General features: G+C 39.8%; 39 protein-coding genes and 4 tRNA genes. 14 read left to right on the top strand and 29 right to left on the bottom strand.

Annotated features, from left to right (window positions below):
* The 9 genes from Q0954_RS12640 to Q0954_RS12600 form a co-directional block, all read right to left on the bottom strand.
* On the bottom strand, positions 1–1,061 hold a 1,061-nt coding region (locus tag Q0954_RS12640; RefSeq protein WP_299457334.1), incomplete at its 3' end, for a site-specific integrase.
* A 284-nt stretch (positions 1,062–1,345) separates the two neighbouring features.
* Positions 1,346–1,404 (bottom strand) — tRNA-Gly (locus tag Q0954_RS12635).
* A 912-nt stretch (positions 1,405–2,316) separates the two neighbouring features.
* Positions 2,317–2,392 (bottom strand) — tRNA-Ala (locus tag Q0954_RS12630).
* Positions 2,393–2,599: 207 nt separating this feature from the next.
* A complete protein-coding gene (locus tag Q0954_RS12625) occupies positions 2,600–3,163 on the bottom strand; it encodes a DUF5565 family protein (RefSeq protein ID WP_299457331.1) in 564 nt (187 codons plus the stop codon).
* A gap of 86 nt (positions 3,164–3,249) precedes the next feature.
* Positions 3,250–3,322, bottom strand: a tRNA-Val gene (locus tag Q0954_RS12620).
* 1,337 nt (positions 3,323–4,659) lie between these two features.
* A tRNA-Met gene (locus tag Q0954_RS12615) sits at positions 4,660–4,732 on the bottom strand.
* A gap of 379 nt (positions 4,733–5,111) precedes the next feature.
* Positions 5,112–6,632 carry a TROVE domain-containing protein gene (locus tag Q0954_RS12610; protein WP_299457328.1) on the bottom strand — a complete coding sequence of 507 codons (1,521 nt, stop codon included), beginning with the start codon at positions 6,630–6,632 and terminating at the stop codon, positions 5,112–5,114.
* A 706-nt stretch (positions 6,633–7,338) separates the two neighbouring features.
* Positions 7,339–8,250 (bottom strand): hypothetical protein, encoded by a 912-nt coding sequence (locus Q0954_RS12605; RefSeq protein WP_299457326.1) that lies wholly within the window; start codon positions 8,248–8,250, stop codon positions 7,339–7,341.
* A 428-nt stretch (positions 8,251–8,678) separates the two neighbouring features.
* Positions 8,679–9,620: a hypothetical protein gene (locus tag Q0954_RS12600; protein WP_299457311.1), complete on the bottom strand. Its 942-nt coding sequence runs from the start codon at positions 9,618–9,620 to the stop codon at positions 8,679–8,681.
* Between the two features lie 274 nt (positions 9,621–9,894).
* On the opposite strand from Q0954_RS12600, the gene Q0954_RS12595 reads away from it, so the two are divergent.
* From Q0954_RS12595 to purL, 4 genes are all read left to right on the top strand, one after another.
* The gene (locus Q0954_RS12595; RefSeq protein ID WP_299457310.1) at positions 9,895–11,301 is read left to right on the top strand and encodes an ATP-binding protein; all 1,407 of its coding nucleotides are present in this window, start codon (positions 9,895–9,897) and stop codon (positions 11,299–11,301) included.
* 109 nt (positions 11,302–11,410) lie between these two features.
* Positions 11,411–12,130, top strand: a complete 720-nt coding sequence (locus Q0954_RS12590; protein ID WP_299457309.1) for a M48 family metallopeptidase — start codon at positions 11,411–11,413, stop codon at positions 12,128–12,130.
* 53 nt (positions 12,131–12,183) lie between these two features.
* On the top strand, positions 12,184–13,398 hold the full coding sequence (locus tag Q0954_RS12585; protein ID WP_299457308.1) for a cysteine desulfurase: 1,215 nt from the start codon (positions 12,184–12,186) through the stop codon (positions 13,396–13,398).
* A gap of 412 nt (positions 13,399–13,810) precedes the next feature.
* A complete protein-coding gene (gene purL / locus Q0954_RS12580) occupies positions 13,811–16,078 on the top strand; it encodes a phosphoribosylformylglycinamidine synthase subunit PurL (RefSeq protein ID WP_299457307.1) in 2,268 nt (755 codons plus the stop codon).
* Positions 16,079–16,135: 57 nt separating this feature from the next.
* On the opposite strand, the gene Q0954_RS12575 is transcribed toward purL, so the two are convergent.
* The 3 genes from Q0954_RS12575 to Q0954_RS12565 form a co-directional block, all read right to left on the bottom strand.
* Complete coding sequence (locus tag Q0954_RS12575; protein ID WP_299457305.1) at positions 16,136–16,504, bottom strand: hypothetical protein; 369 nt, start codon at positions 16,502–16,504, stop codon at positions 16,136–16,138.
* Between the two features lie 9 nt (positions 16,505–16,513).
* Positions 16,514–17,371, bottom strand: a complete 858-nt coding sequence (locus Q0954_RS12570) for a hypothetical protein (protein ID WP_299457304.1) — start codon at positions 17,369–17,371, stop codon at positions 16,514–16,516.
* Between the two features lie 508 nt (positions 17,372–17,879).
* Complete coding sequence (locus Q0954_RS12565; RefSeq protein ID WP_299457303.1) at positions 17,880–18,674, bottom strand: DNA-formamidopyrimidine glycosylase family protein; 795 nt, start codon at positions 18,672–18,674, stop codon at positions 17,880–17,882.
* Positions 18,675–18,803: 129 nt separating this feature from the next.
* Here Q0954_RS12565 and Q0954_RS12560 point away from each other — a divergent pair, with 129 nt between their 5' ends.
* A complete protein-coding gene (locus tag Q0954_RS12560; RefSeq protein WP_299457302.1) occupies positions 18,804–19,286 on the top strand; it encodes a GNAT family N-acetyltransferase in 483 nt (160 codons plus the stop codon).
* A 145-nt stretch (positions 19,287–19,431) separates the two neighbouring features.
* Here Q0954_RS12560 and Q0954_RS12555 read toward each other — a convergent pair whose 3' ends face one another.
* Both Q0954_RS12555 and Q0954_RS12550 read right to left on the bottom strand, forming a co-directional pair.
* The gene (locus tag Q0954_RS12555; RefSeq protein ID WP_299457301.1) at positions 19,432–21,327 is read right to left on the bottom strand and encodes a tetratricopeptide repeat protein; all 1,896 of its coding nucleotides are present in this window, start codon (positions 21,325–21,327) and stop codon (positions 19,432–19,434) included.
* Between the two features lie 599 nt (positions 21,328–21,926).
* Positions 21,927–23,264: an alpha-amylase C-terminal beta-sheet domain-containing protein gene (locus tag Q0954_RS12550; RefSeq protein ID WP_299457300.1), complete on the bottom strand. Its 1,338-nt coding sequence runs from the start codon at positions 23,262–23,264 to the stop codon at positions 21,927–21,929.
* 707 nt (positions 23,265–23,971) lie between these two features.
* Here Q0954_RS12550 and Q0954_RS12545 point away from each other — a divergent pair.
* Positions 23,972–24,397 (top strand): response regulator, encoded by a 426-nt coding sequence (locus Q0954_RS12545; protein ID WP_299457299.1) that lies wholly within the window; start codon positions 23,972–23,974, stop codon positions 24,395–24,397.
* Positions 24,398–24,473: 76 nt separating this feature from the next.
* Here Q0954_RS12545 and Q0954_RS12540 read toward each other — a convergent pair whose 3' ends face one another.
* Together Q0954_RS12540 and Q0954_RS12535 are read right to left on the bottom strand one after the other, a co-directional pair.
* Positions 24,474–25,139, bottom strand: coding sequence for a DUF6483 family protein (locus tag Q0954_RS12540; protein ID WP_299457298.1), 666 nt, complete (start codon positions 25,137–25,139; stop codon positions 24,474–24,476).
* 71 nt (positions 25,140–25,210) lie between these two features.
* Complete coding sequence (locus Q0954_RS12535; RefSeq protein WP_299457297.1) at positions 25,211–25,792, bottom strand: TIGR00730 family Rossman fold protein; 582 nt, start codon at positions 25,790–25,792, stop codon at positions 25,211–25,213.
* A 362-nt stretch (positions 25,793–26,154) separates the two neighbouring features.
* On the opposite strand from Q0954_RS12535, the gene Q0954_RS12530 reads away from it, so the two are divergent.
* Complete coding sequence (locus tag Q0954_RS12530; RefSeq protein ID WP_299457296.1) at positions 26,155–27,273, top strand: BamA/TamA family outer membrane protein; 1,119 nt, start codon at positions 26,155–26,157, stop codon at positions 27,271–27,273.
* 500 nt (positions 27,274–27,773) lie between these two features.
* Here the strand turns inward: Q0954_RS12530 and Q0954_RS12525 are convergent, their stop codons facing one another.
* Both Q0954_RS12525 and Q0954_RS12520 read right to left on the bottom strand, forming a co-directional pair.
* Positions 27,774–28,439, bottom strand: coding sequence for a hypothetical protein (locus Q0954_RS12525; RefSeq protein WP_299457294.1), 666 nt, complete (start codon positions 28,437–28,439; stop codon positions 27,774–27,776).
* 2 nt (positions 28,440–28,441) lie between these two features.
* Entirely contained in the window at positions 28,442–29,272 is an 831-nt protein-coding gene (locus Q0954_RS12520; RefSeq protein ID WP_299457292.1) for a Sir2 family NAD-dependent protein deacetylase, read from the bottom strand.
* 778 nt (positions 29,273–30,050) lie between these two features.
* On the opposite strand from Q0954_RS12520, the gene Q0954_RS12515 reads away from it, so the two are divergent.
* Complete coding sequence (locus tag Q0954_RS12515; protein WP_299457290.1) at positions 30,051–32,495, top strand: ABC transporter permease; 2,445 nt, start codon at positions 30,051–30,053, stop codon at positions 32,493–32,495.
* A 90-nt stretch (positions 32,496–32,585) separates the two neighbouring features.
* Here Q0954_RS12515 and Q0954_RS12510 read toward each other — a convergent pair whose 3' ends face one another.
* A complete protein-coding gene (locus Q0954_RS12510) occupies positions 32,586–33,170 on the bottom strand; it encodes a hypothetical protein (RefSeq protein WP_299457287.1) in 585 nt (194 codons plus the stop codon).
* Positions 33,171–33,273: 103 nt separating this feature from the next.
* Here Q0954_RS12510 and Q0954_RS12505 point away from each other — a divergent pair, with 103 nt between their 5' ends.
* Positions 33,274–35,262: an ATP-binding protein gene (locus Q0954_RS12505; protein WP_299457284.1), complete on the top strand. Its 1,989-nt coding sequence runs from the start codon at positions 33,274–33,276 to the stop codon at positions 35,260–35,262.
* A gap of 68 nt (positions 35,263–35,330) precedes the next feature.
* Here Q0954_RS12505 and Q0954_RS12500 read toward each other — a convergent pair whose 3' ends face one another.
* The 9 genes from Q0954_RS12500 to Q0954_RS12460 form a co-directional block, all read right to left on the bottom strand.
* Positions 35,331–35,756 (bottom strand): hypothetical protein, encoded by a 426-nt coding sequence (locus Q0954_RS12500; protein WP_299457282.1) that lies wholly within the window; start codon positions 35,754–35,756, stop codon positions 35,331–35,333.
* Positions 35,753–36,244, bottom strand: coding sequence for a Rab family GTPase (locus tag Q0954_RS12495; protein ID WP_299457280.1), 492 nt, complete (start codon positions 36,242–36,244; stop codon positions 35,753–35,755). Before Q0954_RS12495 ends, Q0954_RS12500 begins: the two co-directional genes overlap by 4 nt.
* Complete coding sequence (locus Q0954_RS12490; protein WP_299457278.1) at positions 36,228–36,989, bottom strand: hypothetical protein; 762 nt, start codon at positions 36,987–36,989, stop codon at positions 36,228–36,230. The genes Q0954_RS12495 and Q0954_RS12490 overlap by 17 nt, the downstream gene beginning before the upstream one ends.
* Before the next feature lie 24 nt (positions 36,990–37,013).
* Positions 37,014–37,688, bottom strand: coding sequence for a hypothetical protein (locus tag Q0954_RS12485; RefSeq protein ID WP_299457277.1), 675 nt, complete (start codon positions 37,686–37,688; stop codon positions 37,014–37,016).
* Between the two features lie 250 nt (positions 37,689–37,938).
* Positions 37,939–38,271, bottom strand: coding sequence for a hypothetical protein (locus Q0954_RS12480; RefSeq protein ID WP_002698203.1), 333 nt, complete (start codon positions 38,269–38,271; stop codon positions 37,939–37,941).
* A 244-nt stretch (positions 38,272–38,515) separates the two neighbouring features.
* Entirely contained in the window at positions 38,516–39,148 is a 633-nt protein-coding gene (locus Q0954_RS12475; protein WP_299457272.1) for a peptidoglycan-binding domain-containing protein, read from the bottom strand.
* Between the two features lie 347 nt (positions 39,149–39,495).
* On the bottom strand, positions 39,496–41,019 hold the full coding sequence (gene gpmI / locus Q0954_RS12470) for a 2,3-bisphosphoglycerate-independent phosphoglycerate mutase (protein WP_299457271.1): 1,524 nt from the start codon (positions 41,017–41,019) through the stop codon (positions 39,496–39,498).
* Between the two features lie 314 nt (positions 41,020–41,333).
* A complete protein-coding gene (locus Q0954_RS12465) occupies positions 41,334–42,098 on the bottom strand; it encodes an acyl-ACP thioesterase domain-containing protein (protein ID WP_299457270.1) in 765 nt (254 codons plus the stop codon).
* A 60-nt stretch (positions 42,099–42,158) separates the two neighbouring features.
* The gene (locus Q0954_RS12460; protein WP_299457269.1) at positions 42,159–43,340 is read right to left on the bottom strand and encodes a leucine-rich repeat domain-containing protein; all 1,182 of its coding nucleotides are present in this window, start codon (positions 43,338–43,340) and stop codon (positions 42,159–42,161) included.
* A gap of 441 nt (positions 43,341–43,781) precedes the next feature.
* Here Q0954_RS12460 and Q0954_RS12455 point away from each other — a divergent pair, with 441 nt between their 5' ends.
* The 4 genes from Q0954_RS12455 to bshA all read left to right on the top strand — a co-directional run bounded on the left by Q0954_RS12455 (position 43,782) and on the right by bshA (position 50,163).
* Complete coding sequence (locus tag Q0954_RS12455; protein WP_299457267.1) at positions 43,782–45,650, top strand: SpoIIE family protein phosphatase; 1,869 nt, start codon at positions 43,782–43,784, stop codon at positions 45,648–45,650.
* Positions 45,651–45,945: 295 nt separating this feature from the next.
* Positions 45,946–47,934: a SpoIIE family protein phosphatase gene (locus Q0954_RS12450; RefSeq protein ID WP_299457266.1), complete on the top strand. Its 1,989-nt coding sequence runs from the start codon at positions 45,946–45,948 to the stop codon at positions 47,932–47,934.
* 192 nt (positions 47,935–48,126) lie between these two features.
* Positions 48,127–48,549: a MaoC family dehydratase gene (locus tag Q0954_RS12445; protein WP_299457264.1), complete on the top strand. Its 423-nt coding sequence runs from the start codon at positions 48,127–48,129 to the stop codon at positions 48,547–48,549.
* Positions 48,550–49,023: 474 nt separating this feature from the next.
* A complete protein-coding gene (bshA, locus tag Q0954_RS12440; RefSeq protein WP_299457262.1) occupies positions 49,024–50,163 on the top strand; it encodes an N-acetyl-alpha-D-glucosaminyl L-malate synthase BshA in 1,140 nt (379 codons plus the stop codon).
* Positions 50,164–50,310: 147 nt separating this feature from the next.
* Here bshA and Q0954_RS12435 read toward each other — a convergent pair whose 3' ends face one another.
* Entirely contained in the window at positions 50,311–50,901 is a 591-nt protein-coding gene (locus Q0954_RS12435; protein WP_299457259.1) for a CAP domain-containing protein, read from the bottom strand.
* 156 nt (positions 50,902–51,057) lie between these two features.
* On the opposite strand from Q0954_RS12435, the gene Q0954_RS12430 reads away from it, so the two are divergent.
* The gene (locus tag Q0954_RS12430; RefSeq protein WP_299457256.1) at positions 51,058–51,825 is read left to right on the top strand and encodes a CheR family methyltransferase; all 768 of its coding nucleotides are present in this window, start codon (positions 51,058–51,060) and stop codon (positions 51,823–51,825) included.
* Positions 51,826–52,205: the final 380 nt, after the last annotated feature.

Here is a 52,205-nt window from a genome sequence, read left to right as displayed (position 1 = left end):
TATTCCGCAATCATTTTGAGGTAAGTATTATAGTTTCCACTGGTAACTACAGGTATCAACTGACCTTTGCTTAAACAAACAGGATCACTTTTGTACTTATCCAAAACAAACCTGGCTTGGGGTAATAAAGGCATTTTGGCAATTGTAGAGGATTTTACCCGTCCTTTAATAACCCAGGTTCGCCCACTTTGTTCAATCAGGTGTTCTGGTTTCAAGTCCACAATATCAGAGAAAGCCAGCCCGGTAAAACACTGAAAAACAAAACAGTCACGAATTCTCTCCATCCCTCGCTTATCTGATAAGTCTACTGCCATGATTTGCTTTAATTCATCTAGGGTAAGAACAACCCGTTTGGGACGTTCATCTTTAGGGATTTTGAACTTCGCAATTAATGGGTTAGTTCTAATTTCTCCCAACTGTACAGCGGTGTTGACTGCCTGACGGAAATGCCTCATCTCTTTAATAGCAGTCTGATGTTTCTTAGGCAACCGGGTAGAACCATCAAACCTGATCGTAGTTTTAGTAGTGCACCAATCTACATACCGGATATCAAAGCCCTTATAAGCTTCTTTTAACAGGTCTGTCAGGTAAATATCCTCCTTGTCATACTCATCCCGTAAAAACAACTTTAAGTTCTGAATGGAGATTTTGATTTTTCTTTGTGTAGTACTTCTCAAGCTGCCTCGGTTGGCTGATCTATTGAGTACTTCTAAAAGAGTGATGCCTTTTTCTTCTTCCCCTTTGGCAACTGCTTTTAATTTTTGAAGTCGTATTTCTTCTCCTTCATTTACCAAATCAGTATAAGCATTCAAAATCCTGCCTCTCATCTTATTTAGCAAACGATTCATACTTTTGATCACTTCACTGGTACCTTTGATGAAAACCTGATCTCCGTTCTTTTCCAGCTTGATCACTGGAGGCAACCACCTGTCCATAGGTATTTTAACCTCAGTTTGAAAATCCACTCTTTTCCCTTGATAAGATATACGGCAAAACACAGGGGTTTCACCTTTCTTATTCGTCTTGTCTTTTCTTAATAAAAAGCTTATCGAAAGTCCCATAATTATTGTATATTTGGTTACCATTTTTACTTATGAGGCAAATGGTAACCTGACCCGTTTACAGGTATTTATGATATTGATTAACAGATATTTATGATATATGTTGCTACAGTTTTAAATATTGTTTAGGTTACCTAAATGCTAAAATAGTGAAGGGTAACCCAAAGGGTAGCTCGAATGATGCGTAAAGATGCGCATTATTGCTTATAAATAAAAACATAAATACCTGAAAATCAAAGATAAATAAAGGTTTGCGTATAAATAAAGGAAAGGGGTGTTCGTCTGATGGGACTCGAACCCACAAACTCTGCCTTGGCACGGCAGTGGTGCAACCAATTCACCTTCAGCGTCTTAAGTTATTAATAAAAGAAAGGCTACGAGCGAGAAAACAAATGGGTTCTTCTTATTGCTAAGAGAACACCGCCGCTTTTACCCGTTTACTTTATGAAAGTAACTTAGGGCATTGAGCCGGCAATTCGACATCTTCTAGAGACTTACGCCTTTACTTGTTAGGGTAAAAGCATTTTGCCTGGTTGGTTTTTAACCCAACTTCACACGTACTCTGAGGGGTTAAGTAATTTATAATAAATTCGAAATTATTTTGTTTTCTGAAATTTGTCAGAGAGCAAAAGAAAACGAAGTTATATAAAGATATTTAGCGTTCAGAGTACTCATTCGGTCGCCCGAATTACGCTACCTTAGGACCGTTATAGTTACGAAGTAAGTTTTTTCTACGGCACTTTCTTTTTCTTTAGTTTTTATAAAAAGAGGTAACAGTCGACAAACGCGTTGCCCACCTAAATAGGGCACAGGACCGGTTTATTAAACTTTTGCGGTCCCGATAAGAATCGAACTTACGAAGTAACGCTTGTCTACGACACTCTTATTTTTTGAGGTAATTAGCAAGAAATGACTTTTTTTCAGCGAGCTACCAATTGCTCCATCCCGTTTTGTGTATTTAACTAATCATAGTAACGGGAGCAGGACTCGAACCTGCAACCTCTGGGTTATGAGCCGAAGTAACACTTCTTTACGACACTCAATTTCTTTTTTTCATTATCAATATGTCAAAGAACATTTTTTTAGTTCATTATTAAAAGTCGAGATGACTTCATTATAAAAACAAAGGAGTAACAAGCGACAAGTCACTGTTGATGATAGATTTACGAAGTCTACGAAGTAAGACTCACCTACGACATCCTTGTATTTATATAAATAATCACCCAAAAAACCGCCTACCCTTATGGTAAGCGAATGGTGTAGGGTAACGGATTTGAACCGTTATTTTCTGTATGCAAAACAGAGGTTCTCGCCAATTGAACTAACCCCACAATTCGACCAATACTTTTAATTGCATTTTTGTGTATTGGTCTTTTTTATAGTATTCATAGTTGCAATAGCCCAACCCTTTTTATGTTGGTAAAATCGCATATAAGACTTTGGCTATCAGTGTTTTGTAAGGTGTTTATGCTCGCAAAACGGCTGTCGACCATCGACTAAATGCTGTGGACTATTGTAGTTGTTGTTGCTCTTCAAAATCAATCAAAGTCTTTTACCTTGATTTTTACCATCTCTCCATTAGGATGGTGCCACACAATTCCTTCTATGCCAGTGTTGTTACCCAGCTTACTTTTTTGCTGAGGCAGCCAAGCCTTCAGTTCTTCGTAGGTAGTAGGCACATTTTTTAGCGTAATTTTCTTGCGCCATTCGGGCAGCGAAAAAATAAACACTTGGTGATTGTTCAGGTTCAACGGATTACCCTGAATATTCTTGCCTAGTGCCTCTGCCGACCATTCGCCATCGGGCACTGTTGTAAAATCTGTATGACGCACCGCGTCAAAGATCCATTTGTCAGCAGTACCAAATTCGTCAGCATCTACATACCAAGGTTCGCTAATGCCTTGTTGTTTTTGTACCTTATTAGGGTTTCGCCGTTTTTCTACCCTTACCACAGTATGGTTTCTTATAGTGAGCCTGATGTTCATCCCATCCAGCTTTTCGGTAGCTATGGCATTTTCAAAGTCAAAATCCACCACAACTTTTGAGTTTACCTTTCGGTTATTTTCCCAATTTCGGTCAAAAATAGTTTTGATTTTTCTCATTGCTATCTGATAATCAATCTTTTATAGTTATATAAAACTTAGTTGTTCGCTTGTAGCTTATCGCTAACACCTGGCAACTAATATAGTAGTGGAGGCAGGACTCGAACCTGCGATTATTTGGATGTAAACCAACTGCCTTTGCCGCTTGGCTACTCCACCATTTTGCTTGTTTCTAATTACTTGTAGCTTATTGCTAAAACCTCAAAGCTTTTTTAAAATCCCCTTTCGGGGCTAAGGAGGATGTTGGTATTTTAGTGTATCTTTCAGCATATTTGTATGTATTTAGGGTGAATAAATTCTTTGTAAAAAAAGAGTTTTTGTGTAAATATTTGATAATCAATGTGTTAAAAAATATTAATTTCCTTCTATCAGCTCTAAAAAAGCTTGAAAAACAGCGTCTTTCTTCCCGCCTTAGTTTACTGGCGTTAAGAAATTTGAGCAATGAAGCCGTAAAAACAGATCACTGTTTGAGCCGTAGGCGAGTTTGAGCTGTTTCGGCGGAATGAAACAAATTTTAGCAACAGTAAACTACAGCGGTGGCTTTTTTTGGTTCGTTTTTTTAGCTATAGAAAAAAATGAACGGATGTTTGAGATACGTGAAACTAGATTTTATACCACAACTTAGCTGATTATGTGTTTAAAGTGACTTTTACCAAGTTTTCAAAAATAGGCAAAAAGTCTCCGGCGTGACGGGCGAAGTAACGCTGCTCTACGGCACTTTTTTCTTTGGGCTTTCGCCAACACTTGAATATTTTAAAAAAATAAGGCTACGAGCGAAAAGTGACTATAATTGTATTCGTGTCTTCAACCACTCGACCAACGCTTGCACGTACAGGATTCGAACCTGTGATTTCTTCTCAGAAATGCGAACGAAGTAACACTTTTCTACGGCACTCTATTTAGTTGATAGAGGCAAGCCATAAGTTTCAAGTAAGTACTTGAGTACTTATTTGTTGCTTTATCACTACCTTATCAATCATATTTAAAAAATGAGGTAACAGGCAAAAAGTCACTTATATATCGCGTCTACCAATTCCGCCACACTGACTGTTACCAGACAATGACAGGACTCGAACCTGCACGTCGTTAGACAATAGATTTGCAATCGAAGTAAGACTCTTTTACGACACTCAATTTTTTACTTTTGTTAATTAAGTGGTCATGAGGACGCGCTTGCGCCCCCCAACGACCAACTTATGCCTTGAAAGTCAGCTATTTGAAAAAATAGTACTGCCTCCAAACACATTACAAAACCAGTAGCGAAGGCAGGATTCGAACCTGCGATTTCTTGATTATGAGTCAAGCGCTCTAGACCACCTAGTAACATTTTTAAAATAAGTTTCTGAATTTTGGATATATACCCAAGACTAACTGAGGCATTTTTTGAAGGCGTAGCAGCGCTACGGCTGATAAAAATAACAAAAGTTAGTAAAGGGGATTTATTCTCAATCAGTCAGTTATTGCGAATATGTTACTAAGCCACCTCGCCAAATGAGTAGCGAGCATGGGATTCGAACCCACACTTACTTGATTATGAGTCAAGCGCTCTGCCATTTAAGCTAACTCGCGATATTGAGAAAAAGAGGCAACAAACGACAAGTCCCACATACTCCCCGTGAAGGGAGAATAGATGACAAATCTACCGAAGGATGACTCGCCTACGACACTCTTTTTGCTTTTGGTTTTAGTATTTTGTAATACTGCTTTAGTATGCTTGATTTTCTAAATCAAACAATAAATGTTTAGCAATCAACAACTTATCAAAGAACGTTTGTGTCACATTAGACACGTTTTTAGTAATTATGAGATTTTCAGTAATTTCAAATAATTCAATATTAAGCCATTCCAACAAACCCTCGTTTGCGTTTGAAGGGGATAAACTCTATTTGAATTTAAGTTTTGAAAATCCCCCCACTCTTTCTCAAAAATGAGGGGAGAGAGGGGGATTTTATATCACAGTAGCTTTAATCTCAGTGATGGCCGATTGACCGTTTTCCAGGGCTTCTAATACTTCAAAAACCTTGTCTGACCAACCCGCAATCAACGCTACATCATCTTTTTTGACCTCTAGCGGAGATTGTCCGTAACCTGCCAAATCAAACAAATACAATTTGGCATTTGGCGCTATTTTTTTGTACTGTGTCCAGTACTTGGCAATAGACTCGCCCGAGTAGTTACTGTTCCACAATTGACAGTCGGTAAAAATCATTACCTTGTCTACTTTTTGCTTACGCTTGATCAAATCCTTGATTACCAAGTAGCCATTCGTAGAGTAACCTACCTCACCCATTCGGTTGCGCAGGGCATCGGCATTGGCCAATACTTGCTTACGTGGTAGGTTGATGATTTTCCAACGATCGCCAAAAATACCCGACATCACCGATTGACAGTTTGACTGTAGCAACATTCCCAGCACCAGCCCTATGTCATACATTTGCACCGAGCTTCGTGGCGAAATTGGTCCACACATCGAACCCGAAGTATCGCAGGCAATCAACACATCAGTGTTTTCGTCAAACCCTTTGAGGTTTTGAGTACTTGCCAAAATAGCCGCTTCCAGTGCTTCTAGCACTTGGCTCACTCTAGGCGATTTCACGCTTTTGAGTTCGCGGTATGCCGACAAAAACCTGAACGGCAATTGTTTAGCACGAGCCACTTGCGCTGGATCGCTCAATCGGACGGTTACCTTGTGAAGGTGCTCAGTACTGATGCCTGCCTCTAGCATATTGCGTAGGTTGCGCATCAATGCCATATAACCCAATCGTTGGCTATCAATCAGTTCTTGCCACTTGGCACGAAAAGCCGCAGCTTTTTCGCTGTCGTTGGCAAACTTTTGTTGCCCCAGTTCCGACAGTTGCGTTTCCCAGGTGTAAGGCACTTCCAACCCATCGTTTACAATCTTGTCAAACAAGTTTTGCTGCGTTTCATCTTTGGCTTTTGGGTGCACCAAAAACAAAGCATCTCGTAGTTTTACCTCGTTTGGTCGGTTGTATTTGGCGAATTGGTATTCGTCAAACTTGTTGAAAGCCAGTGCCAAACCTCGTTGCAATTGTTTAGACAATCGGTTCAATTTTTTAGTGCCTTGGCGTTGATTGGCCATTTGGTAATAAGCCAGCAACTCGGCAATTTCATCGGCGCGTTGTACTACTCTGCTTACCAATCGGCTCACCAAGTCATCACCATTATGTACCTTGGCAAGCTCTACGGCAAGCACTAGCGGTACCGACCGCAAGTACATTTTTTCTCTGGCGTACACAGCAAGTTGAGCGACAAACAACGGATCATTTTTCTTGATCAACTCACGTAAACGCGCTATTCTCTTCAAACCATCCCCCTCGTAAAATGTCTTACTCAACGAAGTGGTCACCACGGCAGTGTAGAGTTCGAGCGCAGCCGAAATTTTGTAGGCTGGTGCTCCTTCATAATTGGTGATTTGGTTTGAGCCTTTTGATTTTGTGTTAAACTTCATCGTTTTGTTGCGGTTTCGTTTTGGGTGATGACTTGAACTTTTTTTATCCAATCTTAGATTTTAGCAAGTGTAAGTGCTTGTTTATCGGTGTAAGATTGGCGCCAAACCCGTCAAGCCTTGGGGTATAGGCACAAAAAAACCCGAACTTTTTTGAGTTCGGGTTCAGTTTATATCTTAGTAGAGTCCTATTTCAGTACCTGTACTTTGACTTAAACACACCCGAACGAGCGCAATCCCAATCCTGACTGCCCATCCCAAGAGATGCTCTAAATTCGACGATATGTGTGTTTAAATATTTCATTTTTGAAAGTTGTTATACTTTTTTGGTTTGTGCTACAAAGGTAGTGTAAAGCGTTTTATATTTCCAAAATTATCTACAAATATTTTTAAAATAATTTGTAAATCATTGATTGTTAGTATTTTGTGAATAAGTGTGTTAAATACTAACAATCGTTTTGTTTGTTGTTACGCAATTGATTTGAAAAGGTTTTAAAATTTAAAAACTTTTCTTTTTTGCACAAAAGCAAGAAGTCAATTGTGGGGGTATATACTGCTTCTTGCTGAGAGGTAACCTGAGTTTGCCAAAAAAAATAGCACGCTATATATTTTGTTAGCGTGCTAGGTGTCTTGGTTTTGTTTTATGGGGTAGGGGAGATGTAAGGTTTTGTATTACTTGGTTATACTATGGAAACACTCAACAATTATTTTATTTGTTGAGCTGAAATGCCATATAAGCTTTTCCGTCATTTCCAAGCTGCAAAGTAGAATATGGAGTCATGGCTCCTCCTCCATCCAAGGCGAAAATCAACAAGTCGGAAAAATTATCTAAAGTTAATTCCTGCTCGGTTGCCAATGGTTTATTTATTACTGTTGTGTTTGGAGAGTCTTCATACTTGAGTTGGATATTGACATTACCTACATTTTTTACGCTGATGGCATCTGTTTTATTTGCTACATAAAGTCTTAAGCTGCTTAGTCCACTTTCATGAGCAAAAGGACCTGATACCCGAGTAAAGGTACTTAAATCTATTTTTTCACCATTTTTATAAAACTCCACATCCATCACTTGAGCAAAAAGTTTCACCTGAGCCTTTAACTCTACAGCTTCTTCACCATTTTCGCCTTGGGTTTTTCCTTTGATGGTGACCTCTACCGTATTGTCGCCCATAGGCAATAAGCTTTGAAAACCCACTCCGTTTAAGCGGTTGCCATGAATGACCCCTAGCTCTAGCAGAGGAACAATGCCGTTTTCGGAGGCACCGGCCAGTTTGTCAATGGTTTTGGGGAAAATCTCAAACTGAGGATTATTAGACTCTATTGTTACATCAGTGATGGCTCGGTCACCAGTATTGCTTAAGATAAAATAAAACGATTTGCTTGCCTTGAGGTTACCCAAATCAAAGTTGGTCACCTCGCTAGTACGTTGATTTTTAGCACTTTGATAAGGAACATAAGTTACCCCATCAACTACTTGTTTGTGTACTCTTTGATTGGTGTGCATTTGGGTAAGTCCAAACTTGCCTGGTGTGGTAGGTGTTACTTCATCTTTCTTTTTGCAAGCTACTATAGTAAACAGGCAGGCAATGAATACCGCGAAATAAATTTTCACTTTTTGCATTGTTGATTTTTTTATCCGAAAAATTATCATTTATGAGAAAATAGGTCGGCTGATAGACCTCTTGGTTATATATACCAAATATTGCCAGAGGCTTGGACAAATTCTGTTATTTTTTTGAATTACAATGATATGATGTAAAAGTTTGGGTTATCGGTGGTTTAAGTGTTTATGCTCCATTCATTTGGGTATTGGTGGTTAAAAATGTGAATGCTTAAAAAATAGGAGGGGGCACAAATTGGGCATCACTTCTGGGTGTTTAATATTACACCAGCCGAGTACTTACTTAAATTGGTTCTTGACAGTAGACTGATTTTTTTATCCGAAAGTGAACCACTCATTGCCCAAAAAAATAGCACGCTATACATTTTGTTAGCGTGCTAGGTGTCTTGGTTTTGTTTTATGGGGTAGGGGAGGTGTAAGGTTTTGTGTTATTTATTCATGACCACATAAAAATAAGCTTTTCCATCAGGTTGTACACTTATATGGAAGGGATTAGTAGTGGCTCCTGCGGCATCTAGTTTCACCTTTAGAGTGATTTGGTTACCATTTTGTTGAGAGAATATAAAAGCAAATTCTTTTTCTTCTCCAACAGCTAATTTGCTTTGGGTATTTAAAAGGGGCTCTTGTACGGTTTCGTACTCCATCATAAAATCAACATTACCTATATTTTTTACTTTAAAAGTATTGCCAGGTTTAATAGGATAGAAAACCCCACTTTTACCTATTAAATAGTCTAATATATTATAATCAATCTTTTGCCCATCCACATAAAACTCCACATCCATCAATTGAGCAAAAAGTTTCACTTGAGCCTTTAACTCTACAGCTTCCTCCCCATTTTCACCTTGGGTTTTTCCTTTGATGGTTACTTCTACAGTATTGTCGCCCATAGGCAATAAGCTTTGAAAACCAACCCCATTCAACCGGTTGCCGTGGATGACCCCTAGCTCTAGCAGAGGAACAATGCCGTTTTCGGAGGCACCGGCCAGTTTGTCAATGGTTTTGGGGAAAATCTCAAACTGAGGATTGTTAGACTCTATAGTTACATCGGTGATGGCTTGGTCACCAGTATTGCTTAAGATGAAATAAAACGATTTGCTTGCCTTGAGGTTGCCCAAATCAAAGTTGGCTACCTCGCTAGTACGCTGATTTTGAGGAGTTTGATAAGGTACATAAGTTACCCCATCGATCACTTGTTTACGCACCCTTTTATTGGCGTGCATTTGGGTAAGCCCAAACTTGCCTGGTGTTTTTACCTCTGGCTCTGTCACAAGGTCAGTAGTAGGGGTTATGTCGTCCTTCTTTTTGCAAGCTACTATAGTAAACAGGCAGGCAATGAATACTGCGAAATAAATTTTCACTTTTTGCATTGTTGATTTTTTTATCCGAAAAATTATCATTTATGAGAAAACAGGTTGGTTGATCAACCTCCTGGTTATATATACCAAATTCGATGGCTTCAAATGGATAGTTTTTTTTATATTTTGAGTGTTTTTATAGGAAGTTGTTGTTGATCAGGCGGTTATTTTATTGAGTTTCTATTTGTAGTAAGATGTAAAGCAGAGTTTAGCTAAAGGCTAAAAGCCAATAGCTAAACCCTGTTGTTGCTGTGGACTATTGCCAGAAAATCTTATATTTGTTTTCATGAAGATTAGCCACATCAATATTCCTAACTTTCAACAATTCAAAGATTTTAGGCTTGACCTCACCTACCCTCAAGGGCACGCCAAGGCGGGACAACCGCTCGATAAGGTATGTTTGATTGGACAAAGTGGCACGGGTAAGACCACCGTCTTGAACCAACTCTACCAGGTATTGCTACACTTTTTTTATGGTACTCAAGCCGAGTTGTATACCGCCAAGCCTCCTAATAGTTTTAACTTTTCGATCAAGGCAAGTTTTGACCAAATGCGTTCGGTAGAGGTGTTTATTGCCAACAAAGAGGTGCTGATTTATGACCCACAAGACGATTTTGAGATCGATTTACCCACTTTTTTTGCGGGTTTGGTAGAGCAAGGCTATTATGATAAATACCATAACAAATTGGTGAATTTTCCGGCAGAAACCATTGACAGTATCAACAATATTTTGCAAAACCAAGTGGTAGAAAACCCTTTGCGAAACATTCGCACGAGCGACAATATGAAAGAGAAAATTATTGCTGAAAGGGAAAAACTTGCCACCAAAACGGTGTATAACTTTGCCAGCGATAATCCGCTGGAGCTGTGGAAATCTATCTTGTTAGATTTGCAGGAATACGAAGATGCCCGCAATTACTATAGTCGGCAAATTTCAGAAGCTTTGCTCGAAAACGACGACATGCCTATAGAAAATCTGCGCGATCAGTTTAGGCAGTGGAAAAACGACAACCCCAACCCGCTGGAAGCTTTGGGCAATTTGTTGAATCCTATTTTGAACCAGTTTCAGCTAGAAGTAAATACCAAGGCAGAGTATAAATTTAGTGAAGAAGTCAAGTTTATTCAGGTCAATACCCTGGCAGGCGACAATGTTCCTTATAGTAAATGGAGTACGGGTACCAAGCAAATTATACTGACAGCCACGCCTTTGTTTAAGCTCAATATGCGTAATACGGTAGTATTAATGGATGAACCAGAGCGGTCGTTGTACCCCAATATGCAAAGCATGGCCATTGATTATTATACCCGTTTGGCACCTCAAGCCCAGTTTTTATTTGCCACGCATTCGCCCCTGATTGCGGCAAGCTTTGACCCTTGGGAGGTAGTAGAGTTGCAGTTTAACGAAGCGGGTTTTGTTGAGCGGAAACTCTATTATGAGGGAGCCCACCATGTAGATAATTATATGCCTCATCCAAAGGCATTGCGTTGGGACAAGGTTTTGCAGCAATTGTTTGGGCTAACTGCCGAAAGTTACCAAACCAGTGAAAAATCGTTGCAGCGGGCATCGGCACTGAAGGCCAAACTCAAAAAATGGATGGAGAACAAGCAAATGGAAACTCCTGAGGCAATGGCAGCCTTGAAAGAGTTTGAGCAACTATCGCAACAATTGGCTTGGCAGGTGATGAATATTTGATTTTAATGGGTATTAGGTGCTTGGTACTGGGTACTAGGCAATGTTTCTTGCGTCTTCTGATGTTAGGCTCAGACTCCCAGCACCTAATTCCTAGAACCCAGTACCCAAAATGACAGAAAAAACAATACATATCAAAGATATTGGTGAAGTGTTGCTGGTAAAGAGTAAACGTGCCAAACGAGTAAATATAAAAATAGCTCCTTTGAAGGGTGTAAGGGTAACGGTGCCTCAAAAGGTGACGTTTGCCAGCGCCGAAAAACTAGTGCTTGAGAAAAAAAGCTGGTTGATGAAGCACCTGCCCAATATGCAAAAGCTGAAGGGCAAGCTCACGGTGTTTACCCCTGATACTCAATTCAGTACTTTTGCGCACGAGCTGGTATTTGTAATAGATGCCTCGTCGGAGTTGCGCGCCAAAGCCGACCAAACCAAGCTGACCATTATATACCCACCTGACATTGATTTTACAGCTACCGAAACCCAGGATTTTATTCGCCATTGTATTGTAGAAACTTACCGCCGCGAAGCGAAAGTGTTTTTGCCAGGCAGGGTACGTGAGTTGGCTACTTTGCACCAGTTTAAATTTAGAACGGTGCATGTCAAAAATGCGAAAACCCGTTGGGGAAGTTGCAGTTATGACAATAAAATTAATTTGAATTTGCACTTGATGCGTTTGCCACCCCACCTGCGCGACTATGTTATTTTGCACGAGCTATGCCACACTAAAGTAAAGAACCATAGCCAGGATTTTTGGAACTTGATGGACAAGGTTTCGGGCGACGGGCGCGGACTGGACAAGGAGTTGGATCAGTGGCAAATAGAAGTGTTTTAGGGAATGATATTAAACATTGAAAAAAATTACTAACCAAACAATTGACAGAATATATGGATATACAAAAACTACGTGCTGATACTCCAGGATGCCTTCACGTAACTCATCTAAATAATGCAGGAGCAGCACTCATACCTCAAACTGTAATCGATGTTCAGCGCGATTATATGAGCCAGGAAGCAAACTATGGTGGCTACGAAACAGCGGCTAAGTTTGCCAATGAGCTACAGACCACTTATACAAGGGTTGCCCGCCTGATAAATGCCCAACCCAACGAAATAGCCCTTGTAGAAAGTGCTACAGTGGCCTGGGGGAAAGCTTTTTTTGCGCTCGATTTGCAGCCAGGCGATCGGATAGTAACGGCTATGGCAGAGTATGCGTCTAACTATATCAATTATTTGCAGGCACAAAAAACGCGTGGGATAAAAATAGAAGTGGTGCCTAATGATGAACACGGGCAACTATCGCTGGAGGCACTAGAGCAATTGCTTGCTGAAGACCAAGCAAACGAAGGTAAAATAAAGCTTATCAGTATTACCCATGTGCCTACCAATGGAGGGCTGGTAAACCCCGCCGAAGCAGTGGGCAAACTTGCCAAAAAGTATGGTGTTTTGTATTTGCTGGATGCTTGTCAGTCGGTAGGGCAGTTGCCGGTAGATGTGCAGCAAATTGGTTGTGATATGCTTTCGGCTACTGGGCGAAAATATTTACGTGCTCCTCGTGGCACAGGTTTTTTGTATGTAAGCGACCGTATTTTGCAAAAACTTGAACCCAAAGTATTGGACTTGACTTCGGCAGAGTGGACGGCAAAAGGTGACTATGAGATGCGTAACGATGGGGTACGTTTTGAAAACTATGAATATAATCGGGCAAATCGAATGGGACTCTCAGCAGCAGTACAATATGCCCTTGATTTGGGTATAGAGAACATTTGGGAACGGATTCAATATTTAGGCAATTTGCTGCGTCAGCGTTTAGTTGAGCTGCCCAATGTACAAGTGTATGACTTGGGACAGGTAAAAGGCGGCATTGTTTCGTGGGGCATTGAGGGCATTCCGGCAGAGTTTGTCGTTGAAAAACTAAGAGAGGTACAAATCAATGCTTCACTCATTCTTGAAAGTGGTACTTTGTTGGATATGCAAGCCCGTGAGTTGCCCCCTTTGGTACGGGCATCGGTGCATTATTATAATACAGAAGAAGAAATAGAGAGACTTTGTGGGGAGCTAAAGAAAATTATATTGCTATACAGTAGGATTGAACACGTGTAAACGATGAAAGGAGGCTGAAAAGAACCAGCCTCTTTCTTTTTTGAAGACTAATGTATGAGATAACCTCTATACGATGATCATATCTAATTGGAGCGAAGCCGCATTCCCTGCTCTGTAAAAAGCAAAGCCTCTACCTGTCTATTGCCTAGAGTTAAAAGCTTGCTGCCAAAAAAAAACCGACTGACTTTATAATATTAAGCCAATTACCGTATTTTTGCTGCGTTATTGATAATTTGATAAACGGCTCACCTTCTTTTATACTTAAACAAAAATGGTTTTGAGGATGGATTTTGACTAATTGTCTGAATACCAACATTAATCAATTCGGTAAATCCTAAAATCACTTTAATCCTAGTATATTTTTACCGCTTATCAACTGATTGTAAAGATATTAAACTATAAAACTGTTACTTTGGAAGAGCAACTCACTACCGTAGAAACTGCCATGCAACTTGGCTTGTTGATTGAAGAATTTGAGAAAATAAAGGGGCTATTGGGGCGAACTCCTAATTTTACCGAACTCAGTGCTTTTTCGGTGATGTGGTCGGAGCACTGCTGCTACAAAAGCTCTATTTTGTGGCTTAAGAAGCTTCCTAAAAGCTCACCTCGTATGCTTGCTGAAGCGGGCGAAGAAAACGCTGGATTGGTAGACATTGGCAACGGACTGGCGTGTGCTTTTAAAATTGAGTCGCACAACCACCCTTCAGCCATTGAGCCTTACCAAGGGGCAGCTACTGGAGTAGGAGGGATCAACCGCGATATTTTTACCATGGGCGCACGCCCTATCGCCCTACTCAATACTTTGCGTTTTGGCGATATTAATCTCGAAAAAACCAAGCACTTGTTGCGTGGGGTAGTCAAAGGTATTGGCGACTATGGCAATGCTTTTGGGGTACCTACTGTGGGGGGCGAAGTATACTTTGACTCTTCTTATAATACCAACCCATTGGTCAATGCATTCTCGGCGGGTATTGTAGAAACCGATAAAGTTGCCAGTGCCATTGCTTTGGGGGTGGGCAATCCAGTATTTATTGTGGGTTCGGCTACAGGTAAAGATGGTATTCACGGAGCAGCGTTTGCCTCTAAAGACATTACCGAAGACTCCGCCAAAGACTTGCCCTCGGTACAAGTAGGCGACCCTTTTCAGGAAAAACTATTGTTGGAAGCTACTCTTGAGGTAATTGCTACCAAAAATGTTGTAGGTATTCAAGATATGGGCGCGGCTGGTATCATCTGTTCATCGTCTGAAATGAGCGCCAAAGGTGAGCATGGGATGGACATTGACCTTGACAAGGTGCCTTTGCGTCAGGAAAATATGTTGCCTTTTGAAATTTTGTTGTCAGAGTCGCAAGAGCGAATGCTGGTAGTGGTTGAAAAAGGCAAAGAGCAGGAAATTCTTGATATTTTTGATAAGTGGGACTTGAATTGTGCTGAAATTGGCACCGTGACTGAGTCTAGCAATGTACGTTTCTTCCAAAAAGGTGAACTAGTAGCTGATATACCTGCCAATGCCTTGGTATTGGGGGGCGATGCTCCTATCTACGAGCACAGTTATACTGAACCTGATTATTTTCAGCAATACAAGCAGTTCAAGACCGAAGATGTTCCTGAGCCTACCGATTACGCGGAGGTTGCGCAGTTTTTGATGAAACACCCCAACATTGTGTCTCGCCAATGGATTTATGAGCAGTACGATTCTATGGTAGGCACTGCCAATGCCTCTACCAACTCGCCTGCTGATGCTGCTGTAGTACACGTAAAAGGAGCTGATCAGGCGATTGTGATTACTGTAGATTGTAATGGACGTTATGTACAGGCTGACCCCAAAATAGGGGCAATGATTGCTGTATGTGAGTCGGCAAGAAACGTAGTATGTGCAGGTGGCGACCCAGTGGCAATTACTAATAATCTAAATTTTGGCAACCCTTACAACCAAGAGGTATACTGGCAGTTTGTGCAAAGCGTAAAGGGCATTATTGAGGCTTGCGAAAAGCTGGAGACTCCAGTAACAGGTGGTAATGTGAGTTTCTACAACCAGGCATCTACAGTAAGCAAAGAGGGTGGCAATGTAACCAATGCCGTATTGCCTACTCCTACCATTGGTATGTTGGGTTTGATGGACAACCTTGAACACCGCATGACGCTTGATTTTAAAAATGTGGGTGACATTATTTATGTAATTGGCGAACCTAAAAATGACATTGCCGGGTCTGAGTATTTGACTTCTTATCACAATTTCAAAGAATCTTCGGCTCCTCACTTTGACCTTGAGGCAGAGTATGACTTGCAGCAAACCGTGAAAGCTTTGATTCGCGACAAGCAAATACAGTCGGCACACGACATCTCAGATGGAGGCTTATTTATAACCTTGGCAGAGTCGGCAATGCCACGCGATTTGGGTTTTTCTATATTGACTACTTTTGACGAAATTGATGTGCGTAAAGACGCATTCTTGTTTGGAGAGTCGCAAAGCCGGGTAGTAGTTACTATCAAAGCTGAAGACCAAGATCGTTTTGAAGATTTTATGAAAGAGCAATCAGTGCCTTTCTTTGAAGTAGGCGTGGTTACAGTAAGTGATTTTAAGGTAGATACGCACGTGTTGATGACTACCGAAGAGGCCAAAGATGTGTACAATAATACGTTGGGTCGCCATATGGATGGAGGGTTGGCTCACGCGTAGATGATGTGCCAAGCAAATTATTATATATGACACCCATAAACTATCAATTTTGATAGTTTATGGGTGTTTTTTTTGAGTGTTTTCTTCGATTTGATCCGCGATTTTTTGTACTTCTGCTATGGTAATTTTTGTGAGGTAGGCTATTTCTTGCAAAGTTATTTTGCCTGACTTCAACAACCCAAGTATCAAGGCTGTTTTCTCTTCTTTTTTACCCTCTTCTCTTCCTTCTTTTACACCTTCCTCTCTTCCTTTTTTTATCCCTTCTTCTCTTCCTTTTTTTATCCCTTCTTCTCTTCCTTCTTTTACACCTTCCTCTCTTCCTTTTTTTATCCCTTCTTCTCTTCCCTCTTTTACACCTTCCTCTCTTCCTTTTTTTACGCCTTTTTGATAAAAAGCATCTTTTTCAATGTCATAGGTCAATGCCATAAGAAAAACTTATTTGATTTGATCCGCGATTTTTTGTACTTCTGCTACGGTAATTTTTGTGAGGTAGGCTATTTCTTGTAAGGTCATTTTACCTGACTTCAACAATCCAATAATTAGTGCTACCTTTTCCTCTTGCTTGCCTTTTTTTAAACCTTCTTGTCTACCTTCTTTTATGCCTTTTTTTAAACCTTCTTGTCTACCTTCTTTTATGCCTTTTTGATAAAAAGCATCTTTTTCAATGTCATAAGTGAGTCCCATATATTCTAATGTTTGTTCAGTTTCAACAGTTAAATTTCTCAATCGGGCAAGTATAGCGAGTTGCCTGATATATTTTTGTAACGTCTCAGGGCTATCAATTAGTTTAATAAGTTTTGAAATTATTTGTTTCAAAACTTGCAAAGCATCTGTTTGCTGAAAATTACTTAGTATCGCAAGTAGTATTTCTTCTGGTATATTAGAGTCAAGCCATTGTTTATATTTGATCTGGCTTAAGTCAAGTAATTCAAATCCTGTAAAAATCTCGTCTGGTTTTAGGTGAGTACGCATTTTGGGTGGCTTACTCCCTACATAAATCACAAATTGACGCACAGGCAACTGATACTTTTGTTGCAAGATAGCAAAATATAGCTGCATTCGCTTTACCATTCCTTGTTCGTCGGTGGTCTGGAACTCTAGCTGAACAATCATTTGCTCGCCTTGGGGGGTGGTAATTTTTCTCAAAAAATCAGCTTCTCGTTCTAGGGTTGTTTGCAATTTATCTTTGAGTTCTTCGCTACTTGCTACTTCTATACCCAAGTGGATTTTGCTCAAAGATAAAAAATATTCGCCTATGTTTTCTTTAAATATTTTGTCGTATTTATTGCTCATACAATAGCTTTTGATTACTCAAAGTTAGTCAAGCTATTGTGAAACAGTATTATTTTTTAATCAAAATGTTTAAATTTTATTTTTTTATAAATATACAACTATTCTTAGGAATGGTGTAAAAATAAATTTCTATAGTTTAATAAAATATTTTGTTGCTAGACGAGGCAAAAAATCGGCTAATAGCATCGCTATTCGGCTATTTTTTAACAAAGTATAGCCTCAAAAGATGAGGTTAAGAATGTAAATTTATTTTGGTACCATTCCTTAGTGCGCCTCATCATTTTTTGCCTTGGTTTTATCATAAGCATCCGAATAAGCCTAAACAGTAAATAGAATCTTGTGCTCCTCCATAAATTTTTTGATTGTTTCTCCCACTTGCTCCAACAATACATTAGAAGCTCCATTTGTAAACTGTTGAATATGAATTATATGCCGTGTTTTATTAAAAAAGTGACCTGCTTGGAAATATCAATAAAAACTATTTGTGTCCATTGCAGAAGTAAAGTAGCTATACTCCCTGTATCTGACACACCTCACACAAATAGGTGGCGCGACCTCCTACTTTCATATAATGCACTTTGGTGCCACAGTTGGGACAGTTTTCGGTGTTTTGGTCAGTCCAGCCCCGGCGATGAATAAAATAGTCTTTAGGGTAATTGTTATAGTTGGCTTCATAGCTGACTGCAGTGTGCAAAATATCACGCATTTTGTCATACACAAGGCGTAGCTCGTCTTTACTCAACTTATTGGTACGGGTTTCGGGGTGTACCCTCGCCTGAAACAATATTTCGTCGGCGATCCAATTACCCACTCCTGCGGCTACTTGCTGGTTGAGTAGCAACGGTTTAATCAATCCTTTGCGCCCAGCAGTGTTTTGCTCAAACTCTTCCCAGCTCATTTGATAAGCATCGGTTGACAATTTCTTTTTGGCTTGATAAGCTTTTACACTATCTGCTACATCTATACGCCCAAACTTACGAGGACAGTCAAAAGCAAGGTGAAACCCATTGGCAAGGTGAAAAACCACCCGCCCAAAACGAGGAGGATCGTCGCGGTAATACTTAAGAGAACCACTCATTCCAAAATGAATCATCAACACCTTGCCAGCACTCGTTTCTATAAACAAATACTTGCCAATTCGGTCGGTTTTATCAAAAGTATGTTTTTCGGTGACTGCCTTCAGAGCTTCAGCTGTACATGTGAGTACACCAGCGTCGGCAATTTCTACTTCTATTACTTTTTGATGCAATGCAGTACCTTCAAAATATTGTTTGAATCGTTCTACTTCAGGTAATTCGGGCATTTCTTATTATTTTATTGAATAATTGGCAACAAGCAGAATACTCATTACCAAACATTTAAAACTTGTCTTTCTCTGAAAAAACAACAAACTTGCTGATATGTTTTAATGGTATTTTGACCCACAAAATTTATGAGCAATCACAGTATAAAAATAAGGGCAGGTAAACCCAAAGATGTAGGTACTTTGCTTGAAATGATTAAAGAATTGGCAGTGTACGAAAAAGCTTTGGATGAGGTGAAAACCACTGAGAAACAATTACTTGCTGATGGGTTTGGTAGTCAGCCATTGTACGGTTTTTTTATTGCAGAGTTGGAGGGCAAAGCAGTAGGAATGGCGTTGTATTATTATCGTTACTCTACCTGGAAGGGCAAGAGCCTGTACCTGGAAGACTTGTATGTAAAAGAGAAGTATCGACAATACAAAGCAGGTTTTCACTTATTTAAGGCGATTGCTCAAAAGGCACAAGACGAAAGTTGTCATCGTATTAGTTGGCAAGTACTCGACTGGAACGAACCTGCGATTAAGTTTTACAAAAAACTAGGAGCCGAGCTTGATGCCGAATGGATCAATGGACACTTAAGCAAATCTCAGTATACGCACTTGCTAGAGTAGAGTAATGACAAACAATAGTACTAAAAAAGCCTGCTCTTCTCAGAACAGGCTTTGTATATTTTAAATAGACAAGTTACAAACGGTATACTTCAAGTAAATAATTCATCAAAGTATCCAGCTTGTGAATGCCCCATCAAAATCAACATTACTTGATAGCATCCATAAATGAAGCCTTGGTTTTGTACTTGAAGAACTCAGCGTCTTTCAAAGCTTTTGCCTTCAAATCACTCTTCAACTCTACTGCTTTTTTCAAGTTTTGAGTAAGCTCTCCTTCGTTGCCTTGACGAGCAGCTACTACTGCCAATGCATAGAAAGTAGTGGCATCTTTGTCATTCATTTTTGCCGCAGCATTAAACGAAGCCTTTGCTTGCTCATAGTCGTTGGCCTCTAACAAGTAAGCCAAACCTTTGTTGAAGTAGTTAGGCACAGTACTGGCGGCACTTGCTAACAACTCATACGCTTCTTTGTATTTACCATCGTCGCGAGAGGTAGCCTGCTGAATCGCATAGTAACCTTTGATTCCATTCAACAATCCAGTCATTGCAGGGTTGTCACCCGCGCCTATTTCTACGGCTTTCTTAAAAGACTCTTCTGCTTTGGCATTGTCACCTTTCATCAAGTAAGCCATACCCATGTTGTAGTAAATCTCACCCGATTCTTTTTTGCCTTTTGCCTTTTCAAAAGAAGCCAATGCCTTTTCAACATAAGAGTTGTCTTTGGTCAATAAGGCTACATCTAAGTAAGCAGCACCCAAGTTGTTGTTTACTTTCCAGGTATCATATTTGGTAACCGCTTTTTCTAACCATTTTACACGGTTGGTGTAGTTAGGGTTGTTGGCAGCCATATACAAGAACTCAGTCTCAGTCAATTTGTCGGCTGGCTCTTCACCTTTTACAATTTTGTCCAAAATGTTCTCCATGTCAGCCTTAGTCTTCGCCTGACCTGGTACAGTGATGTCCATTTTTGCGTAACGCATTTTTGGGTAAATCTCGTCCATCATTGTATTGTAATAAGCAAGACCTTGTAGTTTCTTTTCTTTTTCTACAAATCCACCGCTTCCGTCTACGATACCTACTACTTCCGTCTTTTGATCTTCGTTCAAAGAACTTCCTTGTACCAAAGTTTTGAATTCCGGCCAGGTAGCTTCCAAAGTTTTGTTATCAAACTGAAAGTCAAACTTCTTTACTTTCTTGCCATAGTCAAAAGCTTTCATCATCATCTTCATTTGATTGCCCACTGCGCTTGAACGCTGACCTGGCAAGTTTTGGTTGATAGCTACACGTCCTTCAGGAGAGTGAGAACTTACCCCACTTGCTTTGAACTCAGGTATATTATCCACCTTGGCAAACTGAGAAGCCATTGATTTGAAAGTAGCCTTGGCAAGATCAATTGTATTTTTATTGTCACCAGTGGTGGCAGTTACACGAGCGCTTCCTTGCTCAAAGTTGATGTTGTAAGAAGTAGTTTTATCACTTTCTTTTGTCCAACCATCCTGAGCATAAGCAAATGGGCTTTTACCAGCAGCGTTAGAAATACCATCTACAGGGTTTCTCACCAAACGACTGGTAGTAGCTACGCCTACTACAGGGTTACCAGCACTTGTTACGGCAATAGGACCAAATCTTTTGCTTTTTTTACCTTTGCTTGCCACGCCAGTAATAATGACAAAACCTTGTTCGTGCTTTTCTTCGTAAGCAAAATTCATTTTTTTGCTAACTTTTGGTTCTTCAGTTCCACCAGCATATTTGTCGCCTTCAAGCTCAATCACTCCGGCTTTAGTTACACCTTCAGGTTTGGTACCATCTTTACCCTTGGTAAATTTAGTAATATCTCCTGCTACATAGTCAACTTCCAACCCATAAGTAATACCCTTTTTCATCATCTTTACAGGCAGTTTTGCCGACAAAGTAAATCCTACGTTGCCGCCGTGCAGTTCAAGAGGGTTAGGTTCTACTGTAAGTTGTTGTTGCTCCATTATTTTCGCCATTTCTGCCAAAGGATCTTTACAGCCTACAGCAAAAATTACTAATAAGGACAACATTAAATTTGGTAAGTTTTTCTTCATTTGATTCATCATTTAAAATTTTGGTTTTTAAATTGTTTGAAATTTGTTCCATCTTGTTCGTAAAAACTCGCTGAGGCTTTGTGGGCGCTCAAAGGAATAATGGAAACTTACTACTTATGTTTTAAATATACAGTATTGATGTTAAAAAAATGGAGAATACGTCTTTTATCTTTCCATTTGATTTGTGGTCAATATATCAATACTCCGCAGTGATTTTCGTCAAAGTTGGTTGCTGGTTATCAGTTATTTATGAATTTAAAAACTATTTAATTGGGTGTTTAGGCGTAAAACCGAAACACTTTTAAAAATAAAGTGAGTAAGCAATCTTAATATACGCCACTGGTTTACAGTATTTAACAAGGTGAACATTTACTCGAATCAGCTATGGACTATCGACTAAATACTATGGACTATTGTATATACATAATTAAAAAAAAATCACAAAAAAGGCTTCCAAATTACTTTTTTGCCTCTTTCTATGCAAAATTGTTACACAATATGTGCTTGCCTATATACAACAAAAAACCGGGCAATAAGTTTACCCGGTGTCGTATGCATGTACAAAAATTATAAATTTATCGTCGCCATACTGCCCAGTTGTTACCACTTTCTGCAAGTGTCCAACCGTTGCCTGGCGACCAGTTGCCTCCACCTATTTTTACTGCGGTGTTGTTGTTAATAATAGCAGCATATTTATTTCCATCGGCTGCCTGAATAACTATAGAGCTAGTAGCCGTAATCCCTTGAGACTTTCGGATTGAAATCAACGATTTGATCTTGTTTTTCAGTTGAGCACCCCAATCAAAGTAATGAGGCCAGTACACACAGGGAATACCAGGGTGAGTCAAAATATATGCATAACCTTCTTCTATTTTATCAGCTGGAAAAGGCCAGTAGCTTTGTCCACCATTGGGTGATGGTCCCGTATCGTGATTATCTACAAAAGTAACCGACATTTGTGGCCACCAACCAATGGCGCCTATAGGTTTGCCCTGAGTATCTCTCAAACGCCAGTATTCGCTACGCTCTACGGCAAGCATCAATTGCCATTTAGTTGTAAAGTCAAAAGCTGTAGATTTATTACCAGTACCATTGATCCAATCCATGATTTTCTGGCGGTGATAGTTTACCCCATTGCCCGATGCATAATAATCGCCGGTAATGTCAGGCCAAAGTTCTCCTACTGAAAAATAAGGAGTGGTTTGGTCATTATATAACCCGGTATAAGACGCACTGTAGCCTTTTACATAATCGTAACGCCACCCTGCAAAGCCCACATCATTTTTAAGCCAGTTGAGCCATTTTCTAATCTCATCTCTTACCGAACTATTGGTATGGTCAAGGTCTCGCCCAGCGTTATAACTATCGCCTGTGTCGTAGTTTCCTGTACCTTGTCCCCACTCATCATCTTTGGTTACAGCGTTGGCATTGTTGCCAAAAGAAGGGTTAGTAAAATCTGCCCAGTTGGTAGTGCCCACTCGGTGGTTTACTACAATATCGGCAATTGGTTTGATGTTGTGGCTGTTCAAGGCATTGATGGCTGCCCTTAGTTCATTACTTGTACCGTGGTCAGAGTTTATCTGATACCACTCGTTCGGCAGGTAACCAGTGCCTCCAGTAGACCTGGATACAGGCGGAAGCCAAACCATAGAAAAGCCTGCGTTTTTGATCTCATTTGCCTTGTTTTTGACAATGTTCCAAGTGCCATACTGCCAGGAGTTCCAATGGAAACCTTGCAACATGATGTCGCTGCCTGACCCTGACCGTGTACTAGCGATTGCGGTTGATTTGGTCGAGGCAGGAGCTTTAGGTTTGGGTAAAATGGTTTCTTTTTTAGTACAGCCTAAAAACAGGTTGTTTGCCAGCAAGATAACCATAAAGTAAATGTGTAATTTGTAATTGGAATGTATCATTTGAGTACTTTTGATTGTTTTGTAGTGAATCAGTTTTGGTCATGAGGGCATGTTTAAATGTTGTCTTCAGGGTTGAAAATTGCTTTCGTTTCACCTTTGAAAACAAAACCATGAACTAATTTTTAGACATACCCTGATCCCAATATTGAATAATTGGTTGTACAATGCATACATTCTAATTTTAGTTGTTTTATGATTTTTATTAAAATTAATTTCAATATAGAGGTATTATTTGCAAGATATTGTTGAAAAAATACAAGTTTGTTTATAAATCGGCTAATTATTTATTTCACTTTGTTTATACAATGGCAATCAGAAGGGAACAAAAATGATAAAAAACATAGAAAATATTACTACTGTTTTTGTCTGATCAACGTATACCTTTACTTCTTGTCAAACCATATAAATTTCTTATAAAAATGCTGTTGAAATGTAGATATAATGGCTCATTTTTTTTAAGAAAATGAGTGAAAAATCAAGGAGGGGATTTATAGGTATATTTTTTGTTTTTGATAAAATAATGCCGTTATTTCAGAAAAATTAAGGCAAATTAGCGTAACTTATAACACCGTGGAAATGTGTTTTGAAAATTGTTTTTCTAAGTTAAATTTTCTATTTATGTATTATCAGTCACTAGATATTTCGAATGCCTTAGAGAAACCTTCAAATATTACATATATTACGATCAGTTTTAAATAACCATTACAATGGAAAAAGATATAGATTTAGTATTGCTGGTTGATGATAATGATACTGACAACTTTATCAGCAAACGAATTATTGAAATCACCAAATTTGCTCAAAGAGTTGAAGTAAGAAATTCAGGAAAAAGCGCACTGCAGTACCTTGAACAACACCAGGATGACCCATCTAATTTACCCGATATTATTTTTCTTGACATTAACATGCCCATTGTAGATGGCTTTGTATTTTTGTTTGAGTTTGAGCTTTTCCCTGAAGAGGTAAAGAAAAAATGTAACATTGTGATTTTGTCAAGTTCAAACAACAAGCGTGACATTGCCCGCATTGTAGACAATGACCACGTAATAAAATTTGTAACCAAACCTCTGACTGAGAGCTCATTACAGGAGGTACGTGAAATTTATAGACAAGAAGCGACCAATCAACAATAACACACACACACATATATGTAAAGCATTGCTGGTAGTCACTGTTACACCTGATTACTACATAAAACAAACAGGCGGACTAAAATCCGCCTATTTTTTGTTTAAAAGCTTTTAAGCCACTTTCAACCTCTGACCGAGGTAGTTTACCTGTGCTAAGCACCTGATCATCCATATTGAGCAGTTCGGCATAAAACGCATGCCCTAATTGTAACAAAGCAGTTGCCTGATCAATGTGGGTAGTGGCCATTTGAAATAGCATATCCTCGGCGTGGGCAAACTGTTGGGTAGCTTTGTAATAATCAATGATCTTCTCATAACTTTGCCAGGGCAGTCTAAAGTCGCGCAAGTAAGCCACTGCAATGGCTAATTTGTCAAACAAGTTGATGTTTACCTCCCGGTACTTTTTTATCAAATGGGTTAAAATTGTTAACGCTTGATGATAAGCTCGAAACACTTGTGGTTCGTTGTCTAGCAGGTCATAGATAGATGCTTCTTCAAATAACAAATCTACCTCAAACGTCCATAATTCCTTCCCTCGGTTAATGTCATTATCTAACAATACTTGTAAATCCTCTACTGATAGTTGATCAAGGTATGCGGCATCAATTTTTAGAAAAGCTTCTTTTTTTTCAGCAATCAGTTCTAGTGCTTCTTCGTAAAACTCACGGTCTTTTAACCCCCTTATTTTTTTAAGCGCCATTACCAATTGGTCAATCAACTTTAAAATGTAATCTCTTCGAATCATTTATTTCACTTCAAGTTTACCCTATGCTTTTATGTTTGGATATGTCCAAACAGGGATTTACTCTATATTGGTTAGGTGCGCTCAATATTCAATAACTTGTCTATGTCAGGAGCTTTATAACTTCGCATTTTTCTTAACAAAGCCTCAGGGTTGGTGTCAGTAAAAACAATGTCTTTGGTAGATTGGCTCATAAACCCTTGACCTACTGTATGATTCAAAAACTGAATCATTAGATCATAATAACTCCCTACATTGAGTATACCAATGGGTTTTTGATGCAAACCCAATTGTCCCCAGGTGTATACTTCAAAAAATTCTTCCATGGTACCTATACCTCCTGGCAAAATCAAGAAAGCATCTGCCATTTTGGTCATTTTTTGCTTCCGTTCATGCATAGATTCCACAATAATTAATTCATTGATACCATCATGGGCTACCTCTTTGTCTACCAAAAACTGTGGAATTACCCCAATCACCTCTCCACCTTTGGCTAACATTGCGTCAGCTACTGCTCCCATGAGCCCTACCTTGCCAGCTCCATAGACCAGCTTTAGGCCTTTTTTTGCTAAAATATGTCCGACGTGCGTAGCTTTCTCGCGGTAAATAGGGTTAGCTCCAGATCTGGAACCACAAAAAACACAAATACTGTTCATACTATCTGAGGTTTGAAAATTATCTTATAAAGCCAATGGTTTAGCATATCATCAAAGTCTTTACCAGCAGGTTTTGAGGTTATACAAAGCACAAAAAAACATCAATTTGCCATAGTTACACAAGTTTTTTTGTCACAAAGTACAGTACATAAAGTAGTCCTTTGCACCTAAAGACTGATTTTAAGCAATGTTGAATTTAATACTTGAACAAAAGCACATTCTATAAAAAAAATGTACTTTTACTATACCATAAACAATGCTTTTCTGAAAAACGATTTTTCATTCAGAAAAGTAGCTTATATGTTGACTAAAATTTAAAACTAAGATTTAGAAACCATTATTGGAAGTAAAACCATATACAAATGAAATTTAGAATAGCTTTGTCAGTGTTATTATTGGTTTGGATAGTCTTTACCAAAGTCAATTTGTCTCAGGCGCAAACTGATACTACTACCCAACAAAAGAAAGAGAAAAATGTGAAAATGATTACTTTACCCGTGTTGTACTACTCACCCGAAACCAGGTTTGGGCTAGGGGCGCTTGCCTCGTTGAGTTTTAAGATGGGCAAAAACAAAAAAGCTACCCGTGCTTCCAACCTTCAAACCTATTTTTTATACACTGCACAAGGGCAAATAGATGGTACAGCCAGGTATACTCTTTTTACCAACGAAGAAAAATATGTCATCAACGGGCGCTTTTCCTACCTGTTTTTTCCTGAGTTTTATTATGGCATAGGCAATCGGCTACCGAAAGAAAACGAAGAACTGGTAAGTTATCGTAGGGTAAGAGTAGAAAACAGGGTATTGCGCAAAATCACCCAAAAACTTTTTGTCGGTTTGCAATATCGTTATGTAGAAATGTTTCAGGTAAGACCTACTGAAGGTGGTTTGCTCGAAACCAGTCAGGTACCTGGCTATAACGGCTCCAAAGTATCGGGTTTAGGAGCAGCAGTAGTATACGATAGTCGCGACAATATTCTGGCGCCTTATAAGGGAGCTTACCTTGAGCTTTCTAACTATAATTATGGGTCTGACTTGGGTGGAGAGTTTGATTATAGCACTGTAACGGTTGATTTGCGGAAATACTTCAAGCTTTTTGCCCACCGCAAGCATATTCTTGCTATTCAAGGGTATGGCAACTTTATTACTGGCACCGCTCCTTATAAAGAATTGTCAGAGTTTGGAGGAGGCACTATTATGCGCGGGTTTTATCAGGGGCGTTACCGCCAAAACGACTACATGGCGGCTCAGGTAGAGTACAGGCTTCCAATATGGCGATGGATTGGAATGACCGCTTTTACTGGAGTAGGGGATGTAGCCAGTGAGATTAGTAAGTTTGACATTGCCAATGCAAAAATGTCTTATGGCTTAGGCTTGCGCTTTGAAATAGACAAACAAAATCGCACCAATATCCGGGTAGACTATGGCAGAGGCAGCGATGGGTCAGCTGGGTTTTATTTAGAAATAGGAGAAGCTTTTTAAAACCTAGAGTTTTTAGTTTAAGGTAGCGTGTCAACTAGTGCCCTCGCTCTTTTAAGCCCTGGCCAATGCGTCATTAATAATCGCAGAATAACCTTCTATGCTCGTTTTTCGGAATACTGAAAAGTGCCCTCAGGTGCTGGAACCGGGGTCGGTTGTTGAAACCCTTCCGTAGAAGGCTTGGATGAATGGAAGTCGCCAAACTTACTTGAGTAGCAAAACCTCTCAAAATACTAAGGGGCGCCAAGCGATGAAATTTACTACACTAGGGCAACCATAAAGGATTGCCCCTACAAAAGGCATTTGGCTGCTGTTACGCCGTTGCTTGTGTCTTCACAAGTAACCAAAAGACAAGGGGAAATTCCTGTTCATCAATAAAGTATGACAGTAAGAGTTTAGTCAAACAGGGTAGGTTATTTTTGTAGTTTTACTAAACTAAACCCTGAGGCAAATATATCTCACGATTTGTAGCTTATTGCTCACTACTTGCTATTACCTAAGCCCTACACCTGCACCAAACTCGCCTCTACCTCTCCCTCACTGGTTAAGTCAAGCAGACGGTACTGAAAAACTACAGCAGGGTTATGAGGGCTTATTGGACAAATGGCTGGAGAGGCAAAAAACCAAATGTCGTTGCGTTCGAGCATAAAGTCATGGTGAATATGCCCAAACAACACTGCTTTGATGTGGTAAAATTGATCAATGATGCTTAGAAATTGCCCAGCATCTTTGAGTGTGTCTTTAGGTGGGGTCAAGGTACGAATGGCAAGCGGATGATGATGCAAAGTAACAATACAAGGGTAAGCCCAGGAGTTTTCAAGGTCGTTTTGCAAAAAATCCAATGTATCGTTACCCAAATAACCCTGGCTATGGTTTTTTGAGCAACTATTGAGCATAATAAAGTGAGTACCTTTCACATTGAAAGACGTATTCTGCTCATGTGCCACCCAATAAAAAGGAATATCCAATTTTTGTAAAAGCTGGAGTGTGTCATTTCTTCGTTGCTGTAGTACCTCACTGGTAAGTATCAGCAAGTCGGGAGGGTGAGGCAATAGATTGATGTGTGCAAGTATATTCTCAAACACTTGTATTGGAAGCACCTCTGGGTAATGAATGTTGGCTAAAAGATAAGGATCCGTTATTTGTACTATACGTATGGTATCATCCATTATCAAAACATTTTTACCACTTCATTGTGCACTGCGCCCAAAGTAGCCAAAGCACCATCGGCAATGCCCATATGAGGGGCTCTTACATCAGAGTAATCAGGGTTTATTCTTATGAGTTTTGCGTTTTTCTCTCGTACTATTTTGCGCGTCATTGCCCGGATGGTTTGTACATGAGGACCAGAGCCAATCTCAAGCACTAAGACTTTTGTGTGTGCAGCAAGGGTTTTTTCCAAGTTGCTTTTTTGCCACTTCGACCGGGCTGGCACATAGGTATGGTCACGAAACATATACACATTAGGGCGCGACATTTTGCCGCACTTGGGGCATTTGGGCAAATCTTCAGGTTGTAGGTTTTCATTATTTACATCTATTGCCTCATTTGTATCTCCTTCCCATACTTCCTGATGGCAAGGTACCGAGCACTGCAGGTGAAAAATAGAGCCGTGCACTTCACGTACTTTATCTTTAGTGGCACCTGCTTTTAGGTGTTGTCCATCTATGTTAGAGGTAATAAAAAAATAGTCAAGGTTAAACCGTTTAATCCAATCCATCAAGATAAAGTATCCCTGGTGTGGCACCAAATCTTTAAATTGCTGACTGCGTCGAGTAAATCTTTTCCACATATACACAGGGTGCTCATCCATATAAGTGGGGTTCATAATCTCAAAAATGCTTCCTTCCCGTTCGCCCGATACCTTGCCCCATTCCCCAGCTCCATCTTCGCGGTAAGTAGGCACCCCCGAATCCTTACTCATACCTGCACCCGTGTGTACCATCAGCAAATCGGCGTATTGCAGCCAGTCTATAAATTGTTGAATTTTTTCGTGCTCCATGTTGCTAATCTATAAAAAAAACGAAAGAAAGAATTGATCTTACTAAAAAATTGTTTGTAACAAGATAGGAGGGCGTATACTCTTCCCTACTATTTTTCGCGCTCATTTGTGTCCCCACAAATCAAGCCACCCAGAAGCTCAAAAAACAACTTATTTTAGGGTTTCGATCGGCTCCGTATAGCAGAATTTATCAATTGGTAAAGGCAGCTAACCTCCAAATCAAGTTTGGTTTACAACTCCAGGCTTATTCTCGGAGAGCAAGCGAGGCAAAGATGATGTTTTCTAAATCCCGATTCATCGAAACAGTTTTACTGTGTTGAGCTCAACAAAGATACGAGTTAAAAGCTGGGCAGAGTAGAGGGAGCAAAGAACCAATGATCCTGCTATTCGTTAGCTTATGAAAAAAATGAGATGTTATAGAAGCAATTGCTACACCTGCCAGTTTTTCATAAAAACGAAACTTGTTGCTTGATTTTACCAGAAAGAAGGCATTTTTGCGTATTTTAAAATCAGAACTAATATATTTATTTTTTTTATTTAAAGCGTTTGAAAATCAGTTGGTTATGTTTTTGTGGATAATCTAGCAAATAAATGTTTGCGAATGTATGCATCCAAGTGGATAACTTTAGCATCTATATTTATGTATCAAGTACATGGGAAGCTAAAAACTTATTTAGTAAAAGTAGATCAATCCCAATGCTTATTGTATATGACAAACAGTTAAAGATTGCCATTAGTACCATAGAAAACCATCGATAACCTTGGATTAAATAATTGAATGTTAAAGAATTACCTTAAAATATCTCTACGTAACCTTAGCCGTCACAAAATATATACTTTCATCAACATTGCCGGACTTTCTATTGGAATGGCCTGTGCGTTGTTGTTGTACTTATATATCAACGATGAGTTGAGTTTTGACCGTTACCACGAAAAAGCCGACCGCATTTATCGGGTGTCTACCTGGTTTAAGTTAGAGGGTAAACCCCCGCAATACTTTGCCAGTTCGTCGGAGCGCCTCGCCCCAGTATTGCCTAAAGAGTTTCCCAACGAAGTCGCCCAATCTGTAAGGCTATTTAGGGGCACCGAAAAAAAACCTATCAGATACAAAGACAAAAAACTATACCTGAACGGGATTCACTATGCCGACTCCAACTATTTCAAAGTGTTTTCTCATAAACTTATCAAAGGCGACCCCAACAAAGTGTTGACCCAACCCAATTCTATAGTCCTGACCAAAACGGTTGCAAAGCAGTTTTTTGGCAGGGCAGGCAACGCTATAGGTAAGGTAATCAAGGTGTTTGACAACCAAAGTAATAAAGTGACTGGAGTAATGGAAGACCTGCCAAAAAACTCACATTTGCGATTTCCTGCGTTGGTGTCTTATGCGACCATTTATGACCCCAAGGATGTGAATGGTTGGGGCAGTGCCAATTACTACACCTATGTATTGCTAAAACCCAAGGCAAAAATTGAAAGCTTTCGCAAAAATGTTCAAACGGTTTTTACTAAATATATGGTAGGCGATTTTAAGCATTTTAAGGTAACTGCGGGTTTTAGGGTAGACCCTTTGGTAGACATACATTTGTCTGAGTTTGCCTACGAAGATGACGAAACCATTAAAGGAAATAAAGCTTACTTATACATATTGGCGGCAGTGGCTATATTTATGTTGCTCATTGCTGCCATCAACTACATGAACTTAGCCACTGCACGGTCAGCGGGGCGAGCCAAAGAAGTGGGCATTCGCAAAGTGGTAGGATCATACCGTAGTCAACTCATCTTACAGTTTTTGCTCGAATCAGTACTGCTTACCCTTATCTCATTAGTCATTAGTATTACCTTGGTAGAGCTATCATTGCCTTATTTCAACTATGTATCAGGCAAGCAGTTGGTCGTAGAGTATAGCGACCCTTCAGTATTTGGTCTGTTGACACTTATTATGTTGTTGGTGGGGCTCATTAGTGGCAGTTATCCCGCTTTTTTCTTGTCTAGTTTTCATCCAGTAAGGGTGCTTAAAGGCAAGTATGTGAGCAGTCGGAATGCCGCCTTTTTACGCCGTGGATTGGTCATTTTCCAGTTTTCTATTTCTATTACGATGATTATAGGTACTTGGATAGTATATAATCAACTACAGTTTATTCGCAACAAAGACTTAGGGTTTAACAAAGAACGAGTAGTGGTGATCAGAACCTTTGGTGATACCACCAACCTTCAGCGAAATGACTTAATAAGGAAAGACTTACTCAAGCATCAAGGGGTCAAAGAAGTGGCCTTTACGAGTAATGTGCCAGGACAAGATGGTGGCAGTGGCACCGATGCTTTTCCGGTAGAAAATGCTCAAGGCAAAATTCAGATTACGTTGGCGCACATATTAATGGTAGGCTACGACTACTTAGACATGATGGGCATCGAAATGAAAAAAGGCCGTTTTTATTCACGCACGACTGTTACTGATACCTCTAAAGCACTGGTGGTAAACGAGGCTTTTGTAAAAAAAATGGGTTGGAAAAAAGCCTTGGGAAAAAAGGTCTATTTGCGTACCGATAGCCTGGGTAAACTTGTAAAAGGATATGATGCGAAAGTAGTAGGGGTGGTCAAGAATTTTCACTTGACATCGTTGCATAAAAAAATACAACCTTTAGCCCTTAGATTGATATCTCCACGCAAACAAGGACACATGGGGTACCTGTTGGTAAGACTCAAGCCGGGAGGGGTTGGTAAAACCCTTGATTTTATCAAAAAAACCTGGAATAAATACGAGAAAAAATATGCGTATGAGAGCTATTTTCTGGATAAGAAGTTTAACAAACAATACCAAGCCGACGAAGTGCGAGGGCAAATCTTTATGGCGTTTTCCGGCATTACCATTTTTATTGCTTGTTTGGGGTTATTGGGGCTTGCCTCGTTTACTGCCGAACAACGGGTAAAAGAAATAGGCATACGAAAGGTTTTAGGGGCATCTATTCCCAGTATTTTACGCTTAATGTCGTTTGACTTTTTGCGTTTGGTAGTGTGGGCAAGTTTGTTTGGGGGCATTTTTGGTGCCTGGATGATGCATGGTTGGCTGCAAAACTTTGCCTATCACTTGCCCATATACAAACATTGGTTTGTATTTATCTTCTCTGCCTTACTTGCTTTACTTATTGCCTTGCTTACAGTAAGCGTGCAAGTGTTCAAAGTGTCGCAGGTAAACCCCATAGAAGTGCTCAAAGACGAGTAAGAGTAGTATAAAAAACAAGTGTTTAGCTTCGCACCCTTGGGTGCCGATATGTCTCTGTACTCAAAGACGCGAAGCTTGCCCCTGTGAAGGTTAAAGCACTTCTGCATGGATAAAATAGGGGCGTTTGTCGCGCATAATAATTTTCTGAAAACCATCGATTGTATAGGTTGTAATTCGGTAATTATTGCCTTTGTTTTGGCACTGGAAACTAAGTTTGGTGCCAGAAGCAAACAACACATTGTCATTGCCCACAGTAATCTTTACTGATTTGGCTACCTTTTTATCATTGCCCAGTTCTACAATCATCTCTTTTACCGAATTCTTTCCCTCTTTTGTAGTATACTTGATGGTTTTTCCCTCTTTAGTAATGTCATAAGTACCAATCAGCGCAGCTTTGTTTATATCAGCATTGATAAACATGTGTAACTCTTTTTCCCAGTTTTTAATCGCCAAGGTCTTGGTAATAAGTTTACTCTCATTGCGTATTTGTTTTTTTACTTGAGGTTGTTGTTGGTTGAGCCAGGTTATTTGTGTTTGAACAAAACCCTTCAGGTCAAAGTAAGGCTTGGCAGTACCCGCTACTGTTTTATTCGGATTTTCGCAAGCCATGAGCCCGCATAATGTCATAATTGAACAAAGCAGGAATGAATTATGCAACCAATTTTTCATTTTCATATTCAAAAGCTTTAAATTTATCAATTCAATGTTATAATATAGGGGATACTCTCAAACTTGCACGCCCTTCTTGCCACCATGGAATACCGAAGAATTGTTCAGTATGGAAAATTTAGATATTTACAAAGCACGTTATTTAGCCGACCGTTGCCAGTTTATACTGTTTACCCCAGAGGGCAAGCTTGTACAAACCTGCAATACATTGCTAGACCTCAACGGTTACCTCAACCAATCTATTTTTTCTGTTTTTCCGTTTTTAGAAAGCCTGCAAGACACCCTGGCGTTGCTTGAGCCCGGACAGTCTCCGTTGGAGTTTCCCCGTCTCGAAAACTTTGTCAGTGGCATAGATACCAGTTTCAAAGTGCTGGATTGTCGCATAGAATGCATATTAAACAATCAAGTACCTACACTGTTGCTGGTAATAGAGCATCACCCTGACGCCTATCAATATATTTTTCAGATTCAACAAGAAGGAAAAGAATCTGCCATTCAAAAAGAACTATTAGCAGTACAAAACCGTTCCATTGAACTTGAAAAAGAATTACTTCAACTCAAAAATGAAGAACTTAAACGGATAGAACAATTTAAGTCTAACTTTTTTGCCGAAATCAGCCACGAGTTACGCACTCCACTCAATGGCATCATTGGGCTGACAGATTTGTTGCTGGAAGTAATGACCAACCCACACCATGCCGATTACTTAAAAGCTATTCAATCATCCGGCAATCACCTGGTAACCATTGTAAACGATGTGTTAGATATGTCAAAAATAGAGTCAGGGCAGATGCAGTTTGAAGAAACGCACATTAACCTACCCGAAATGTTGCAAAATATTGTATTGAGTTTCAAACAAAAATTTATGCAAAAGGGCATACAAGTCAATACAGTATTAGCTGCCGATGTGCCAGAGGAGGTGCTGGGTGACAAAGTCCGGTTGACTCAAATCTTGTACAACCTGGTAGGTAATGCCATTAAGTTTACCAGTGAGGGAGAAGTAAGCGTAGAGATAAAATTTGCTGACCTTGTCCCTGCTTCTGATCAAGCAGAGCAAATACAATTAGATTTTATAGTAAAAGACTCTGGCATAGGTATCAAGAAAGAACGTTTACAACAAATTTTTGAACCCTACCAGCAAGCCAGTGAGCAAACTACTAGGTTGTATGGAGGTACCGGGCTGGGTTTAAGCATCGTAAGACAACTCATAGAATTACAGGGGGGGCGCATTAGCGTGAGCAGTCGTTGGGGCGAAGGCACCATATTTAATTTTGTATTACCGCTTAAGCTTGCACCAGAGATAGAGCCTCTTACCAATTCGCCCGATTTCCGGCATTCTATTCTTACTCCGTTCGATGTACCTCTCAAGGTTTTACTTGCTGATGACAATGATGTAAACTTATTGTTTGCCCGACAAATATTGCAGGAGTGGAACTGTAAAGTGACCACAGTCTCTAATGGCAAAGAAGCAGTAGAGTTATTGAAAGAAGGGGAGGCAAAAGAAGCGTTTGACCTGGTATTGATGGATGTGTATATGCCTGAAATGGCTGGCACAGAGGCGACTCACTATATAAGAAAAGTGTTGCAAATATCGCCAGATCAATTGCCTATTATAGCGCTCACTGCGTCTGTGTCTCAGCAAGAACGAAACGAAGGGGTACTTGATCTGATGGATGACTATTTGATTAAGCCTTTCAAAAAAGAAGATTTGTACGCCAAAATTGTACAAATGACCCAAATTACAAAGAGCGAGACCTATATAGACATGAGTTACCTTGAAGAGGTGTCTATAGGTGATTCTAGTTTTATTCTCGACATTGCAGAACTCTTTATCCATCAAACCTGTATTGACATTGATAAAGTTCGAGCTTTGATGACAGCCCAAAACTGGGAAGACATGGCGCTTGCTGTACATAAAGTAAAACCTACTTTTAAACTATTGGGTATAAAACCGGCGGAGAAAAACCTCGAAAAGCTACAAAATTACGCTAAGCAAACGATCAATATAGACCAGTTGCCTACATTGCTGCAAGAGGTAGAAGATATTTATCAACTTGCCGTAGCTGAGCTTAAGCAAAAATTATCATTGAGCGAGTAGTGACAAGTGATGATAGGAGTCATCAATGTGTTGTGTTAATATAAGCCCTTGGGTATCAGTCAACAAAACTACCTACCTGCAGTGCTTCTCTCATTTTGTACAATCACCATATTGCGTTCTTGCTGAATTTGCCTCAAATAATAATAATGGGTGGTGTTGTCTCTAATGATCCAGGCAATGAACGAGTGTTCAGGGAAAGGTTCAAATCGTTGAAAGGTGAAGTCGTAAATTTTGCTATGACTAAAGAAAGGAATGTCTAAACGAGGAAAGTAAATAGGTGCATCTTTGGTTGTAATTTGTACCAGTGTTTCTTCTATGCTTTCCAGAAAGGGGATAAAAGTAAAAGCTGATAACCCCTGGTATAAGTTCAAATTAAACAAACTATTACAGCTTTCAACAATCACTCCTTGGTTGTCTAAAAGAACGAATTGAAAGCCAGAAGGGGAAAACTGGCTTTTGAACTGCTGTAAAAATGTTCGCTTTTTTGTACTCATTCTGTCATTTGTTTGGCAATCATTTCGAACATGGCTTCTACGTTTTCGCCAGTTTTGGCACTGGTAAAGTAACTTGCTTTAACCGAGAGGTTTTGCTGAATAGAATTAAGCTCAGCATCACTCAATAAATCTTTTTTGTTGCCAATCACACATATTGGGGCATTGGGCAACTTAGAACGGATAAAGTCAATGTCTGAAGTTATATTTTCAAACGATGAAGGACGTTGCAGATCAAATACATAAATAACTCCGTGTGACCCTAAATAATAAGAGGCAGGCACCTTTGTTTGAGATACTTCTCCTGCTACATCCCACAAAATCATATTGACCGTTATATTGGCAAGATTTACTACTTTCTTGTCTATACGTACCCCAAGTGTAGTGAGATACTCGTCCGAAAAAGTTTGATGAACAAAGCGGCGTACCAACGAAGTTTTCCCTACGCCAAAATTCCCTACTAAAATAACCTTTTTACTTATTTGTTGCATTGAATTGGTCAAAATATGTTTTAAGCTTTTCTGATATATCAGTTTCTGACAAATTATCTAAAGATTGAGTGAGGTTTTGTTCAGCAAACAACTCCAGGTAGTCTAATAACTGAGTTTTGTACTTAGTGTTTACCGAACCCGAAACAATGGCGGTTAGATAAAATTTATAAGAGTTTTGAATCATAATTTTGAAGGTACCATACTCAATCATGTCCAAAGACCCGGTTTTTTGTTGAAATGCATCTTCAATAAATGATTTGATTGCAGTGAGCATGCCTGCAATTACGTCTTGGTCTATGGTGTTGTTGTGCGAGTATTTGCCGTGCAAAATGCCCGACTCCTGGTCTATCACAAAAACCTCTTCTACCACTGGAGGGATAAGTTCCTTAATGATCAGGTCTTTGTGACTTATCCCTTCCCACAAAGCAATGAGTTGTTTTTTTATATTTTGCACCGAAAATGTGCGATCTAATTGCTTGTCTACATTTTCTGATAGTTTTTCGAACTCTACCTGTACAAACTTTCGAATAAGCTTGCCTATGAGGGGGTAAATAGCTTCTATCAGGGCATCTTTTGATTCTTTGAGCTCAGTTCTCACTGTTTTTTCAATGACCGGCTTCAGGTTTTCATTCCGCAACTCATCTATGTTGCTTTGCAGATCATCTACCTTTTGGGTAATTTTCTCCTGAGTTTTACGATCTTCTTCCAGTAAGATTTCTTTCAATTTCTTGAGTACATCATCCATAATCGTAAAACGTTAAAACGAGTCTTACAGTTGCTGTGCTAAATTCCGTAATTTATCGGCTGCAGTATGTTTGTTGGCATAAGATTGCGCGTACTCAGATACGTTTTTGGTGATTTCTTCGATCAAAGCCTTCAGCTGTTCATTGATTCGGTTTTCCATTTCGTCTACCATTCCCGAAATCTCCTGAGCCATGTCCAAAATCTTCTTCTTGTCTTCTTCGTAATTTTGAATCAGTTCTTTTTGGGCACTTGCCAGGTTTAGCTTCAGGTCGCGCATATTGCCACCCACAATAATTTCTTTGACTGCGTCTAAACGTGAATAACGATCTACCCCATTTTTATCAGTTACCTGGTGTTCGGGTTGGTCGGCAAGCAGAATAAAACCATCTTCTTGTTGTTCGCGCAAAGAGTTATTAATCAAAGAAGGAAGATTTTTGTACAAGTCCTGTAATTGCATTTGAAAAACCCGACGGTTTTCTTCCAACACATTTACAAACAGGCTTCTCATATCATTTACCTGATTGTCATAGTCTTTTTTGTTTTCTACCAACATGGTAGCAAACAACTCTTTCATTCCTTGCAACTGACCTTCAATTTCTCGTTTATCGGGTCCTACAATCAGTTCTCTAAAGGTGTTCACCTTTTCTTCGCTTCCCAGCTCTTCAATATTTTCTTCCTGTTTTTTGTCTTTATCTTCCATGACGACTCTTTAAAAATATTTTAGGAGATATGTTGTAAATGTCCGGTGTCGTTTGCAGATTTTGCTCATCTTTTAACTGCTTTGCAGGTTAGCCTGTTGTCAGGTTGTTTTTCAGTCAAACGAGCACGAGCCCGGCTTCCGAACAATGATAGTTTTTGAGCATACTAAGTAGTACCTAATCATTTAGACGCTGTGACATGTAGGGGCTACAAGTACGTTATAATAAACCTCAAATACCCAAAAGGTAAACTTATTCAGCGTCGGAACGCAAACCCTCAGATATTTTAACCAATACATCGTTCAATGCACGCTTGCTTACGTGGGATTGTTTTTGTTTATCGAGCGCAGCTTCGGTTGCTTTTTGCAAGTCAGCTATTTGTTGGTTAAGATTTTTTTCAGTGGTTTGAATAGCCTCAATGAGCTTGTTGCGTACTTCCTCAATTTTAGACATTACCTCTTCGCGATTTTGCCCAATATGATTTTTAAGCTCCGAAATCTGATCATTGTAACTCTTAATATCTGGCCCAAATATCAGATCTTTTACCTCGTCTAGTTTAGTCTTTGGCTCGTTTACGTTTTCCATCCTTTTTCAATTACAATTAGCGTTTCGTTAAGCAAAGCATTGAACAATCATCCACAGCGTTTAGTCGGTAGTTTGTTGTTGATAGTTTGATAGTCAAATTGTGGTAAAGTGCTATATGTTTGACTAAAAGAAACTAACCAACCGAAAAAAGCAGTGGAGTATTAATTAACAATACCCAACTTAAAATAAACTTCTATTGGTAGTTATGCTATACAATAACGAATTTGATTCAAAAATACAATAATTATTTTAATAACAAACGTAATGTACGTTCATCCACCTTTCCCGAAGCAAATATTTTGTTCTTTATCTGAAACTTCATAATGGCCTCTTCTGTTACGTCGCGATACTTACCATCAAGTGGTATTTTATACCCTTTTTTTATCAATTGGTTTTGTACTTCCCAAGTAAGCAAAGTAGTATCTCCCTTTATGAGTGGTTGCTTTTCTATGCGTTGAAAAAGCTCATAGTTTTTGGGAGCAATGCCTTTTTTTTCTACAAACTTAATCGCTTTATTCTCCAGTCCCTGGGCTTTCATTTTCTTTGAGGCAATGAGTTTAGACTCCAGGTACTTTACCCTTGCCAACATTTGATTATATGCCTGTACCGCATTTTGGCTCTGGGGGTTGGTTTGATCTTCATACAATACGTCTATGCCTTCGTTATACCATACTTTGCGGGCAAAACTTCCAGCCTTATGCGCCAACTCAAAATATTCGGTTACCAGCTTTGTATCGTGATAGTTGGCGTCTATTTCTTTGGTTTTTGCAATATAGTTATAATCCCGCCCTGGGTTGTACCTGCGGTATTTTAGGTATTGATTGATAGCCAGGTATACATTGGCTACCAATAAAATAAAAACGACAATACGTTTCATTAGGTATGATTAATTGTATGATTAAATTTACATCGTTTTACTATTGCTTTAGGAACTAAGTAAATTCTACATTATTTCGAGTTTATTTTGGTGGCTGTCAAACCTACAAAAAACGAGCATAGCCTAAGCTACGTGAGTTTTTTTAGGTGAAGTCAGCAGGCAAAAGAGACCGAAAGAAGTGTAAGGGGTTTAGTACCCAAAGCACTAGAGCTTACTGGTTGGCAAGTCTTCATTGCTGGCAAAGTAGCCACCTCAGGTGAGTGTGGTGTTCCTGAGCCTAAAGTGGCACTCCTTTTTCTGATACACCCCAAGTCAATGACCAAAAACTTGTTTGTAGAAAAATAATATCATTGCAATAAATTGTCTCCTGTCATATCTTCAGGTGGATTGATGCCCATCAAATTTAATATAGTTGGGGCGATATCACCTAATTTACCATCTTTTAATGTAACATGATTGTTTTTATCTACCAAAATGCAAGGTACCAGGTTGGTTGTATGGGCTGTATGCGGCGATCCATCAGGGTTTTGCATAATGTCGGAGTTGCCATGGTCAGCTATAACAATGGTGGCATAGTCATTTGCCAGTGCGGTATCTATTACCACTTTGGCACACTGATCTACTGTTTCGCAGGCTTTTACTGCTGCCTCAAACACCCCCGTATGTCCTACCATGTCAGGGTTGGCAAAGTTAAGGCATACAAAATCAACCGCTTTTTTGTTAAGCTCAGGCACAATGGCATCACGAATATCTGCTGCACTCATTTCAGGTTGCAGGTCATAAGTGGCCACTTTGGGTGATGGACACAAAATGCGGCTTTCTCCTTTAAATTCATCTTCTCGCCCTCCCGAAAAAAAGAAAGTGACATGAGGGTACTTTTCGGTTTCGGCAATTCTTATTTGTTGCTTTTGGGCTTTTTCCAATACTTCGCCCAATGTATTAACCAGTTTGGGTTTGTCAAACAATACCTGTACCCCTTCAAAAGTATCATCATAATTAGTCATTGTAAGGTATTGAAGCGACAATTTATGCATTCCTTCGTCTGGAAAATCTTCTTGGGTAAGCACTTGGGTAATTTGTCGTCCCCGGTCAGTTCTGAAATTAAAGCATAGCACCACATCACCCTCATCAACAGTTGCAATGGGTGTCCCCTCGTCATTTACCTTTACTATAGGTTTGATAAACTCATCTGTTACCTCATCATTGTAAGATGCTTGTATCGCCTCTGTCATTTTTTGGCTTGGTTTACCCTTGCCATTTACCAACAAATCATACGCTAACTTTACCCGTTCCCAGCGCTTGTCCCTGTCCATGGCATAATATCGCCCAATGACGGAAGCCACCTGTCCGGTAGTTTGGTCTAAATGCTTTTGCAAGTCAGTAAGGTATGCCTTGCCCCCCTTAGGGTCAGTGTCGCGCCCGTCGGTAAATGCATGAATAAACAGCTGCTTTACTCCTTGCTCATGGGCAATGCTACATAAACCTTTGAGGTGGTCGATATGCGAGTGCACCCCACCATCAGAGAGCAAGCCCATCAAGTGTACCTTTTTGTTGTGAGCTTTAGCATAATCAAAAGCCTCTGTAAGCGTAGCATTCTTGTTCAGTTCTTTATTTTCAACCGCCCGGTTAATTCGTACCAGGTCTTGGTAAACCACCCTGCCTGCACCTATGTTCATGTGGCCTACTTCAGAGTTCCCCATCTGTCCTTCAGGCAGTCCTACAGCAAGCCCTGAAGCCTCCAGGCGGCTATGTGGGTATTGGGTATATAGTTGGTCGATAAATGGAGTGTTGGCGTGGTCTACTGCCGATACTTTAGGGTTGGTGGCAATGCCCCAGCCATCCAAAATCATTAAAATTACTTTCTTATCCATTTTCTTTCAAATTAGCTTCTAACAGCAAGCAACAAAAACACCATTGATACATAGTGGTTGCCTACAAGTATTGGGGTTGCAACAAGCAACAGTTCACTGGTATTAGCGTGGGCAAATAGTTTTGCCAAAATTACTAATTTGCAAGTATAGAAATTTTGCAGGGTAAAAATTAGTTTTCAAAGCTTTCGTATCTCTGTTTTTGAGCAAATAGCCCAATTTTTTTTGTAGTAAATCCTAAGTGGTGTTATTTCAATGATAAAATAGTGGGTGCAAGTTTGGTATTTGTTGTCTGGGCGATTAAACAGTTTCTTTCGTTATACCCAAACCGTAGTGGCTTGTGCCAACTCTTTTTGGTCGCTTTCGCGGATGAGTTGATGAATAAAAGAAAGTGGTTGTTGGGTGCTGATTTGTTCAGTACGAGCCACCACACCATCCTTCCAGACGGTTTCGAGGCGATACAATAAGTCAATAGATGCCAACTGCCGTGATGTGAGCACCTCTTCGGGCAACGACTCTATAGCCCATTGTAAGTAATAAGCATTGTTGGTGTGTTGGTTAGTATCCAGATCGTTCCAACGCACCCTAAAAAGTGTTTCAGAGAGCGGAGCATTTACTTTGGCAATTTTACCCTTGGTATGAGTCATAAAATCTTCATCATCGGGGGTAGGCAAGCTTGTGATCAATTGGGGCACGCCCACCATTTTGCGGGCTTGTATGTCCATCACTGCCCAAGTGCTGGTAGCTTGCCCTATTTGCTTGCCTTGTGCATTATACAACTGAAAGTTTCTGTACACAAAGTACTTGTCATAGCCGGTAGGGTAAGTAAGCACCCGCACTGGTTCGTACCGGGAGGGATATTGCTGCATGTCAATTTTTATCCGGGTAAGTACCCACGTCAGGCGGTGTTTTAGCAAGTCAGTCACCCCTACCCCTAGGTGGTCAGCGTGTTGCCCGGCAGCTTCTTGCAAATAGTTGGCAATGGTTACTGGCGATACCCGGTTATAAATATCTACCTCATACGCCCTTACCTCAAAGTCGAGCCAGATTTTGGGCAATTTGGTGGTCTGATTTTTTTCCATATACCAAAGATAAATATTTTTTACATCTTCAATAATCAAGTAGAGTGCTTAACCAACCATTTACCCTTGTTGAATATCAATTACCCCCTGATTGGTTTTTACTTGCTCAAGGCGGGGCAGTTTGTGTACTATTTGGGGCAATTGTTCAAAGTGATTATGGCTAATATCAAGGTATTTGAGCGATACCATGTCTTCTATATGAGTGGGTAAACTCCGTAAATGACAGCCTGCTATATTGAGCTTTTCTACCTGATCGAGCAAGGCTACCTCATCGGGTAGCGTGTTGAGTTTGCAAAACGATAAATCCAGGTTTTTTAAACTGCTTATTTTGTGTAATTTGCTAAACAAACCACTGAGTTGCAGGTTTTCATTAAAGTTTAGTTTCAAAGCATTGAGGTGGTTCAACTGGGTCACTTCTTCGGGAAAGTCTTCAAAGTTTGAATAGCCTAAATCGATGCGTTCTAAAGAGGTAATCCGACAAAAGTTTACCGGAAAACTTCCCGAAAGACTCGTAAAGGTCAACTCTTTGAGTTGGGCAAGTTGGGCTACTTCAGGAGGTACAGTGCCAAAAAACTGGTCGTTATTAATGAACAGCTTTAGTTCGGCAAGTTGGTGTAATTGGGTAATACCTACCGGAAACATAGCCAGTTTGCTTTGTATATTCAGGTATTTTAGGTTTTTAAGCTGCGCAATATCTTCCGAAATGTACCCTAAATTTCTGTTGATAATAGTCAGACTTTCGAGCTCGGTCAACTGCCATATTTCTTCCGGAATAGCCTTTATGCTTCCGGCAAGTTGCAAAGATTTACCTTTTTGTACTCTACGCAGTAGTTTCATAGCATCTACTGCCCGGTGCTTCCAGCAAAACTCCCAACTTTGTACCCAAAAGTCTATCAGGTGTACTCCCAATACTTTCACGTCTAAGACACCGTGTTGATGCATTTTTTCGAGCAAGGCAGTAAACACAAACACACTGGGAATCCCGCTTTTAGGTACAATTTTGGCAAAAAGGAGCTCTTTGGTAGCATTGGCATAAAATCCAATGGGAGCCCTTGCTTTAAACAAAGGTTTTGCCTGCGTTCGTACTGCTTCATCGGGGTGAAAAAACGACAAAATGAACAAGTAGGTAAGTGCTTCTGTGCTGTGGGGTGCGGCTTGTAACTTTGCAAAGGCTGCCTGAAGGTTGGTTGGGTTTGTACTGGTGATCAATTGATGAACGTTCGTAATCTCCTGGTTGGTCATATTAGTGGAGCTTTAAATTACACATAGTTAAGTAAAATCATACATCGGCTTTATTCCAATGGAAAATAGGTAGCATAGTTTTGGTACACAATTTTTTATTCTGTTTTTTTTAAGGAATAGATAGAAAACAACTTTTTGCTAAGGAATGGTGAGAAATTAAATTACCATTCTTGAGGTAGAGGTTTTGTTTTGAGACGAGGCTATTTTTTGCGCCCATAGCAGCGCTACGGGCAATAAAAATAACGAAGTATCAAGGCGAAAAATCATCCCTCAGAGTGTAAATTTATTTTTGAACAATTCCTAAGGCTTAGAGGTGCTTTTTATCAAAGGCAAGTTTCTAAATCCTACGAATTAAGTTCGGAGGGCTCAGCCTTTTCGGCTAATTTTAAAAAAGCCCTAAAATTCTAATACATAAAAAAATAAATACTATATCATTACACAATGAAAATTGCTTTCCGCTCTATAAGGGCTAAGTTATTTGTATATTTTTCAGGGTTCTTTCTCATTATTGTGTCTTTTATTGGCTACAATCTATGGATTGATACCAAGGAGAGCAGTATTGAGCAAATAGACATGGGGCTGGCCAAAATCAACTTGCAAATATTGACTATTGGTGGGTTGGAACGCGATTTTCTGGAAAACGAAATTACTAACCACGATTTCTACAAGCTGCGCTACAGCGCATACCTTACCAAAAGAGACAGCATTGTTACCAAAGTACTCCAAAACATCGACCAACTTGCCCAAACATCTCATACTACTTCACAGGGGCTAGATAAAGCAGTTACCACTATTAAAAGTGAACTGGTAAAGTATGAACGTAATTTTAGGCAAATGATCCAGCTCATTAAAAAAAAGGGCTTTAAAGATGCGGGTCTTGAAGGACAAATGCGGCGTTATATCCACGCTATTGAAGTATCAGGCTATAGTAAAGACCTGACCACATTATTGATGGCACGCCGTTATGAAAAAGACTTTATTATAAGAAAAGACCTGGATTATGTACAACAGGTAGACTCTATCAGTAAAGAACTAAAAAAAGAGATTGAACAAAAAGTACAGGTCGAAACAAAAAAAAATGCCTTATTTAATTTGCTCGAAAAGTATAGGGTCACTTTTCTGGAACTGGTAGGCATAGAAGAAAAAATAGGGTTTGACAACCGTAGTGGCTTACGCAAAGAATTGAACGATTCGTTTGAAGTGATTAAAAGCAGCATTAGCCAGATCAACCGGATGATGCTCATAGAAACTGAATACATTCATGCCAATATTCAACGGAGCAATTGGGTAGCCCTTGTGTTGTTTTTAATATCATTTATTTTATTTAGCAGCCGACTTATCCATATCTTGAGCCGCCCGGTAAGGTTACTCTCTAATTCTATTCACGAAATTGTAAGCAAAGATTTTTCTACTCAAGTACCCTTCATAGAAATCAAGCAAAAAGACGAAGTAGGTAAACTATCAGCAGATTTTGCTTTTATGCTTAAGCGTATGCACGACTACATTAGCGAAATAAAAACCAAGTCGAGCAACCTGGAGCAAAAACAGCGGTTATTGATGGATAGCATTCGTTATGCGGAACAAATTCAGCGGGCTATTTTGCCCGAAAAGGAGGAGCTGCAATCGGTTTTTAAAGATTTTTTTGTGATGTACAAACCTGCCGATTTGGTTTCGGGTGATTTTTACTGGTTGAGCGTTACCGAACATCGGGTGTTTTTGGCGGTGGTTGATTGTACCGGACACGGGGTGCCAGGGGCATTTATGAGTATGATTGGCAATACACTGCTAAATAAAATTGTAAAAGAAAATCACTCACAAAACCCTGCTGAAATTTTAGAAGAACTACACATAGAGGTAAAGATTGCACTGCATCAGGAAAAATACAAAAATGATGATGGTATGGATGTTTGCTTGTGTATGATGGAGGGGCTTAACCAACCCAACCAGGAGGTAAAGGTGGTGTATGCAGGAGCCAAACGCCCATTGTGGTATTTTAATGAAGGGGAGCTTACCGAGATAAAAGCTACCAAACGCTCTATTGGTGGGCAAAGTAAGTACCGTCCTTTCGACAATCATTCTTTTACCTTACCATCTGGTAGCAAGCTTTACCTCACTACTGATGGCTTCAATGATCAGCACGATGTAAACCGTAAAAAATTTGGTAAGTTACGCCTCATGGAAATGGTAAAACAACACGCCCATTTGCCCATGCCCGATCAAGTCAACCATTACACACAAGTGCTCAAAGAGCATATGCAGGGCAATGTACACCAACGCGATGACATTACCATAGTGGGGGTTCAGTTGTAAAACTTCTTATTGGCTTAACACAACCTGCTTTTTCCGTATTTTGGTATTTTACCTGGCAAAGATTTGGTTACTGCCAGGCAAACCAAATAATTCAAGCATTTTTTTAAAAAAAATCTTTTGATGGCTTGTCCCAAAGCAAGTAAGTTTGTTAAAGGCGGCAAAGAAGCACTCTATTATATGTTTTACCTTAATAATTGTATAACATTGGCTTAAAAAAAAATAAGGTTGTTTGCACTACTTTTGTTGAAAAGCATGGAGTTCATTTAGGATAAGAACCAACCAAACAATTTAAGTCGTGTTTAAGCAATTTCACACCATCAGGTCAAAACTACTGTTTTATTTCGCCATATTTTTGGTGCTCACCTTTACCATTATATTGACCAATTTTTGGTTCGACAAACGTAAAGATACGATTGATGCCATTGCAGCCCGCCTACAAAATATTAATTTAAATACTCAAATTATCAGCCGTTTAGAGAGCGAGTTTTTTAAAGATGAAATCATCAACCCTCAGTTTTACAAAACCCATCAAAGTACTTACCTTACTCAACGCGACTCGCTGGTAGACCGGGTGCGCACAGACCTAAAAAACCTGGCAAAAACCCATGAGCTTGCTTCTACCGAAGTAGCCAATAATATTGAAGACATTGTTGCCCAGTACCAACGGTATGATACTATTTTTAGTAATATTATCACCCTTATTCAGTTTCGCGGTTTTAAAAACTACGGAATTGAAGGTAAAATGCGGCAATACATTCACCAGGCCGAAGACTCCAGCAAGGTTCATTTATACGACCAAAGCCATATATTGATGATTAGGCGCTATGAAAAAGATTTTATTTTGCGAAAGCAACCTATGTACATTGCCAAGGTAAAAAAAGCAGTGAAGGCATTACAAGGCATTGTAAAAAAAGAGGTTTGGCCTACAAAGGTAAAGTATCAGCTTACGTTGGATTTACAAAACTATCTGGAGCTGTTTGACAAATTGACTGCTGCTGAAGCAGCCATTGGTTTTAGAAATAATATGGGGTTAAGGCAACAACTTAAGCTACTTGCCAAAGCGATGAACTCCAACCTGGCTACACTCAATCAGGTAGTGCGGCAGAGGTCACACCGTCTGGAGCGACAAATTACCGCCACATTGGTGCTGATTATGGCATTTTGCGTGGGGTTGATTGTGCTATTGGGATACACCATTACCCGCATGCTGAGCCGCCCCATCAGACAACTATCGGCATCAATAGGCGAAGTGATCCGTAGTGGTTTTTCTCACGACCGTAGCTTGCTTAGGTTTGATACTAAAGATGAGATAGGGTTGTTGTCTAAAGATTTTGCCTATATGCTGGATACAGTACATTTTACTATGGATGAGATCAAACAAAAGTCTGCCAAAGTAGAGGAGAAGCAAGCCTTGTTGATGGATAGCCTGCGTTATGCCAAACAAATACAGCAAGCGATTTTGCCTGAATACCACGAATTTGAAAATGTATTTAAAGACTATTTTGTGCTTTTTCTTGCCCAGCAGGTAGTATCAGGCGATTTTTACTGGCTATTGCAACGAGGCAATAAAACTTTTGTGGCGGTGGTAGACTGTACGGGGCATGGAGTACCAGGGGCATTTATGAGCATGATTGGCAATACATTGCTCAACGAGATTGTAAACGAAAAAAATGTGGAAGAGCCCGCATTGATTTTAGAGGTGCTCCACCTGGAGATAAGAACGGCTTTGCGACAAGCCCAAAAGAAAAACGATGATGGCATGGATGTGTGCCTTTGTCTCATAGAGCAATTGCCTCAAAGTCCGCGTTGCAAAAAAGTTACTTTTGCTGGAGCCCGCCGCCCGTTGTTGTATTCTGTTGCTTCTGTAGAACCTGAACTGCTAAACAACCCAACAAAAGAAACAGATGTATCTGCATACAATGCAACAGTAGCTACCATCGAAAAACAAATCACTGCTAACAAAGAACCCACCACGCTACATATTATCAAAGGCACAAAACGTTCAATTGGTGGGGTACATCACTACGAAAATCGCCCATTTCTCAACCACCAGGTCATATTGCCCGAAAACACCGTTTTATACCTCACTACTGATGGCTACGCCGACCAACACAATCCACAGCGAGAAAAGTACAGCCGACAAAGGTTGTATACGTTCATAGAGACCATTGCAAGAATGCCGCTTGGGCAACAAAAAAAGGCGCTAAATAATGAGCTGGAACAGCACATGGTAGATGCAGTACCCCAACGCGATGACATTACTATAGTGGGGATTAAACTCTAACATTTCTTATTTAACCTTAAAGTATCTCATATCTTTCGACAAAATATTATGATAGTTGCATTGCACTACAATATATTTGTAGGCAAGTTTCAAATATGTTGGCATTTAAAATAGTTGAGCCCAATATATTTTTATAAACAAAATGGTTTAATTTGTTTCAGTTCATAACAACATTATTAATTCAATAGATATATGAGATTATACGAAGATATTAATCTGGATGAAACAGAATCTTTTGAAAGAGTAATAACCGAAGATATGGTCAGACACTTTGCAGAAATATCGGGTGATAATAACCCGCTGCACTTAGATGAAGAATTTGCTAAGACAACTCAATTCAAATCTAGAATTGTGCATGGAGCATTACTTGCCAGCCTCATATCGGCTACTCTATTTAAGTTTGCTGGCAATGGTGCTATTTATAGTTCACAAGAAGTGCGTTTTCTACGTCCGGTATACCTGGGCGATAAAGTAGTTGTCACTGTAAAAGTGATGAGTAAAGAAGTAAAACGCCGCAATGGTATTGTTCACTTATATGCCAAGTGTGTCAATTCACAGGGTAAAATTGTACTTGATGGCAAGAGTGAAATCATTGCCCCCCGCCGCGAAGCTTAGTTGCAGCCAGGCGATATCCTACATTTGAGAAGTAAAAACCTACTAACCAGTGGTTTAACAGTATTTTAACAGCCATTCTCTCCTTCCGTTAAACATTTTTAAATCGAAATGTAGTTTATTTGTAGTAAATACAAATTTATTGAGGTTTGAAACAGCTTCCATTACACTTTTGTTATTAGGGAGCAAACAAGAAATAACCTACCCATTTTGTAGCTGCTCTTTTGCCCCAAGACTTTGTTACTTTTTGCAGCCGTAGCTCTGCTATGACATTAAAAAGTGCCGCGTCTCAGAATAAAATAGCTAACAAAGAAAGGGTATCCTATTTTTTAATTGCTCCCTTAAAAGCAATAAGCTGTTAACCTATCACACAGGTTCTATACAAGGGCAGGTTTAATACACATATAATGTTGTCCCTTTTTTTGCAAAGAGATGCAATGCTTTAAGCCTACCCTAACCGTCGAAATTTTAACACAAATGAATATAGGCATTGTTTGTTACCCCACCTTTGGTGGGAGTGGTGTAGTAGCTACTGAACTGGGTAAGGCGCTTGCTCAAAAAGGGCATAAGGTTCATTTTATTACTTACTCACAACCTGTTCGTCTCGATTTCTTCAACGAAAATCTTTTCTATCACCAGGTATACATCCCCAATTATCCACTATTTCAGTATCGTCCTTACGAGTTGGCATTGACCAGCAAAATGGTCAATGTAGTGAAATACGAAAAACTGGACTTGCTTCATGTACACTATGCCATCCCTCATGCATCGGCGGCATATATGGCAAAGCAAATCCTTAAATCAGAAGGCATTAGTATTCCTGTGATTACCACCTTGCACGGTACCGATATTACTTTGGTAGGCAAAGACCCTTCATTTGCCCCGGTGGTTACGCTCAGCATCAACGAGTCGGACGGAGTAACTGCTGTGTCTGAAAGCTTGCGCGAAGATACCTACAACCATTTTAAAATACGCAATGGTATTGAGGTGATTCCTAACTTTATAGACCTCGAACGGTTCAAGAAACAAAAGAAAGAACATTTTAAAAGAGCTATTTGTCCTCACGGCGAAAAGCTACTGGTACACACCTCTAACTTTCGCAAGGTAAAACGCATAGAAGATGTACTACATACCTTTAGCAAGGTAGTGCAAGAAATACCTGCCAAGTTGTTGTTGGTAGGTGATGGTCCGGAGCGTAGCAGCATGGAAGCACTTTGTCGTGAATTGGGCACTTGCGAAGATGTGAGTTTTATAGGTAAGATAGACGCCGTAGAGGAAGTACTCTCGGTGTCTGACTTGTTTTTAATGCCTTCAGAAAAGGAAAGCTTTGGGCTTGCTGCGCTGGAAGCCATGGCTTGTGAAGTACCTGTGGTATCGTCAGACGCAGGTGGAATACCTGAAGTGAATATACACGGCAAAACAGGATTTATCAGTAAAATAGGCGATGTAGAAGATATGGCAAAAAATGCCCTTTTTGTCTTAAATGACGATAACCTGCCCTCATTTAAAGCCAACGCCCTGGCAAGAGCTAAAGATTTTGACCTAAGCCAGATTTTACCTTTGTATGAAGACTATTACCACAAAATAGTTGAAAAGGTAAAGGGAGCAAAAGTGTAACAGTGATGTTGTGAGCAAGCTGTTTTATATGATGAATTAAATGTTTGTAAAAGCAACAATGGCTTATTATAAACACTCAATAAACAAATAACCCCCATAAGAAACCATCTTATGGGGGAGGGGGTGTATATTTATAAGTAAGTTGGACTAATTTCTGTCTGAAAAATCCTGTACGCAATTATAACGATACTTTTTGTGAGGCTCTATAGCTACCCCCACATATTTATAAGTAGGGTCAAGTATGGTTTTGCGGTGCCCTAACGAGGGTACACCGTTGTCTATCAATAACTGTAATACAATGCCTAAGGCATCGTTGTGCCCATAAGAACAGTTTTCGGCAATGGCGCCAGACACATATCTGCGCAAGCGTTTTACAAAACTGGTTCCATCGCTAGAGTTATGTCCTACCTCTCCGGTAGTACCCATGTCTTTGGCGTGGAACACTGCAGCCTTGGTGAGCTTTTCGGATGGCAACAAAGGCGCCAACCCTTTGGTTTTACGCAAATCGGCGTACAACGACTTTACATATCGGTTGCCTTGCATACCCTTGTCGGCCACATATCGGTCAAGATATTTTTTGATAAACTGATTACCGTCATGGCGTGCTACGTTCATGAGGTATATTACCTGAGCCTCTGTTTCATCAAGGTAGCTTACCCCTTGGGCAGTGCGTAGGTTTTGGGCGTTGCCTGTGCTAAACAACAAAGTGATTAATATAATTGTAAAAAGGTGTTTCATCTGTTTATAAAGTTGTGATCGTATAAGGGTATACGTGCCAGCATTATGCCAGTACTACAAAAACCGACCAATATGAGTGGATTTTATACAAAACAAAGGAAGTAATTTGATTGTTTTCAATTGTATAATATAAAGATGGAAAAGATTGTGCACCTTATGAAAGGTCAAGCAGGTTATGACTTGTCTGGTATTAAAAATAGCTATATAGAGACTCAGGTCAAGGCTTTTCAACAAAAAGTGGGAGCAAATGATTTGAATGCTTTATTTAACTATTTAAAGAGTAACCCCGCAGCACTTACCCAACTCACCAATGCTTGCCTCAATAATGCCACACGTTATTTTCGTAATCCGCGTTTGTTTGAGTTGCTGCGCCAGTTATACTTGCCCGCTTTGCTCAAACAATCCTCGGTTAATATTTGGGTGGCGGCCTGTTCATTGGGCGATGAAGCTTTTTCGTTGGCAATTACCATTCACGAACTATTGCAACAAACCCTTGAGCCTTGCCCTGCTAAAGTACATATTTGGGCTACTGATATTTCGGCAAAAGCCATTGATACCGCCAAAGCAGGGTATGCTATAGAAAGCAACCTGGTATCAGTAGGCGAGGCAATCAAGCAAAAGTACTTCCATTACAAAGACCATCGCTATTATGTGCAACCTGCCATCAAGAACTATGTAGAGTTTGCTGTCCACGATTTATTACAGCCACTTGCCAATGCACCAAAGTTCGACCTCATTATTTGCCGCAATGCCTTGCTATACTATGACATTGCCTACCAACAACATCTGATTACTAATTTGCACCAACACCTTAAGCCGCAAGGTATTTTTATTATCAGCGAGTTTGAATCAATGCCTGCCAACTGTGCGTCGCTTTTTACCAAATCGGCAGAGGCTCCTTATATTTTTACTTCTAATTTGTAGCCACCCGCTGTGTCAAGTCTTCCCGCAGGGCGACTTGACACTATTGATGAATAGAAGTCTTTTGACTTCCCCCGAAAACAAGTTCGGGGTTTTTAACCTGCGAATGCAGGCTTTGATCAAGTACTATGCGAAAGGAAGCCTGGAGACTTCCCCGCTGTGTCAAGTCTTCCTGCAGGGCGACTTGACACTATTGATGAATAGAAGTCTTTTGACTTCCCTCGAAAACAAGTTCGGGGTTTTTAACCTGCGAATGCAGGCTTTGGTCAAGTATTATGCGAAAGGAAAGCTTGTCCTGTAAGGATCGAGACTTCCCCGCTGTGTCAAGTCTTCCTGCAGGGCGACTTGACACTATTGATGAATAGAAGTCTTTTGACTTCCCT

Origin of the sequence: uncultured Microscilla sp. (assembly GCF_947493425.1) — a bacterium.
Lineage (GTDB): Bacteria > Bacteroidota > Bacteroidia > Cytophagales > Microscillaceae > Microscilla.
This window is presented reverse-complemented; position numbering and strand designations above follow the sequence as displayed.

Bases quoted from the DNA above. Each gene is read 5' to 3' on its own strand.
- Q0954_RS12560 (WP_299457302.1), top strand. From the start codon at position 18,804: ATGAGCAATCACAGTATAAAAATAAGGGCAGGTAAACCCAAAGATGTA.
- Q0954_RS12505 (WP_299457284.1), top strand. From the start codon at position 33,274: ATGGAAAATTTAGATATTTACAAAGCACGTTATTTAGCCGACCGTTGC.
- Q0954_RS12455 (WP_299457267.1), top strand. From the start codon at position 43,782: ATGAAAATTGCTTTCCGCTCTATAAGGGCTAAGTTATTTGTATATTTT.
- Q0954_RS12510 (WP_299457287.1), bottom strand. From the start codon at position 33,170: ATGAAAATGAAAAATTGGTTGCATAATTCATTCCTGCTTTGTTCAATT.
- gpmI (WP_299457271.1), bottom strand. From the start codon at position 41,019: ATGGATAAGAAAGTAATTTTAATGATTTTGGATGGCTGGGGCATTGCC.
- Q0954_RS12530 (WP_299457296.1), top strand. From the start codon at position 26,155: ATGAAATTTAGAATAGCTTTGTCAGTGTTATTATTGGTTTGGATAGTC.
- Q0954_RS12460 (WP_299457269.1), bottom strand. From the start codon at position 43,340: ATGACCAACCAGGAGATTACGAACGTTCATCAATTGATCACCAGTACA.
- Q0954_RS12550 (WP_299457300.1), bottom strand. From the start codon at position 23,264: ATGATACATTCCAATTACAAATTACACATTTACTTTATGGTTATCTTG.
- Q0954_RS12590 (WP_299457309.1), top strand. From the start codon at position 11,411: ATGACAGAAAAAACAATACATATCAAAGATATTGGTGAAGTGTTGCTG.
- Q0954_RS12500 (WP_299457282.1), bottom strand. From the start codon at position 35,756: ATGAGTACAAAAAAGCGAACATTTTTACAGCAGTTCAAAAGCCAGTTT.
- Q0954_RS12595 (WP_299457310.1), top strand. From the start codon at position 9,895: ATGAAGATTAGCCACATCAATATTCCTAACTTTCAACAATTCAAAGAT.
- Q0954_RS12525 (WP_299457294.1), bottom strand. From the start codon at position 28,439: ATGGATGATACCATACGTATAGTACAAATAACGGATCCTTATCTTTTA.
- Q0954_RS12545 (WP_299457299.1), top strand. From the start codon at position 23,972: ATGGAAAAAGATATAGATTTAGTATTGCTGGTTGATGATAATGATACT.
- Q0954_RS12585 (WP_299457308.1), top strand. From the start codon at position 12,184: ATGGATATACAAAAACTACGTGCTGATACTCCAGGATGCCTTCACGTA.
- Q0954_RS12600 (WP_299457311.1), bottom strand. From the start codon at position 9,620: ATGCAAAAAGTGAAAATTTATTTCGCAGTATTCATTGCCTGCCTGTTT.
- Q0954_RS12520 (WP_299457292.1), bottom strand. From the start codon at position 29,272: ATGGAGCACGAAAAAATTCAACAATTTATAGACTGGCTGCAATACGCC.
- Q0954_RS12540 (WP_299457298.1), bottom strand. From the start codon at position 25,139: ATGATTCGAAGAGATTACATTTTAAAGTTGATTGACCAATTGGTAATG.
- Q0954_RS12445 (WP_299457264.1), top strand. From the start codon at position 48,127: ATGAGATTATACGAAGATATTAATCTGGATGAAACAGAATCTTTTGAA.
- Q0954_RS12480 (WP_002698203.1), bottom strand. From the start codon at position 38,271: ATGGAAAACGTAAACGAGCCAAAGACTAAACTAGACGAGGTAAAAGAT.
- Q0954_RS12570 (WP_299457304.1), bottom strand. From the start codon at position 17,371: ATGAGCAATAAATACGACAAAATATTTAAAGAAAACATAGGCGAATAT.
- Q0954_RS12465 (WP_299457270.1), bottom strand. From the start codon at position 42,098: ATGGAAAAAAATCAGACCACCAAATTGCCCAAAATCTGGCTCGACTTT.
- Q0954_RS12565 (WP_299457303.1), bottom strand. From the start codon at position 18,674: ATGCCCGAATTACCTGAAGTAGAACGATTCAAACAATATTTTGAAGGT.
- Q0954_RS12625 (WP_299457331.1), bottom strand. From the start codon at position 3,163: ATGAGAAAAATCAAAACTATTTTTGACCGAAATTGGGAAAATAACCGA.
- Q0954_RS12430 (WP_299457256.1), top strand. From the start codon at position 51,058: ATGAAAGGTCAAGCAGGTTATGACTTGTCTGGTATTAAAAATAGCTAT.
- Q0954_RS12495 (WP_299457280.1), bottom strand. From the start codon at position 36,244: ATGCAACAAATAAGTAAAAAGGTTATTTTAGTAGGGAATTTTGGCGTA.
- Q0954_RS12610 (WP_299457328.1), bottom strand. From the start codon at position 6,632: ATGAAGTTTAACACAAAATCAAAAGGCTCAAACCAAATCACCAATTAT.
- Q0954_RS12605 (WP_299457326.1), bottom strand. From the start codon at position 8,250: ATGCAAAAAGTGAAAATTTATTTCGCGGTATTCATTGCCTGCCTGTTT.
- Q0954_RS12555 (WP_299457301.1), bottom strand. From the start codon at position 21,327: ATGTTGTCCTTATTAGTAATTTTTGCTGTAGGCTGTAAAGATCCTTTG.
- Q0954_RS12475 (WP_299457272.1), bottom strand. From the start codon at position 39,148: ATGAAACGTATTGTCGTTTTTATTTTATTGGTAGCCAATGTATACCTG.
- Q0954_RS12515 (WP_299457290.1), top strand. From the start codon at position 30,051: ATGTTAAAGAATTACCTTAAAATATCTCTACGTAACCTTAGCCGTCAC.
- Q0954_RS12490 (WP_299457278.1), bottom strand. From the start codon at position 36,989: ATGGATGATGTACTCAAGAAATTGAAAGAAATCTTACTGGAAGAAGAT.
- Q0954_RS12485 (WP_299457277.1), bottom strand. From the start codon at position 37,688: ATGGAAGATAAAGACAAAAAACAGGAAGAAAATATTGAAGAGCTGGGA.
- Q0954_RS12435 (WP_299457259.1), bottom strand. From the start codon at position 50,901: ATGAAACACCTTTTTACAATTATATTAATCACTTTGTTGTTTAGCACA.
- Q0954_RS12535 (WP_299457297.1), bottom strand. From the start codon at position 25,792: ATGAACAGTATTTGTGTTTTTTGTGGTTCCAGATCTGGAGCTAACCCT.
- Q0954_RS12575 (WP_299457305.1), bottom strand. From the start codon at position 16,504: ATGGCATTGACCTATGACATTGAAAAAGATGCTTTTTATCAAAAAGGC.
- bshA (WP_299457262.1), top strand. From the start codon at position 49,024: ATGAATATAGGCATTGTTTGTTACCCCACCTTTGGTGGGAGTGGTGTA.